The sequence below is a fragment of the Bartonella sp. AP4SXKL genome (assembly GCF_042195845.1).
Lineage (GTDB): Bacteria > Pseudomonadota > Alphaproteobacteria > Rhizobiales > Rhizobiaceae > Bartonella.
In genome coordinates this window covers 57,672-115,342 of record NZ_JBHIPA010000005.1, presented here as the reverse complement: position 1 = coordinate 115,342, position 57,671 = coordinate 57,672, and the positions used below count along the sequence as shown (strand labels likewise).

The 57,671-nt window shown below is 39.2% G+C and carries 48 protein-coding genes and 2 other RNA genes (2 of these 50 cut by a window edge); 18 read left to right on the top strand and 32 right to left on the bottom strand.

What is annotated here, in order from left to right:
* Nucleotides 1-547, bottom strand: partial view of a pyridoxine 5'-phosphate synthase gene (locus ACFIMI_RS04150; protein WP_375692270.1) — the 5' portion only. 188 nt of this gene lie to the left of the window's left edge; only the first 547 of its 735 coding nucleotides appear in the window; it begins with the start codon at nt 545-547; its stop codon lies beyond the left edge, outside the window.
* Nucleotides 548-633: 86 nt separating this feature from the next.
* Nucleotides 634-1,755 carry an ATP-dependent RecD-like DNA helicase gene (locus ACFIMI_RS04145; protein ID WP_375613392.1) on the bottom strand — a complete coding sequence of 374 codons (1,122 nt, stop codon included), beginning with the start codon at nt 1,753-1,755 and terminating at the stop codon, nt 634-636.
* A 1,039-nt stretch (nt 1,756-2,794) separates the two neighbouring features.
* Here ACFIMI_RS04145 and ACFIMI_RS04140 point away from each other — a divergent pair.
* From ACFIMI_RS04140 to ACFIMI_RS04115, 6 genes are all read left to right on the top strand, one after another.
* On the top strand, nt 2,795-3,721 hold the full coding sequence (locus ACFIMI_RS04140; protein WP_375613391.1) for a D-2-hydroxyacid dehydrogenase family protein: 927 nt from the start codon (nt 2,795-2,797) through the stop codon (nt 3,719-3,721).
* A gap of 227 nt (nt 3,722-3,948) precedes the next feature.
* On the top strand, nt 3,949-4,437 hold the full coding sequence (locus tag ACFIMI_RS04135; RefSeq protein ID WP_375613390.1) for an MFS transporter: 489 nt from the start codon (nt 3,949-3,951) through the stop codon (nt 4,435-4,437).
* A gap of 30 nt (nt 4,438-4,467) precedes the next feature.
* Complete coding sequence (locus tag ACFIMI_RS04130; RefSeq protein WP_375613389.1) at nt 4,468-4,797, top strand: hypothetical protein; 330 nt, start codon at nt 4,468-4,470, stop codon at nt 4,795-4,797.
* A 390-nt stretch (nt 4,798-5,187) separates the two neighbouring features.
* Nucleotides 5,188-5,310, top strand: coding sequence for a hypothetical protein (locus ACFIMI_RS04125; RefSeq protein ID WP_375613388.1), 123 nt, complete (start codon nt 5,188-5,190; stop codon nt 5,308-5,310).
* A 38-nt stretch (nt 5,311-5,348) separates the two neighbouring features.
* Entirely contained in the window at nt 5,349-5,645 is a 297-nt protein-coding gene (locus ACFIMI_RS04120; RefSeq protein ID WP_375613387.1) for a hypothetical protein, read from the top strand.
* Nucleotides 5,646-5,767: 122 nt separating this feature from the next.
* Nucleotides 5,768-6,181 (top strand): hypothetical protein, encoded by a 414-nt coding sequence (locus ACFIMI_RS04115; protein ID WP_375668347.1) that lies wholly within the window; start codon nt 5,768-5,770, stop codon nt 6,179-6,181.
* A gap of 659 nt (nt 6,182-6,840) precedes the next feature.
* On the opposite strand, the gene ACFIMI_RS04110 is transcribed toward ACFIMI_RS04115, so the two are convergent.
* The 7 genes from ACFIMI_RS04110 to ACFIMI_RS04080 form a co-directional block, all read right to left on the bottom strand.
* A complete protein-coding gene (locus ACFIMI_RS04110) occupies nt 6,841-8,640 on the bottom strand; it encodes an acetolactate synthase 3 large subunit (protein ID WP_375652769.1) in 1,800 nt (599 codons plus the stop codon).
* A 270-nt stretch (nt 8,641-8,910) separates the two neighbouring features.
* Nucleotides 8,911-9,783 carry a tRNA (adenosine(37)-N6)-dimethylallyltransferase MiaA gene (gene miaA, locus ACFIMI_RS04105; RefSeq protein WP_375689281.1) on the bottom strand — a complete coding sequence of 291 codons (873 nt, stop codon included), beginning with the start codon at nt 9,781-9,783 and terminating at the stop codon, nt 8,911-8,913.
* A gap of 705 nt (nt 9,784-10,488) precedes the next feature.
* Nucleotides 10,489-12,012, bottom strand: coding sequence for a Do family serine endopeptidase (locus ACFIMI_RS04100; protein WP_375629936.1), 1,524 nt, complete (start codon nt 12,010-12,012; stop codon nt 10,489-10,491).
* A gap of 151 nt (nt 12,013-12,163) precedes the next feature.
* Complete coding sequence (hflC, locus tag ACFIMI_RS04095; protein ID WP_375638326.1) at nt 12,164-13,102, bottom strand: protease modulator HflC; 939 nt, start codon at nt 13,100-13,102, stop codon at nt 12,164-12,166.
* 2 nt (nt 13,103-13,104) lie between these two features.
* Nucleotides 13,105-14,232 carry an FtsH protease activity modulator HflK gene (gene hflK, locus ACFIMI_RS04090; protein ID WP_375613382.1) on the bottom strand — a complete coding sequence of 376 codons (1,128 nt, stop codon included), beginning with the start codon at nt 14,230-14,232 and terminating at the stop codon, nt 13,105-13,107.
* A 119-nt stretch (nt 14,233-14,351) separates the two neighbouring features.
* The gene (locus tag ACFIMI_RS04085; protein ID WP_375628859.1) at nt 14,352-14,861 is read right to left on the bottom strand and encodes a dihydrofolate reductase; all 510 of its coding nucleotides are present in this window, start codon (nt 14,859-14,861) and stop codon (nt 14,352-14,354) included.
* Complete coding sequence (locus ACFIMI_RS04080; protein WP_273722957.1) at nt 14,858-15,652, bottom strand: thymidylate synthase; 795 nt, start codon at nt 15,650-15,652, stop codon at nt 14,858-14,860. The genes ACFIMI_RS04085 and ACFIMI_RS04080 overlap by 4 nt, the downstream gene beginning before the upstream one ends.
* 213 nt (nt 15,653-15,865) lie before the next feature.
* Between ACFIMI_RS04080 and ACFIMI_RS04075 the strand changes: the two genes are divergently transcribed.
* From ACFIMI_RS04075 to ACFIMI_RS04065, 3 genes are all read left to right on the top strand, one after another.
* Nucleotides 15,866-17,173, top strand: a complete 1,308-nt coding sequence (locus ACFIMI_RS04075) for an MFS family transporter (protein ID WP_375612016.1) — start codon at nt 15,866-15,868, stop codon at nt 17,171-17,173.
* Nucleotides 17,174-18,129: 956 nt separating this feature from the next.
* Complete coding sequence (locus ACFIMI_RS04070) at nt 18,130-19,440, top strand: MFS family transporter (RefSeq protein ID WP_375612015.1); 1,311 nt, start codon at nt 18,130-18,132, stop codon at nt 19,438-19,440.
* A gap of 654 nt (nt 19,441-20,094) precedes the next feature.
* Nucleotides 20,095-21,402 carry an MFS transporter gene (locus ACFIMI_RS04065; protein WP_375612014.1) on the top strand — a complete coding sequence of 436 codons (1,308 nt, stop codon included), beginning with the start codon at nt 20,095-20,097 and terminating at the stop codon, nt 21,400-21,402.
* Nucleotides 21,403-21,470: 68 nt separating this feature from the next.
* Here ACFIMI_RS04065 and ACFIMI_RS04060 read toward each other — a convergent pair whose 3' ends face one another.
* Nucleotides 21,471-21,776 (bottom strand): DUF2853 family protein, encoded by a 306-nt coding sequence (locus tag ACFIMI_RS04060; protein ID WP_375692269.1) that lies wholly within the window; start codon nt 21,774-21,776, stop codon nt 21,471-21,473.
* A gap of 98 nt (nt 21,777-21,874) precedes the next feature.
* On the opposite strand from ACFIMI_RS04060, the gene ssrA reads away from it, so the two are divergent.
* The 5 genes from ssrA (at nt 21,875) to ACFIMI_RS04035 (ending at nt 25,875) form a co-directional block, all read left to right on the top strand.
* Nucleotides 21,875-22,231: a transfer-messenger RNA gene (gene ssrA, locus ACFIMI_RS04055) on the top strand.
* Between the two features lie 179 nt (nt 22,232-22,410).
* The gene (locus tag ACFIMI_RS04050; protein ID WP_375612012.1) at nt 22,411-22,962 is read left to right on the top strand and encodes an SspB family protein; all 552 of its coding nucleotides are present in this window, start codon (nt 22,411-22,413) and stop codon (nt 22,960-22,962) included.
* 8 nt (nt 22,963-22,970) lie between these two features.
* Nucleotides 22,971-23,153 (top strand): DUF4169 family protein, encoded by a 183-nt coding sequence (locus tag ACFIMI_RS04045; RefSeq protein ID WP_375612011.1) that lies wholly within the window; start codon nt 22,971-22,973, stop codon nt 23,151-23,153.
* Nucleotides 23,154-23,163: 10 nt separating this feature from the next.
* Entirely contained in the window at nt 23,164-23,415 is a 252-nt protein-coding gene (locus ACFIMI_RS04040; RefSeq protein ID WP_273788067.1) for a ribbon-helix-helix domain-containing protein, read from the top strand.
* A gap of 120 nt (nt 23,416-23,535) precedes the next feature.
* Nucleotides 23,536-25,875, top strand: coding sequence for an ATP-dependent helicase (locus tag ACFIMI_RS04035; RefSeq protein WP_375692268.1), 2,340 nt, complete (start codon nt 23,536-23,538; stop codon nt 25,873-25,875).
* Between the two features lie 56 nt (nt 25,876-25,931).
* Here the strand turns inward: ACFIMI_RS04035 and ACFIMI_RS04030 are convergent, their stop codons facing one another.
* Entirely contained in the window at nt 25,932-26,561 is a 630-nt protein-coding gene (locus ACFIMI_RS04030; protein ID WP_375612008.1) for a DapH/DapD/GlmU-related protein, read from the bottom strand.
* A gap of 136 nt (nt 26,562-26,697) precedes the next feature.
* On the opposite strand from ACFIMI_RS04030, the gene ACFIMI_RS04025 reads away from it, so the two are divergent.
* From ACFIMI_RS04025 to ACFIMI_RS04010, 4 genes are all read left to right on the top strand, one after another.
* The gene (locus tag ACFIMI_RS04025) at nt 26,698-27,279 is read left to right on the top strand and encodes an SCO family protein (protein ID WP_375628847.1); all 582 of its coding nucleotides are present in this window, start codon (nt 26,698-26,700) and stop codon (nt 27,277-27,279) included.
* A 28-nt stretch (nt 27,280-27,307) separates the two neighbouring features.
* Complete coding sequence (locus tag ACFIMI_RS04020; RefSeq protein WP_375692267.1) at nt 27,308-28,177, top strand: 50S ribosomal protein L11 methyltransferase; 870 nt, start codon at nt 27,308-27,310, stop codon at nt 28,175-28,177.
* Nucleotides 28,178-28,204: 27 nt separating this feature from the next.
* Entirely contained in the window at nt 28,205-30,031 is a 1,827-nt protein-coding gene (locus tag ACFIMI_RS04015) for an aminopeptidase P family protein (RefSeq protein ID WP_375632339.1), read from the top strand.
* Between the two features lie 909 nt (nt 30,032-30,940).
* Nucleotides 30,941-31,345 carry a hypothetical protein gene (locus ACFIMI_RS04010; RefSeq protein WP_375638329.1) on the top strand — a complete coding sequence of 135 codons (405 nt, stop codon included), beginning with the start codon at nt 30,941-30,943 and terminating at the stop codon, nt 31,343-31,345.
* Between the two features lie 712 nt (nt 31,346-32,057).
* On the opposite strand, the gene ligA is transcribed toward ACFIMI_RS04010, so the two are convergent.
* The 21 genes from ligA to ACFIMI_RS03905 all read right to left on the bottom strand — a co-directional run.
* A complete protein-coding gene (gene ligA, locus ACFIMI_RS04005) occupies nt 32,058-34,217 on the bottom strand; it encodes an NAD-dependent DNA ligase LigA (RefSeq protein ID WP_375638330.1) in 2,160 nt (719 codons plus the stop codon).
* Nucleotides 34,218-34,329: 112 nt separating this feature from the next.
* Complete coding sequence (gene recN / locus ACFIMI_RS04000; protein WP_375692266.1) at nt 34,330-35,991, bottom strand: DNA repair protein RecN; 1,662 nt, start codon at nt 35,989-35,991, stop codon at nt 34,330-34,332.
* 6 nt (nt 35,992-35,997) lie between these two features.
* On the bottom strand, nt 35,998-36,891 hold the full coding sequence (locus ACFIMI_RS03995; protein ID WP_375612003.1) for an outer membrane protein assembly factor BamD: 894 nt from the start codon (nt 36,889-36,891) through the stop codon (nt 35,998-36,000).
* A 157-nt stretch (nt 36,892-37,048) separates the two neighbouring features.
* The gene (gene lpxC / locus ACFIMI_RS03990; RefSeq protein WP_375628837.1) at nt 37,049-37,933 is read right to left on the bottom strand and encodes a UDP-3-O-acyl-N-acetylglucosamine deacetylase; all 885 of its coding nucleotides are present in this window, start codon (nt 37,931-37,933) and stop codon (nt 37,049-37,051) included.
* A 214-nt stretch (nt 37,934-38,147) separates the two neighbouring features.
* Nucleotides 38,148-39,920 carry a cell division protein FtsZ gene (gene ftsZ / locus ACFIMI_RS03985; protein ID WP_375612001.1) on the bottom strand — a complete coding sequence of 591 codons (1,773 nt, stop codon included), beginning with the start codon at nt 39,918-39,920 and terminating at the stop codon, nt 38,148-38,150.
* A gap of 63 nt (nt 39,921-39,983) precedes the next feature.
* Complete coding sequence (gene ftsA / locus ACFIMI_RS03980) at nt 39,984-41,285, bottom strand: cell division protein FtsA (RefSeq protein WP_375613372.1); 1,302 nt, start codon at nt 41,283-41,285, stop codon at nt 39,984-39,986.
* Nucleotides 41,282-42,193, bottom strand: a complete 912-nt coding sequence (locus tag ACFIMI_RS03975; RefSeq protein WP_375692265.1) for a cell division protein FtsQ/DivIB — start codon at nt 42,191-42,193, stop codon at nt 41,282-41,284. Before ACFIMI_RS03975 ends, ftsA begins: the two co-directional genes overlap by 4 nt.
* Nucleotides 42,181-43,101, bottom strand: a complete 921-nt coding sequence (locus tag ACFIMI_RS03970) for a D-alanine--D-alanine ligase (RefSeq protein ID WP_375611998.1) — start codon at nt 43,099-43,101, stop codon at nt 42,181-42,183. The genes ACFIMI_RS03975 and ACFIMI_RS03970 overlap by 13 nt, the downstream gene beginning before the upstream one ends.
* A 237-nt stretch (nt 43,102-43,338) precedes the next feature.
* Entirely contained in the window at nt 43,339-44,316 is a 978-nt protein-coding gene (gene murB, locus ACFIMI_RS03965) for a UDP-N-acetylmuramate dehydrogenase (protein ID WP_375692264.1), read from the bottom strand.
* On the bottom strand, nt 44,294-45,721 hold the full coding sequence (gene murC, locus ACFIMI_RS03960; RefSeq protein WP_375692263.1) for a UDP-N-acetylmuramate--L-alanine ligase: 1,428 nt from the start codon (nt 45,719-45,721) through the stop codon (nt 44,294-44,296). The genes murB and murC overlap by 23 nt, the downstream gene beginning before the upstream one ends.
* A complete protein-coding gene (murG, locus tag ACFIMI_RS03955) occupies nt 45,705-46,841 on the bottom strand; it encodes an undecaprenyldiphospho-muramoylpentapeptide beta-N-acetylglucosaminyltransferase (RefSeq protein ID WP_375638335.1) in 1,137 nt (378 codons plus the stop codon). Before murG ends, murC begins: the two co-directional genes overlap by 17 nt.
* A complete protein-coding gene (locus tag ACFIMI_RS03950; RefSeq protein WP_375692262.1) occupies nt 46,834-47,988 on the bottom strand; it encodes an FtsW/RodA/SpoVE family cell cycle protein in 1,155 nt (384 codons plus the stop codon). Before ACFIMI_RS03950 ends, murG begins: the two co-directional genes overlap by 8 nt.
* Nucleotides 47,989-48,131: 143 nt before the next feature.
* Nucleotides 48,132-49,526 (bottom strand): UDP-N-acetylmuramoyl-L-alanine--D-glutamate ligase, encoded by a 1,395-nt coding sequence (murD, locus tag ACFIMI_RS03945; RefSeq protein WP_375613367.1) that lies wholly within the window; start codon nt 49,524-49,526, stop codon nt 48,132-48,134.
* Nucleotides 49,527-49,530: 4 nt separating this feature from the next.
* Nucleotides 49,531-50,601 carry a phospho-N-acetylmuramoyl-pentapeptide-transferase gene (gene mraY / locus ACFIMI_RS03940; RefSeq protein ID WP_375611992.1) on the bottom strand — a complete coding sequence of 357 codons (1,071 nt, stop codon included), beginning with the start codon at nt 50,599-50,601 and terminating at the stop codon, nt 49,531-49,533.
* Between the two features lie 22 nt (nt 50,602-50,623).
* The gene (murF, locus tag ACFIMI_RS03935; protein WP_375668336.1) at nt 50,624-52,045 is read right to left on the bottom strand and encodes a UDP-N-acetylmuramoyl-tripeptide--D-alanyl-D-alanine ligase; all 1,422 of its coding nucleotides are present in this window, start codon (nt 52,043-52,045) and stop codon (nt 50,624-50,626) included.
* Nucleotides 52,042-53,493: a UDP-N-acetylmuramoyl-L-alanyl-D-glutamate--2,6-diaminopimelate ligase gene (locus ACFIMI_RS03930; protein ID WP_375611990.1), complete on the bottom strand. Its 1,452-nt coding sequence runs from the start codon at nt 53,491-53,493 to the stop codon at nt 52,042-52,044. The genes murF and ACFIMI_RS03930 overlap by 4 nt, the downstream gene beginning before the upstream one ends.
* Before the next feature lie 23 nt (nt 53,494-53,516).
* On the bottom strand, nt 53,517-55,259 hold the full coding sequence (locus ACFIMI_RS03925) for a peptidoglycan D,D-transpeptidase FtsI family protein (protein ID WP_375613364.1): 1,743 nt from the start codon (nt 55,257-55,259) through the stop codon (nt 53,517-53,519).
* A complete protein-coding gene (locus ACFIMI_RS03920; RefSeq protein WP_375611988.1) occupies nt 55,259-55,663 on the bottom strand; it encodes a hypothetical protein in 405 nt (134 codons plus the stop codon). The genes ACFIMI_RS03925 and ACFIMI_RS03920 overlap by 1 nt, the downstream gene beginning before the upstream one ends.
* A complete protein-coding gene (gene rsmH, locus ACFIMI_RS03915; protein ID WP_375613363.1) occupies nt 55,660-56,658 on the bottom strand; it encodes a 16S rRNA (cytosine(1402)-N(4))-methyltransferase RsmH in 999 nt (332 codons plus the stop codon). The genes ACFIMI_RS03920 and rsmH overlap by 4 nt, the downstream gene beginning before the upstream one ends.
* Before the next feature lie 264 nt (nt 56,659-56,922).
* Nucleotides 56,923-57,313: RNase P RNA component class A (rnpB, locus tag ACFIMI_RS03910), an RNA gene on the bottom strand.
* Nucleotides 57,314-57,396: 83 nt separating this feature from the next.
* Nucleotides 57,397-57,671: the 3' portion of a lytic transglycosylase domain-containing protein gene (locus ACFIMI_RS03905; protein WP_375613362.1), read on the bottom strand. The gene runs 235 nt beyond the window's last position; 275 of the gene's 510 nt are visible here — the last part of the coding sequence; its start codon lies beyond the right edge, outside the window; the stop codon is at nt 57,397-57,399.

The following is a 57,671-nucleotide window of genomic DNA, read 5'->3' as shown; positions in this document are numbered from 1 at the left end:
CTGCTAAAACAAGTTTATTGAGCTCTTGATCTTGTTTTGTTTTATCCTGAAATGCACCACCGTAAGGTCCCGTGTAAAATTCCACACGATCAGCGCCCATTGTTTTAGCAATATCCAGACCATCGACAGTAGGATTAGCAAAAAGGGATACACGAATCTTTCTGTTTTTTAAATTCTGAATAATAGGTGCTAAAAATTCTGCATCATGAGCAAAATTCCAACCATGATCAGACGTTGACTGATCTGGATCATCAGGAACAAGGGTAATCTGATCCGCATAGTTTTTAGCGATATCCAAAAATTGATCACTGGGATAACCTTCAATATTAAACTCAGCAGTAGGAAAAGTGTTCTTTATTAAACAGTATATATCTGGTAAATCCGCAAAACGAATATGCCTTTCATCAGGGCGCGGATGAACCGTCAAACCTGCTGCTCCAGCAGCAAGCGCTATATGCCCAATATTCGTTATACTTGGCCACGGAAGATTACGTCGATTACGCAAAACAGCAACAGCATTAAGATTAACCGAAAGTTTTACCGCCATGCCCATTTCCATTTTTTTATAGTGTGTAACAAGATAGAAAAAAGGCATTTTCCATCTGAAACTTAGATGATATACACATCTTTTTTCTATCGAACAATCGTTAAACGTTCTGCTGCGCGGGTAATTCCCGTATAAAGCCAGCGCGCATACATATCACGAAATGCAAAACTTTCATCAAACAAAACGACATTATTCCATTGAGAACCTTGCGCCTTATGAACCGTTAATGCATACCCATAATCAAAATCATCATATCGCTTTTTTAATTGCCATGAAATTTCTTGATCAGGGTTTTCAAACGCTGCTTTTAAAAGTTTAATCTTTGCTACCCCACGCTCACTTTCTTCTGGTTTCACAAGAAGATTAATACTTGGTTTAACGGTCTCCTTCTGTGAAGTCATCACCTTCCATAAAGAGCCATTCAACAAACCTTTAATCGGATCATTTCGCAAACACACCAGCTTATCTCCCGCTTGTGGATAATCTGCTGTAAATCCCTTTAACACACGTAAACGCTGATTATAAAGGTGGCGTGTACGATTAACCCCTACCAAGACCTGATCAGCATCCAAAACCAATTGTTGATTGACCTCTTTACGTGTCACAACGCGCGCTTCTCCATAGTCACCATAAGCAATATCGCGTCCTTCACGTACATCCATAGCAAGACGTATAATCGGATTATCTCGCGCTTGCCGATGAATTTCTGAAAGAAGAAAATCTGGTTCCCCATTAGAAAAAAAGCCTCCACCTGATATAGGAGGCAATTGACCTGGATCACCAAGAACAAGAATTGGCGTTCGAAAACTCATTAAATCACGGGCCAATTTTTCATCTACCATCGAGCACTCATCAACAATAATGAGTTTAGCTTGTGCAGCAGCACTTCTTCGATTTAACATAAATGTTGGAGCAATAGACTTTTTTCCTGTTATTTCATCGGAAACTTCCTCTTCTCCACGCGGACAATAAATCAGCGAATGAATCGTACAAGCATTGCTTGCACCTTTAGAACGCAAAACCTGCGCCGCCTTCCCTGTAAAAGCAGCAAATTGAACAGAACCATCAACTGTCTCTGCAAAATAGCGTGCAAGCGTCGTCTTACCCGTCCCCGCATAGCCAAAAAGGCGAAAAAGAGGAAAACGCCCTTCCTTCAACCACGCGGCAACAGCCTTCAATGCATTATCCTGTTCCGGCGAAAACTGCATAGCTTACCAACATAAGATTTGCATAAAAAGAGCAGTATTTTGAAAAAAAACGACTATCAAGAAAAACCTTTTTATTAAGAATTGCTGACACACGCCCATCTAACAACTTTCGTAGCACAATTATCAATTATTTACCCATTGTTTTTTCAAGATATTGTAACAATCTAAATTTTATCTATACATCGATCTTCTTGGTAACACCTTATGCGTATCAAATAAAATATCATTTTTTACAACAGTAACACCAACAATGGAAGATGCATATCTTAAATTTAAAATAACACCTATATACGCTTTTTCTAACCAAAATTTAGAATGAGAAAAAGAGCATTGCAATTGCAAAACCCTCACTAGAAAAAATGTCCTTAACAGGATAAAAATAATGTAATTTTTGAACGCTATTTTACACAATCAATCAGCTTTCTTACACATAAAAATAAAGTACATCCACTATTACGAAATAATAATTAAATATATCAAAAACCTTTTAGCAGAAATAAAAATAGCTCTCAACAAAACGACTTAATCCTATGATGATACACCTATAAAGTTCCTATCTCCCTCTCATCATGATTTTAATAAATTTACTCTTCATGCTACAAATAAGTGATATCTCAACGAATAAAGAGAGACATCACACTTATATGAAGCACGCTTTATCTCGCACAAATATGTAGCTTTTTCTGTTTCAACAATAAAATATGGTTCGTAAGTATGGCCTTCTTGGTAGTCTATTATAGAAAACTGGGACATGGCTTCAGTCCAGCGTAGCGCTTCAGGTTCGTCCTCTAGAATATGAGAAAAGCGCAATTCTCCATCTATTGAGTTAAACTTTTTCTTTTTGTCGCAATGTTTTAAAGTTTATAAAAACTAACTGATTAATGCTATTCTTATTGCTAGAAATAACAATAAATCAAGGGGTATAATTTGTTAATAGGCTTGGTGTTATGTCAAAATATCAGCGATGAGATTGCTTTTTGGTTGTTTTAGAAATGAAATAATGAGCTCAAATATTGATGAATGAAACGGAAGGTTTAAATTGAAAATATTAATTCCAGATGACTATCAAAAAGCCACTCTAACATTACAGTCTATTACAAAATTAATGAAATCGCATGAAGTGCTGGTTATAAATAATTTAGCTAAAGAATGTAATTTAGAAGATAAGCTCAAAGAGATAGATATTCTTATCTTAATTAGAGAGCGGACTATAGTTGATAGAAATCTTCTCCTGAAACTGCCAAATTTAAAATTAATCTGCCAAACAGGCCCTATAGGTTCACATATTGATATAGAAGCTTGTAGAGACTTAGGAATTGAAATATTAGACGGTGGTGGAGATCCAACTTCTGCTGCTGAATTTGCCTGGCTCTTAATTATGTCTGCGCGTAGAAAACTCTATAAATCTGTGTCTGATATGAAAAAAGGACGCTGGCAAACAACATTTGGCAACCAAATGAAAGGGGCTACTCTTGGAATATTCGGGTTTGGGCGTATTGGTAAAATGGTTGCTCAATATGCTCAAGCTTTTGGCATGTCCATTTTAGTTTATGGGAGCGAGCGTTCAACGCAAGAAGCAAAAAATTTAGGTTATCATTTTACGCATTCAAAAGATGAATTTTTTACACGTCCTGATATTATATCCGTACATTTACGTTTAAGCGATAAAACCAGAGAAATCATAAAATTAGATGATCTATTGAGCATGAAACCACATGCTATTTTTGTTAACACAGCGCGTTCAGCTTTGGTTGAAAAAGGGGCGATAGAAAAAATACTAAATTTGGAAAATTCAACTTACTTTGCACTGGATGTTTATGACAGCGAGCCAGTATATGGGAGCAAATTATTGCAATCAGATAGAGTTCTTTGCACGCCACATCTGGGCTATGTGACTGAAGAAAGCTTTGAGAATTATATTGAAAAAGCTTGCCAAAATATAGCATCTTTTATGAAGAGCGCTTAATGCCGGCTGAGCCAATGTTTGTAAAATTTATCTTATATCGCTAGCGTATCAAATTTGCACGACACATAATAGCTTATTTCCTTAAATTAAGCATATTCCTTAGTTTTCATATTAATACCAATAGTATGGACAGATTTTTATGTAATCAGCATAAAATACACAATTTATTATTGCAATCATTAAAAAAGGCTACTTCATTGGAATACACTTTAATTGGAGGGGGCGGAGTGAGCAATAATAAATTTATAGGAAAAAATTATTATAGATGGATTATATTGCTTGTTGCCACGATCGCTCAAGCATCAGCCTGCTTCTTTGTTCAAGGGATTGGTCCTTTAGCTGAATTTTTTAAGAAGGATTTCTCGCTTAGTGACTCTCAAATAGGTTTGCTGTCTTCAGCAGCGCAATTCCTACCTATTATTGGCTTACTTGTAGCTGACGAATTACTAGACAAGTTTAACGAGCGCTATATTGTTGGAGTTGGCGCGGTCGGCGTTTCTGTCGTTCTTTTGTTGGGAGCAATCGCAGATAACTATATTTCCCTTTTGGTTTGTTTGCTAATTATAGGGGAATTTTATAGTTCTGCTCAACCCGGTGGCGCTAAATCTGTTTCTGCATGGTTTCCACAATCGCAGCGCGGATTTGCAATGGGAATAAGGCAGGCGGGGTTAACATTAGGTTGTGGGGGCATTAGCTGGAATAGTTCTTCCTGCTAGTGTGCTTGTCTATGGCATACAAGGTGCGTTTTGGTCGGTGCCATAGTTTCTTTTTTAGGGGGATGTATATTTATTATTTTTTATCACTCACCAGCAAAAGTTATCGCTATCGTTCCAAAAAGCAAGGCAAGAATTTCGTTCTATGCAAATGTAAGATCTCGTCTTGCAATGTTGGCTGCGCCTCATATGAAGAATATTATTTTTCCAAGCGTTTCACTTGTGATCGTTCAATATGTTTTAACCATTTTTATAACGATCTATTTTTATAGAATCTATCACCTGTCTTTAGATAAAAGTACTTATTTATTTTTTGTTTCACAGGCTTCTGGTGCCTTAGGAAGAATTATTTTAGCAGCGTAGCGTGATCATTGTAGAAAAGGACGGTTTTTTCCTGTCTTGTTTTGTATGATTGCAGTCGTTTTTTGATTTTTAATATTAATTTTGGGCATGAGTGGATCCATAATTTATTTAACTATTTTATCTGCTTGGTTAGTTTTTGGAGGAATGGGATAGTATGGCCCTTGGGTTGCTTATATTGTAGACTCTTCGCCAAAAGAAAGTGTTGGCTTTTCTCTGGATTTAGCAATGTCTATAAATCAAATCGCAATCATTACTGCTCCACCATTATTTGGATTAATCTAAGATTTTACAGACACTTATTTACTAACATGGCTGATTTTAATTTTAATTATTGTTTTTTCACTTTTCTTAATAAAAAAGTAGGGAAATATAATTGGGGAGGAAATTATAATGATAAATGAAAATACTTTTGAGTTGAGCAATATCGAAAGAGACAAACTTTGGGAGGCTTTAGACCATGTTATTTATGATCCATACGGTGGTATTGAATATTCGGTTGAGTTAAAAAAATAGCATTTTCGCTGCTACCACATAGAATATTGACAATTATTATGAACCAAAAGGTGTCTATTACCCCTAGACCATATTTAATCTTTGAAAACCTTCCTGTTGATAGACAAATTAATATGTCACCTAATCCTTACAATTTAGATGCGTCTTGTAAAAGTGGCTATATTAGCGAAAATTTAATTATGATGTTTTCTTTATTGATCGGAGAGCCTTATTCAATTAAGTTTGAAGGCGAACATATAGTAAATAACCTAGTTCCTTTAGAGGATAATAAAAAAGATTATACAGGATTAGGATCTGAAGTTGAGTTAGATTTTCATATGAAAATGCTGCACTAAAATTTATAACGGATTTAAATTTATCTCCTAAAGGGGATACTTTTATCTGGTGTTCGCAATGGTGTTGATGGTCCGTTAACGATGATGCACGTCTAGCTTTAAAACTTTTAAGTGAGGAGGATTTGAGGAGCTTCAGGGATAATTTATATATAATTAATGTTCCCTATAGATGGAGAAAAAATGGGGTAACTTCTACAAGTAAAGTGCCCCTCGTTCAAGGGGACGGTGAATTCCCAGATATCAGCGCTGTTTTTTATCCAGGCATGTTAGAGCCACAGTCAAAAAAAGCCAAGAAAGCTTCAGATCATTTTTATGAAGCTATTAAGGCTGTATCTTTTGGAATTGATGTACAACCAGGAAGATTATTATACATTGATAACAGAATGGCCTTACACTCTAGAGATAAATTTTTTGGATCATTTGATAGTTATGAAAATCCAATGCGGTGGATTCAAAGAGTGTTTATGTCTGCAGATTTATGGAATCATAGATATATAGAACAAATAAAAGAAAGAGTATTTAATTTTCAATGTTAATATCCTGATAATGATATGATGTTGAGTATTATTCTGGTTTATATATTGACGATACATCTCATATGTATAGGTTTCTCCCGCATAATCATACCTGATTATAAGCTATGGTGACCTATTGGTATTCTATGGCTGCATTTGATTTTTGTTATTTTTTCCCTTCCTTTCAAACCGCTAGGGGGATTTTCCTATCAAGCCCCTGAAAGAGCTATTTGGAGTAATTTCATAATGCAAAACCAAAACATAGTAACAAACTTTTCTATTGTTTTCATAGGCATAATGGCTTGCATGGTTGCACCCTTCAAGCAGTGTGGCTTTTTTTCTTGCACGATGAAATCATTCATATATGAGACAACATAATTAATTTATAACAGATAATTCAATGTATTATCTAAAAAATGCAACGAAATAGCTATTAATGTGAACATATGAATTAAAAAAACAAACATCGCGTACAAATAAATTCAAACATAATTGTGCACACGACTTATAACATTTTTTAGATGAACAAATAATAATACACCCCATGTCTTTAAACAAAGAATGAAAATCATAAAATGAGCTCTAAGGATAATAGGAACTCTCCACAAAGAAGTGACAGAGATGAAGACTCCAAAGACTTCATCATCACCATCCTTCACCATTTTGTTAACATATTCATTTTATACAAGAATCTTTCCCTCGGAAGAAATAGCATTTGCAATAGCTTCTTCGCTTGCCTCATCGGGTAATAACATCTCATTATGAGCACATCCCGATGGGATCATAGGAAAACAGTTTTCTAAATGATAAACACGACAATCAAAAAGAACAGGCTTATCACAGTCAATCATCTGCTGAATTTTATCATCAAGTTCATCGGGTTTTGAACAATGAATTCCCACGGCTCCATAAGCTTGTGCCAATTTCACAAAGTCAGGCATAGATTCCGTATAAGAATGAGAAAGACGATTACCATGCAGCAATTGCTGCCACTGGCGGACCATTCCCATATACTGATTATTTAAAATGAAAATTTTCACCGGTGTGTCATGCTGAATAGCTGTTGCAAGCTCTTGAATATTCATCTGAATGGAGGCATCACCAGAAATACACACAACAAGCGCATCAGGATGCGCTATTTGAACACCTATAGCAGCAGGTAAACCATACCCCATCGTTCCAAGACCACCAGAAGTCATCCAATGTTTTGGTTCATCAAAATGATAATACTGCGCTGCCCACATCTGATGCTGCCCGACATCCGTTGTAATATAAGCATTCGCATCTTTGGTAAAAGCATACAGCCGTTCAAGAGCATATTGCGGCATAATGACATCTTTTTTCTCCGCATATGCCAATGAATTACGAGCTTTCCAACGGTTAATTTGCGTCCACCATGTTTTACGACTTTCTTTATCGAACTTTGATTGATGCATATGCAAATGTTGCATTATATCTGCCAAAACATGCGCCACATCACCAATAATTGGAACTTCTGCTTTTACAATTTTATTGATAGAAGAAGGGTCAATATCAATATGAATAATACGCGCATGAGGTGCAAATGCATCAAGGCGCCCGGTGATACGATCATCAAATCGTGCTCCAACAGCTAACATGACATCACAATCATGCATGGCCATATTAGCCTCATAGGTTCCATGCATTCCAAGCATTCCAAGCCAATTTTTACCGGAAGCAGGATAAGCACCAAGTCCCATTAATGTTGAAGTAATCGGAAAATCCCCCAATTGAACCAAATTACGTAAAAGCTGTATAGCTTTCATCCCCGATGAAATAACACCACCACCAGAATAAATAATAGGGCGTTTTGCCTCAACTAAAAGAGAAACGGCAGATTCAATAGCCTTAGTATTCCCTTTCAACGATGGAAAAGAATGTAAAGACTCCTGAACTTGAGGTGCTCTATAAAATCCTGAAGCAAATTGAACATCCTTAGGAATATCAATCAAAACCGGCCCAGGACGACCTGATTGAGCAAGAAAAAAAGCTTCATGAATAATAGCCGCAAGATCATTGACATTTTTAACCAGCCAATTACGCTTCGTACAAGGCTTTGTAATTCCAACTGTATCAGCCTCTTGAAAAGCATTTGTTCCAATCACCGTTGTTGACACCTGCCCAGAAAAACAAATAAGAGGTATCGAATCCATAAGAGCATCTTGCAAAGGTGTAACAGCATTCGTTGCCCCTGGACCAGAAGTCACAAGCATAACCCCTACCTTCCCTGTGCTGCGTGCATAGCCTTCAGCTGCATGCCCTGCGGCTTGTTCATGGCGCACCAAAATATGCTGGAGTGTATCTTGGTGATAAAGAACATCAAAAATAGGCAAAACAGCCCCACCAGGATAACCAAAAATATGTTCAACGCCTTGATCTATAAGAGCTTGAACCACTATTTCAGCGCCCGACATTATTTTTCCATCTGCACTCTCTTGCTTTCTTGGATCATTTCTCATTTTTCCCACTCACCTACTTTATAGGACAATAAAAAAGCCCCTAACGGAGCCCATAAAAAAAGCCCCCAAAGGAGCCCATTACACAACACATACTGTATGATTACCCCCATTATTCCAACGTATAAAATATATAAAAAATTCCTTGTAGAGAGATTTCTAATTCCATTGATACCATTCGTCAATAAAAAATTATATTTTCTAAAAAATTTCTTTTTCACGAATTATCTTTTATCTTTCGATAAGTTTCTTTGCAAAGCTCTAACTCTTTTATCAAAAAGTAAGCATCCATTCTTCATCAAATTGATTACGAAACCATGTCATTTGTCTTTTTGCATATCTCCTCGTTTGTATTTTCACCGCTTCAAGAGCACTCTCAAAGCTTCTATATCCATCCAAATAAGCCATAAACTCAGGTATACCAATAGCCTTCATTGCTGGTAATGAAGGGGAAAGTTTAAGTTTTTTCATAGCCACCACTTCTTCTAAAGCTCCTCTTTCAATCATAGAATCCAAGCGTTTATGAATACGTTCATAAAGCAGAGGACGTGGTGGCATGAGAAGAATTTTTTCGGTCAAATTTGGCGCAATGAGAGGTGTTGTTTTTTGTTTCTGCCACCAACTGAGCGTCTTACCGGTTGCATCATAAACTTCCAAAGCACGTACAATACGCTGCCTATCATGCGAAGAAATTTTTTCAGCAACAACAGCATCAATCTGCAACAACTGGCGATAAAGACTTTCAGGTCCCTCTTTATCAAGCAGCAAACGCCACTTCTGCCGCACAACATCTGGAACATGAGGGACTTCCGAAATCCCCTCTAAAAGAGCACGAAAATAAAGTCCTGTTCCACCAACAAAAATAACTGATCTTAAAGAAAAAGTAGCCAATAGCTTCTCGACATCACACAACCATTGCCCTACTGAATAGTTCAAAGTAGGACTCACATGACCATAAAGATAATGGGGAACAATCGCGGTGTCAGCCTCCCTCGGCCGTGCCGTTAAAATATTTAAAACATCATAAACCTGCATTGAATCAGTATTAATAATGAGAGCATTTTTTTCTTGAGCCATTTGCAAGGCAAGTTCTGACTTCCCACTTGCCGTTGGCCCTGCTATTAATGTAACTGTTCTCTGTGTCATGAATAGCAATTTCTCCCAATCAATAACTTATTGCAACATGCAGACACCCCCAAAGCCTTCCTGTATTTTCTCTCCATTATCATAGAGTAAATACTTCAAACAAAAATACGAACACAAATTCCCCTTAAGACAAAGCCCCTTATGAAACTTATAAAAAAGAAAAAATGGACTTAATAACAACACCAAAGGAATTTCCAAGCATTTTTTGCTATCATAATTCAATAACAAACCACAGCTATAATAATTCTGTCCGTTAAGGCCATTAAAAATATACTCTCTGTCATCATTTATGAAAATAATACTAAGTTTAATCTATACAATCAAATAGCTTTATTTTTTCCTATAAAAATAGCATGCTACGCCGGTTTATAATAAGAGCCTCATAAAGTATCATATCAATACCATTTACTTGCGCATCACAAGCAGAGATAAAAATGGACTTAAGAAAGGTGTACCAATAGCTCTTATGCAGCATTTCAAAGTCTAGGCTGTTACAATATTGAGAACTGAAAAATACTATGATGACACCAATTTATACTTTGATATTCAGCATAAAGATATAATGATTTCCAATGGATTTTATATTGCACACCCCATACTCTCTATCGTGAAATGAGCTTGAGAAATATTGGACATCACATGGCTGACTTGCAAAATATCCCACACACTAAGGCTGATAAAAAACAAAAAATAATTTTTTAAGGATCAATCCATTAGGAGCGTTACGAACCGTAACTCTCCATCTGGACGCGCTACAATAAATAGAGCATTTTTGCGTCCAGCTTCACGTAATTTATGAATACGTTTTTTAGCCTCATCAATTGTTGTGATAGAACTCTGATTGATATCAACAATCACTTCACCAACGCGAATACGCTTTTTATCCGCTGCACTATTTTGTGCAACAGATGTCACCACTAGTCCTCGAAGTTTATCTGAAATTGAATAACGATGACGCAAATCCTCTGTCAGTTCAGATAACGTCATTCCCATAAATTGCATTGTCGCGTTTTTCGACAGATCTTGATTTTTTTTATCATCAACTTCTTCTGTATCTTCATTTGGATCTGTTTCAATCAAACGTCCAAGCTTAACTTTTACTGTTGCTTCTTGCCCATTGCGTAAAATAGTAACGTCCACCACTTTTCCTTCTGAACTTTCTGCAACTAAACGCGGCAAATCACGTGCATGCTTAATTTTGGAATTACCAAAGGAAAGAATAACATCTCCAGTTTGTAACTGGCTATTATCTACATTATTTTCTTCCGTCTGTTCTATTTTACCAGCCACCAATGCTCCCACAGCATTGTCCAATTTTAAACTTTTTGCAATATCCTCTGTTACCGGCTGAATACGAATAGCCAACCAACCACGCCTTATTTCTCCAAAATCACGCAATTGATTAATAACAGAAAGAGCCATATCCGATGGAATAGCAAATCCAATACCGATAGATCCTCCCGAAGGTGAAACAATTGCTGTATTAATGCCAATGACTTCACCATTTCTATCAAATAACGGCCCACCAGAATTTCCCCGATTAATTGCTGCATCTGTTTGAATAAAATTATCATAGGGACCAGCATTAAGATCACGGTTACGTGCAGAAATAATACCAACCGTCACACTTCCACCAAAACCATAAGGATTACCAATAGCCATAACCCAGTCACCAATACGTGCTTTTTCTGAGTCACCAAAACGCACAGCTTTTAATTTTTTACTTCCTGCATCGACTTGAAGCAACGCCAAATCAGTTTTGCTATCCTTTCCAAGAAGCTTTGCCTTTAGTTTTGTACCATCCGTAAAATTAACTTCAATATCATCAGCATCTACAATAACATGATAATTTGTAACAATAATCCCTTTTTGCGCATCAATCACAAAACCAGAGCCTAAAGAACGCACCTTTTGAAATTGACTATCTTTTTGACCATCCTTGGGTGTAAAAAAATCACTGAAATATTCCTCCAGCAATGAATCTTTTGGGATAACGGGTACCGAGGTGTTTGCATCCTGTTCTGTTCCTTCAACAGTCTGCGCCGTGGAAATATTCACAACTGTTTCCAAAAGCTCAGAAGCTAAATCAGGAATAGAAAGCAATGCCTTGCTTGTCTCGGCTCCCCAAGACAAACTCACTGATCCTGATAGAAACAAAGTCACACAAAAAACAACTCTTGTGATAAAAAACTTTAAAAACGTATTTTTACTCACGATACTTCTATCCATGACATGCCTTTAATCAAAGATGCAAAGAGCCCCACTAAATTTATCTACGTAAAACCAGCACGGCTCGATACTCTCTACCACTTTTACCATAAAAGAAAATGGTCACAGATCATTCTTTTCATGCAAAATCTCGTATCTGCAATCCATTATTTTATCTATTCTCTCCCGATTTTGGATCAGTTTTACTGAGGCCAGTATTCATTGTCGGTAAGAATGCTTTATTTGCCTGCGGCGGATTACGAAAATAGAAAAAGAAATCCTCATTTGGAGAAATTACCATCGGTGTTTTCTCTAAATTCTTGTATTGTTCCATCGCCAACCAAAAATCGTAAAAAGACGGATTAGCCTCCCTCGCATTCAATAAAAGACGAATACTTTCAGCTTGACCTTCACCACGGGTAATTTCAGCATCACGCTTTGCAGCTGCTACAATTTCTTCATATTCACGATTAGCTTCTGCCACAATACGATCTCGCTCCTGCTGACCACGAGCCCGGATATTTTCCGCAGCAGCTTCACGTTCAGCTGCCATTTGCCGATAGACATCTTCTGAAACAGCATCAGTCAAATCGGTTTTACGAATACGCACATCAACAATGGTAATACCCAACGAGCCTGCATCTACAGAAAATTGCTTCTGTACTTCAGCCATCATCGCGCCTCGTTCATCCGATAAGGCTGCTTTAAATTCTCGCTTACCATAAACAGCACGCAAAGCGTCAATAAACCGTGGTGCAAGGTTTTCACGTGCCGCAATTTGTGGACGCCCAGAAGCAATGCGCTGTAAAAACAACTTAGGATCTGTAATACGGTAAATAAAGAACGCATCCACCTCATAATACGCACCACCACGAACCTGTACAGATTGTGTAGGAACATCGTAACGCAATAACCGATTATCAACAATGATCATCTTATCGATAAAGGGCACCTTGAAATAGATTCCAGGATTAGATTCTACCTGAACAATTTGTCCAAAACGCTTAATTGCTACTTGTTGACGAGGATAGACGATAAATACGGACATCCACAAAATCATCAAAACAAACACTATAGCACTAAAAACAAACAAAAAGCGAGATTGCTGCATAATTAATCTCCTCCAGAAATACGAGAATCTAAGAGTAACGCAGGACGCGCTGCTGTTGCCTTTACTTTTTCCGATGACTTGCTACGCAACAATTCATTCAAAGGTAAATAAGGCACCGCTGGAGAATTTGCCTGATCAAGAACCAGCTTATTTGGTGAAGAAAGAATCCGCCCCATCGTCTCCATATAGAGACGGTAGCGAGCAGCTTCTGGTGAAATCGCAGCCTCTCGAGCTATCGCCTGAAAACGTTCAGCACGCCCTGTTGCCTCTTCAACCATTTGTGCCTTTTCACCTTTTGCGATTTCCCGTGTGCGTGAAGCTTCACCATTTGCTAAACCAATTTTCGTAAAACGCACACGATTCCCCTCTTCAATCATTCTTCCACGTTCCTGCTCCGCCTGCTGAACAGAATTAAACGCAGCAGCAACCTTTGTCGGAGGAGCAGCTTCACTGATAGAAACACGGCTTATTTCGACACCAAGTTGATATTTATCCACAGTCAACTGGATAATCTTTCTAACGTCATTAGCAACTTCTTCTTTCTTGTCACGTAAAACATCATCAACCGGCCGCGAACCAATGACCTCACGCATTGCACTCTCAGCAACTTGGCGGACAGTTCCCTCTTGATCATTCACATTGAATAAAAACTGACTAGGGTATGAAATCCGATAATAAACGGAAAAATTAACATTAACGATATTTTGATCACTCGAAAGCATTAAACCATCACTTTGTTGCGCCTGACCGGGCTTCCCACCAATCGCGATTGTTTTTTCCGTTAAAGGTACTTTCATATAGGTCTCAATTGGCCAAAAATGAAAATGCAACCCATCACCAATAATGCCTTCTTTAGGGATGCCAAAGCGCAACTCTACCGCTTGTTCATTTTGCTGAACAATATAAATTGACTGGTATAGCCAAAAAAACACAATAAGCAGAAGGAATAAAACAGAAAAACTGCTTCTCCCGAATTGTTTAAACTGATCCTGCCCTTTGCGCAAAATTTCATTAAGATTAGGACCATTTTCGCCACCAGAACCAAAGAGATTCTTAGCTGGTGTCTTTTTGTCACCACTGTTTTTATCGCCACTCCACGGGCCACCACCATTTTGATTTGTCCAGGGCATTATCACCTCTTTAACTGATTACCACTACTCGAACACCAACCATTTGCTTGATCTTATAGGGTGTCTCTTACCTCATTACAATACAACTGATAAACCCTTTCACTTCATATTACAAAAAATTATTTCCGCTCATAAACAACAAAACGTGTCGGATGACTATCTTTATCCCCTTTTGGAATATCTTGTGTTTGCACAATAGTCCACTTTTCTTTATCAAAAACAGGAAAAAAACTATCACCTTCTATAGAAGCTAAAACTTCTGTAAGGAATATTTTATCAGCCATATGCAACCCTTGTTGAAAAATTTCACCCCCACCAATAATAAAAATTTCCTCTACATCATTTTGAGAAGCAACATTTGTTGCAAGAGAACAAGCTTGCGATAAAGAGTGAGCAACATCAGCCCCTTCAGCACAAAAGGTACAATCACGCGTAATGACGATATTTGTACGCCCTGGTAAAGGTCTCCCAATAGAATCCCAAGTTTTTCTTCCCATAATAATGGGCTTACGCAACGTCAAAGCTTTAAAGCGTTGCAAATCCGTCGATAAATGCCACGGCATGGCACCTTCACGACCGATAACACCATTTTCTGCAACAGCAGCAATTAAACAAATGGAAATCGTCATATTGCTACCGGCGCTTTAATATGGGGTTGTGCTTCATAATTAAGCAACTCAAAATCCTCAAATTGAAAAGAAAAAAGATCTGTTACCGCTGGGTTTATGCGCATACATGGCAAAGCATTTGGTATACGAGACAATTGATATTTTGCCTGTTCAAAATGATTAGAATAAAGATGAGCATCTCCCAGAGTATGAATAAAATCGCCTACTTTAAGACCGCTTACTTGCGCAATCATCATCGTTAGCAATGCGTAGGATGCAATATTGAATGGAACACCTAAGAAAATATCCGCCGAACGCTGATAAAGTTGACAAGATAATTTCCCCTCCGCAATGTAAAATTGAAAAAGACAATGACACGGAGGCAACGCCATTTCCTCTATTAATGCAGGATTCCAAGCTGATACAATCAAGCGACGAGAATCTGGCGTCTCCTTAATCATCGTTAAAAGATTGTTAATTTGATCAATATGGCGTCCATCAGGAGCGGGCCAAGAACGCCACTGATAACCATAAACAGGACCAAGATTTCCCTTTTCATCAGCCCACTCGTCCCAAATTGACACACCATGCTCTTTCAACCAAGCGATATTTGTATCGCCTTTAAGAAACCACAAAAGTTCATAAATAATTGAACGTAAGTGTAGTTTCTTTGTTGTCAACAACGGAAATCCTGCTTGTAAATCAAAACGCATCTGATACCCAAAGATAGATCGCGTTCCAACACCCGTTCGATCTGTCCGATCAATACCCTGATTTAAAACATGAGATAAAAGAGCAAGATATGATTTCATGAGGGTATTATGTCCGATTCTTCTTATTATAGAAAATAAAAACTGTAAAATCCGTACAAACATAATTCAAATCTTTTTCCAAAAACATCTTACACAAGAAATTATCATGATCTAACTAAATTTTTGATGCAAAAGATAAAATACTATAGACAGCTTCTAAAAAAATGACATAAATGAACAAAGATGGATGAACATCAAATAAAGGGATCGACTATGGAAAAACAAGAAGCTTTAAAACCACATGATACAAGAAAACGTATCTGGGCTATCGTGTCCAGTGCATCAGGTAATCTAGTAGAATGGTATGACTTTTATGTTTATTCCTTTACATCTATTTATTTTGCATCACAATTCTTTCCCTCAGATGGCAATGACGTTACGCAACTTTTAAAAGCGGCGGGTGTTTTTGCTATTGGTTTTCTTATGCGCCCAATCGGCGGATGGCTTTTTGGCTTCATTGCCGATCGTTACGGACGCAAACGCTCAATGCTTATCTCTGTTTTTATGATGTGTGGTGGTTCGTTCTTAATCGCCCTACTTCCTACCTATGAAACCATTGGAATGGCAGCAGGAATTCTTTTACTTTTACTCAGAATGCTTCAGGGGCTTTCTGTCGGTGGTGAATATGGTACAACAGCAACTTATATGAGCGAAATCGCCCTCAAAAATCGCCGCGGATTTTTTAGCTCTTTCCAATATACCACACTGATTGGTGGTCAACTTCTAGCCAGTCTCGTTATATTCATTTTAGCGCTTTATCTCACCGAAGATCAGCTAAAAGCGTGGGGCTGGCGTATTCCATTTGCCATTGGTGGATGCGGCGCAATTGTTGCGATTTATCTACGCCGCACACTCCATGAGACAACGACCAAAGAAAGTCGTTCTAGTGCACAAGCTGGTAGTATTAGGGGACTTCTGAGCAACCACCGAAAAGCTTTCTTTCTGGTTATTGGCTTTACAGCTGGAGGATCGCTCACATTCTACACCTATACGACTTACATGCAGAAATATCTGATCACAACCACTGGCTTTGATAAACATACAGCCACAACAATCATGACAGCTGCACTCTTTGTTTTCATGTTACTCCAACCCCTCTTTGGTGCTCTTGCAGATAAAATTGGAACAAGAACTTCACTCCTTATTTGGAGTGTCTTATCTATTATCTTTACCATTCCTGGACTTAATATGATTGGTAGTACTGATAGTACATGGATTGCTTTATCAGTCATTACTGGAATGCTCTGCATTATGAGCTTTTATACATCTATCTCTGGCATTGTAAAATCAGAAATGTTTCCTGCTTCAGTACGAGCAATAGGAGTTGGGCTCTCTTATGCTATTGCCAACGCACTGTTTGGCGGTTCTGCTGAATATGTCGCACTTGGATTAAAAGATCTTGGATATGAATCTGTCTTCTATTTTTATATAACCGGCATGATGATTATTGCATTCATTGCTGTTCTCTTAATGCCAGATGCTCGCAAAAAAGGGTATTTACAAGGAGACGATATTCATTAACCTTTAATGTTAACAAACAAGGATTTTAACAAAAAAGCCCAGAGTACTGGGCTTTTTTTTATATTCTTTCCGATAGAAGTTTAAAGCTCACAATTTTTTATCCCTTCAAACACTCTAAAGAAGCAATGTTCCCTCCTGCACACGCCGCTTATAAAAATAAATGGCTTCATATTATTATGTAATAAATACTTCTTTAGCTGAATTTAATTCACTGAAGATAAAAAACGTTTGATTTATTTTAATATTCCCATGCCCACTCAAAATCGAAGAAAAGTGATTATCTTTCAAGATAATTTTATCAATAATAAAGATTACACTCATGATTTTGTTTAATACGTTCTTAATAGTACCCCCTCATGCAAAACAAATCCTTTCATGAAAAATAGAAAATACCATTATATTATGAATTCGCACACTTTTTTGAGAAACATTTCTCAATGCACCCAACTCCATTTCACAACGGCACCCGTGAATGACATAACGTAAAAGCCCCGTAAAGTATAAACATGGGCATCACTCTCTTTACACTTAATAAAAGTGCAAGCCGCTATCATTATACTATTGAGGAACTCTTAATATTGTACTCCCCCTTAACACTTAAGATCATTCCTAAAAATTATTTTAACTGATACACCAACCTCGCATGAAATAGTCAATAACATCATTTTACGAAACAACATCAAGCATATAAACTAAAGAGTATCATATCTTCATAAACACTCTGCATATGCAAATAATTCACAATCAAACAAAAAATAATATTTCCTTAAGGATAGTAAAAAGCGTATGATTTACGCAATGTAACAACACCATGAGCCCAAAACACCACTGATAGCTCTAGAAAAAATCTTTATGTTTCCCTAAAAAATTATCATGATACAATGGCGTTTTTATAATGCACATCGTAAATAGCTTTAAAAAGAAGAAAAGTTATAAATCTAAAAGGGGAATACTTCATGAATAATCAAACAACTTTAGATCCACATGATACAAGGAAACGTATTTTTGCTATCATATCCAGCGCATCAGGAAATCTGGTAGAATGGTACGACTTTTATGCTTACTCCTTTGCATCGGTTTATTTTGCATCACAATTTTTTCCTGAAGATGAAGATATTGTTACACAACTGTTAAAAACGGCAGGAATCTTTTTTATTGGCTTTCTTATGCGTCCAATTGGAGCATGGCTCTTTGGATACATTGCGGATCGTTATGGACGTAAACGCTCAATGCTTATTTCTGTTTTTATGATGTGTGGTGGCTCTTTTCTCATTGCCATACTTCCCACTTATAAAACCTTGGGAATAACAGCAGCATTTCTTCTCCTTTTAGTCCGTATGTTTCAAGGGCTTTCCGTTGGCGGTGAATATGGTACAGCAGCAACGTATATGAGTGAAGTTGCGCCCAAAAATCGTCGTGGTCTCTTTGCTTCTTTTCAATATGCAACAACGATCTCAGGTCAACTTCTGGCAAGTTTTATAATATTTATTTTAGCCATTTACCTTAACGAGGATCAGTTAAAAGCATGGGGATGGCGTATTCCCTTTGTCATTGGTGGCTTTGGAGCAATCGTTGCAATTTATCTGCGTAGCTTGCTTCATGAAACAACAACCCTCAAAAGCCGCTCTGAACAACACGCTGGTAGTCTTAAAGAACTTTTTCGTAATCATAAAAAAGCTTTCTTTTTGGTTGTTGGCTTTACAGCTGGTGGATCTCTCACATTTTATACATACACCACTTATATGCAAAAATATCTGATCACAACCACTGGTTTTGATAAACAAACCGCAACAACGATAATGACTGCCGCCCTCTTTGTTTTTGTGCTACTCCAACCCCTTTTTGGTTCCCTAGCCGATAAAATTGGAGCAAGAGCTTCACTCATTAGTTGGGGGGCATTATCCATTATCTGCACCATTCCTGTACTTAAAATGATCGGTAATGCCCATAATCCATGGACAGCACTCTTAATCATTATTGGAATACTCTGTGTTATGAGTTTTTATACGTCCATTGCTGGTATCATAAAAGCAGAATTGTTCCCTGCTTCAATCCGAGCAATTGGTGTTGGATTTGCTTTTGCCATTGGCAACGCACTCTTTGGCGGTTCTGCTGAATATGTAGCGCTTGGATTAAAAAATATGGGATACGAATCTGTTTTCTTTTTTTACATCGTTGGTATGATGGTCATTGCACTCATCTCTATTCTTCTTATGCCCGATATAGATAAAGGAGGATATCTCGATAAAGACGATAGACTTCATTAAACTTATTTTCTGGATAAAAAAAGCCCAAGAAATTGGGCTTTTTTTGATCTCCTCTCCACCCTAGTAAAGAACGAAAAGCCCGCCCCGCATTCATCTTACAAACAACTCAGTTTCTTTTAAATTGTCTATAGTTACTGCCCTCTTTAATGTAATTTACTTGATAAGATTCTATGGGCAGCCCTACCCTAAATATTTATCACGATATCTAAAAAACACCTCATACGGAAAACCTTATCTGAGGCTTACCTCACCCTCCTAAATGATGATGTGTTATGATACAATAAGATAATTAAGGACACAAAATCCCCTTTTACATTACTTAAGCTTTTTGAAATATTTTCAGTTTTGGGGCTTTCTGCTCATAAAGACCATCTCTTCTATAATCCTCCGGTATGATGCCAATATTGCATTCTTCTCATCAAGTTTAAAGGTATCTTGATCTACTTTTCAATGTTCTCTCCCTTTAAATGCAATGTGATAACTTTTTATTCTACAACACAAGTAAAAATCTTAAAACGAATGACAACATAACTCTAATAAATCATCTTAAAGAGTTTCCCTAAGAAATTATTATAATACCATTGAATTTTTCTGGAAATCATAAACAATTATGTTTAGAAAATATGAACTATAAATCCAAAAGGGGAACAATTCATGAAAAATGAAACAACTTCAGCATCACAGGATGCAAGAAAACGTGTTTTTGCTATTATAGCAAGCGCATCAGGAAATCTCGTAGAATGGTATGATTTTTACGTTTACTCATTTGCATCAATTTATTTTGCATCACAATTCTTTCCCTCCGATGGTGATACGATTACGCCACTGTTAAAAACCGCAGGTGTGTTTTTTATTGGCTTTCTTATGCGCCCTATTGGAGCTTGGTTTTTAGGGTTTGTCGCCGATCGTTATGGACGTAAACGCTCGATGCTTATATCCATTTTTATGATGTGTGGTGGCTCTTTTTTCATCGCCATACTTCCCACCTATGAAACCTTAGGAGTAACATCAGCAATCCTTTTACTTTTAGCTCGGATGATGCAAGGACTTTCAGCAGGTGGTGAATATGGTACAGCAGCCACTTATATGAGCGAAGTTGCTCTCAAAAAACATCGTGGGCTTTTTGCTTCTTTCCAATCTGCCACCCTTATTACAGGTCAACTTCTTGCCAGCTTCATTATATTTATTCTAGCATCTTATCTCTCTGAAGATCAGTTAAAAGCATGGGGATGGCGCATTCCTTTTGTGATTGGTGGTTTCGGGGCAGTGATTGCGATTTATCTGCGTCGTTCTCTCCACGAAACAACCACGAAAGAAAGCCGCTCTCACAAACACTCTGGCAGTCTTAAGGAACTTCTCACCAAGCATACAAAAGCCGTTGTCGTAATTGCATGCTTTGCATCAGGAGGATCACTCACATTTTACACCTTTACGACTTATATGCAAAAATATCTGATCACAACCACCGGCTTTGATAAACATACCGCAACAACGATTATGACAGCTGTACTATTTATTTTCATCCTATTCCAACCCATAGCTGGTATCATAGCCGATAAAATTGGAACAAAAACTTTACTTATCATTTGGAGTATACTCTCTGTCATCTTTACATTTCCTGGACTCTGGATAATCGGTAATACGCATAGTATATGGGTTGCCTTTTCCGTCATTATTGGCTTGCTCTTCATTATGAGCATGTATACATCCATCTCTGGTGTCGTCAAATCAGCAATGTTTCCCTCTTCAATACGCGCATTAGGCGTTAGCATCTCTCATGCCATTGGCAACGCCTTATTTGGTGGTTCTGCTGAATACGTTGCGCTTGGATTAAAAAAGTACGGTCATGAATCACTCTTTTATTTTTATATAACCGTCGTGATGATCATGGCATTCATTGCTCTTCTCTTTGTCCCGAGTATGCGTAAAGGAGGCTACCTCCAAGAGGATGAAAAACATTAACCCTTTTTATCAACGAAAAAGCCCAAGAAATTGGGCTTTTTTTATCATTATCACAAATTTAATATTGTTTAAATTTTATGAAGTGCATTAAGTTGCTTAGCAACTAGATAATAAAAAGTCAGTCGACTTTTTCTACGCTCTCCAGACATCATCTCAGCCACTTTTGAAACAGCCGTTTTAGCACTCTTCTCATCGGCTTCTAAAACATCTTGAACCCATTTTTCAACACGTTCTAACTCTTTTGGATCCGATGTAGCAACAAGCGCTGCATCCTGCTTTTTCATCACTAAAGCTAAACGACGGCTAAGTCGTTCTACTGCTGCTTCATCGGGATTTGAATCATATAGTTTAATATCTGCTAAATTATTTGTCATTTTGCATCATCTCCTCTCCAAAAATGAGCGGACTATACTTTACAGCCGCATCATATAGCTCCATAAATAATTAGAGGATTAAAAATATTAACAACCCCCCCCTTTTCCTAAGACTGTTCTTCATCTATATTTAGAGGGCTGGTTTACCAGCTATGGTAATAAATGGACGGTGAAATAAACCTATTGGACCCGGGGGCGGTACCCGGCGCCTCCACCAAAATATAAGAAACCAAAATTATATTTTGGTGGGGGCGAAATAGGATCGACAAGGGTGTAAAGATCGCTCTTTTACTCGGCATTGTACCACCGTTATCGGGCTAAATGAGTAGTTGCAAATGACAACTATGCGGAAGCACGTCTCGCCGCTTAAGGTGGTGTGAATGTTTCAATTTAAGTCTTAAACCGTCGCAGGTTTAAGCGGGGTTCGGAGGCACCTGGCAACAGAAGCCTTCACTTTTTTAAATGTTGTTGATTGATCTTTCAGACATTATCAGACATTATTTACCATAGAGTTTCGTATTTATTCGATTTATTGAGGTGCATCGTAGAAAAAATCTGCTAATTTAAAATATATTCTGTCACACAATATCAATACGCCCCATTCTGCTACGTGAAATAAAAGGAATAAACTTCGATGGTTAAAGATCAAATCCGTTACGATATTCTCGTTCAGGATGCGCTTCGTGGAGTTATCCGTAAAGTTTTATCGGAAGTTGCCAAAGCAGGTCTTCCGGGAAATCATCATTTTTTTATAACTTTTTTGACAAATGCCCCAGGCGTTAAAATTTCTCCTCGGCTAAAAAATCGCTATCCCGAGCAAATGACAATCGTCTTACAACATCAATTTAGAGATCTCAGTGTTTCAGAAACAGCTTTCGAAGTAACCCTCTCTTTCAGGGAAATAACCGAAAAGCTCGTGATTCCTTTTACTTCCATTCAGGTCTTTTATGATCCTGTAGCAGCATTTGAAGCAGCATTTGATCTGCCCTCAAATCTGACCTCTGGAGAAAGTGAAAATTCAGAAAATACCTCAACTACGCCTATTACCTTATCAAACAAACAAAAAAAAGAAAATACGCTTACAAAAGAACAAAATCTCAGTACAAATAAAGAACCTTCAAATAACGATGCAAAACAAAATCAAAGTGCTGATGTTGTCTCTTTAGATTCCTTTCGGAAAAAATAATTTTTCTCATGACTGAATTGATTAATCTTCGCCAATTTCGAAAACAAAAAAAACGTACAGAAAAATCTCTTTGTGCTGAGCAAAATCGTTATCGTTTTGGACGAACAAAAACTGAAAAAAATTTTGAGCAGCAAAAATCTTTAAAAATGCAAAAATTTCTTGATCAAAATCGTTTGCGAAACGACGAATAAAGGTGGAAAAATGCACGAAAATAATTCTATCGATTGGTCAAAAGTCATTCCACGAAAGATATCTGTTCGCGTTGATGGACACGCAACAAGCGTCTCTTTAGAACCACCATTTTTAGATATTCTAAAAGATATAGCCCGCAAAAAAGGACAATCTTTAGCCTTTATTATTACCGATATTGATAGCAAAAGACCACAACAAGTAAATCTTTCGGCTTCGTTACGCGTTTATGCCCTTCAAAGCGTTCTCACCCAACGCCTTTAATGTTTGTGCTTATTTTTTACGTTCTCTTTCTGTCTGTTCAACTGAAACTGTTGTGACTTTTTAAGAGAAGTTTTTTTTAATCTAGAACTTCAATAAAAAAAAGACTACAAAAGAGAGATAATGAGTAATTTTTCTGATCATACCATACCTTTCTTTGAAGAAGATTCCCCTCCAGACCATGATAAGAAGAGCTCTGGTTTTTTCTCCCATACTCTAAAAGAACAAAAATCATATAACACAGACTATTTAGAACAACTCAATCCAGAACAGCAACAAGCTGTTATGAATACTGAGGGACCTCTTTTAGTTCTTGCAGGTGCTGGTACAGGAAAAACGCGCGTTTTAACAACCCGTATTTCTCACATTTTACGCTCTGGACTTGCTTCTCCTCAGCAAATACTTGCTGTCACTTTCACCAACAAAGCAGCACGTGAAATGAAAATACGTATTGGTGAACTTATTGGAGAAGTTGTTGAAGGTATGCCTTGGCTTGGAACCTTTCATTCCACTGGAGCTAAAATTTTACGCCGTCACGCAGAGCTTGTTGATTTAAAAAGAAACTTTACAATTCTTGATAGCGATGATGTTCTTCGACTTTTAAAACAACTTATTCAAGCTGAAGGATTAGACGATAAGCGTTGGCCCGCACGAAACCTTGCCATGATGATTGATTCTTGGAAAAATCAAGGACTTTCACCAACACATATCTCAAAAAGTGATGCTCATTCCTTTGGTAACGGCATGGGACGTGAACTTTATCACAGTTATCAAAATCGATTAAAAGATCTTAATGCTTGTGATTTTGGTGACCTTCTACTTCATTCTATCTCTATCTTCCAACATAATCCAGATATTCTTCGCGAATATCATTCTCAATTTCGTTATATTCTTGTCGATGAATATCAAGATACAAATACAGCACAATATCTTTGGCTTCGGCTTTTGGCCCAACATCCTCAAGGTCAACATGTTAATCTTTGTTGTGTTGGCGATGATGATCAATCCATTTATGGATGGCGTGGTGCAAAAGTCGAAAACATATTACGTTTTGAAAAAGATTTTCCTTCTGCTAAAATTATTCGTCTAGAACGCAATTATCGCTCAACATCTCATATTCTTAAAACCGCCTCCCATCTCATTGCTCATAATGAAGAAAGACTGGGAAAAGTCCTTTTTTCTGCTCAAATAAAGAGTGAGGAAGAAAAGGTAAAAATTCATTCAGCATGGGATTCGGCAGAAGAAGCACGAGCAATCGGAGAAGAAATCGAACGCGCACAACAAACCGGTCATGCATTAAATCATATGGCTATATTGGTACGCGCATCATTTCAAATGCGTGAATTTGAAGATCGCTTTGTAACACTTGGCCTTAATTATCGCGTCATTGGTGGTCCTCGTTTTTATGAGCGAATGGAAATACGTGATGCCATGGCTTATTTACGCGTTGTTGTCCAACCTACTGATGATTTAGCTTTTGAGCGTGTTATTAATACACCCAAACGCGGCATAGGAGATGCAACCCTGCGCATTCTTTATGAGAGTGCACGTGCACGTGCTGTTCCTCTCTTTTCTGCTGCCGCAGACATCATTGAAACAGATGAATTAAAGCCTAAGGCACGCAGTGCGTTACGAAGCCTCATTGAAAACTTCCGCCGCTGGCAAAATATGCTTCAAGACACTCCTCATAGAGAACTTGCCGAGATCGTCCTTGATGATTCTGGTTATACAACCATGTGGTTAGAAGATCGCTCACCAGAGGCTCCTACAAGACTAGAAAATCTTAAAGAAATGATTCGTTCCATGGAACAATTTGAAAATCTTCAAAGTTTTTTGGAACATGTTGCACTCGTTATGGAAACGGAAAATAATGAAAATATGGATGCAGTCAACATCATGACACTTCATTCAGCCAAAGGACTTGAATTTGAAACAGTTTTTCTTCCAGGTTGGGAAGAAGGACTCTTTCCCCACCAGCGCTCATTAGATGAAGGTGGACGTTCAGGATTAGAAGAAGAACGGCGTCTTGCTTACGTAGGTCTAACAAGAGCAAAAAAACATTTGCATATATGGTTTGTATCGAATCGAAGAATTCATGGACTTTGGCAACCTGCTCTTCCCTCCCGTTTTCTAGATGAATTACCAGCAGAACATATAGAAGTTGTAGAAATGGAAACATCCTATGGTGGTTATGGAAAATCTTCCTTTCAACATCACGATTCCTTTTATACTGACTATGCAACAGCAAGACAAAAGCGTGCACAAAAAAACAAGAATATTGAAGGGAAAGTTATCTCTCAATCAATCTCTCATGCACCATCAGATTTTTCTGTCAATGATCGGATTTTTCACATAAAATTTGGCTATGGTTATATTACAGCAATAGACGATCATAAATTGACAATAATGTTCGAAAAAGCCGGAGAAAAGCGTGTACTAGACAATTTTGTAAACAAAGCTTAATTACAAGTAAACCACGATCAGTTTTTTCAAGAAACCACTTTGTTTTATTCTGACTATCATTTCCATTTACGAACAAAGGCTTCAATGGGCAGATTTTGCATATCAGGCAATGCGTCGTGAATTTTATCAAGTGGCCAATCCCACCAAGCCATATTTAAAAGGCATTCTATCACATGATTGGGAAAACGCATCCGCAATCGCTTAGCAGGCACCCCAACGACAATCGTATAAGGCATAACATCTTTCGTTATAACAGCGTTCGCGCCAATGATAGCGCCATGACCAATTGTCACCCCAGGCATAATAACCGCACCATGTCCAATCCACACATCATGCCCAATAATAACACGTTTTGCACAACGCCTTTCACGAAAACCACTATCTAATGCCATATAACGAAAATATTCGTTTGGACGATAGGTTATTTTATGCGTTGAAACGCGCTCCATAGGATGCTCCAACGCATTCATCCGTACATGAGATGCAATAGAACAAAAACGCCCAATATCGCTATAAATAGCCTCACTATTACGCTCTAAATAAGAAAAATCTCCAACGGTTACATCCCGTAAAATCACCCGCTCATTAATTTCCACATAGCGCCCTAATTTACAACCATGCAGCCGCGCTGTCGTATGGATACGAGGTTCACTTTCATGAAATCGAAGATCTTTCTCAATATTCATACATCTTTCACCAATGTTTTATCAATAGATATGGAAAGACATACCAATCAAGCCAATAAAATCAACCATGAAACAAACATTGCAAAACAAACCTGCCGATGTTACAATTTCTCGATCTATCTAAGAGAGTCAAACTATGAAAAATGTAATACGCATCTTGGGGCTGACAATCATATTTCTTGCAGGTGTTTTTATTTATGATACGCTGACAAATAAGCCTTTAGGTGATAACTTTACGCTCACTGATTCTAATGGAAAAAATATTACTGAGGCTGATGTTCGAAGCAAGCCTTCAATAATTTTTTTCGGCTTCACTATGTGTCCTGAAAGCTGCCCTACCACACTGATGAATCTTGATCGATGGCTTACAGCCCTTGGGCCTGAAGCTGATAAATTAGGTATATGGTTTGTGACTGTTGATCCTGAACGTGACACACCAAAAGTACTCCATGATTATCTCAGTAATTTTAACAATAAAATTGTTGGCATTAGTGGAGATCCTGATAAAGTTCATAAAATGGTCAATTCTTTCAACATCGTTGCTGAAAAAGTCCCTGAAACAGATGGAAACTATACATATAACCATACAGCAGCAATTTTTTTACTCAAAAAAGGTGGAAAATTAGCTGGCGTTATTCGTTATGACACGAAAGAAAGCGATAGCGAATTAAAAGATGAAATCGCCATTGAACGGTTAAAAAAACTCATCTTAAACTAAAAAAAAGCCGATCAAAAGAAAGAACAGCATGTCGCAACAAATTCGCCTCTATTATACTGCTTCTAAAAATGAAGCAGAACGGTTCTATACCCTTATAGAAACAGCCTTTGACGAAGAAGGTTATCCTCTTGCTCTTACAGAGATAGATGAACAAAATGCTGTATATGAGCTTTCTCTATATGTCGATCAAGACAATCAAGAGAACGCATTAAAACATTTTGCAAGCGTTCTCTCTATAGATTTTGATAAAATTAATATGGAAGTTTTACCCAACATTGATTGGGTACAAAAAAGCCTAGAAGGACTAAAACCTGTGCAAGCCGGTCCTTTTTTCCTTCATGGAAGTCACAACCGAAACGCCATTCCAGCAAATGTTCTCCCTATTGAAATTGAAGCTAATCAAGCTTTTGGCACCGGACATCATGGAACAACAGCCGGTTGTTTAGAAATGATTGCCAAAGTCATGAAACACGAAAATCCCAAAAATGCCCTTGATCTTGGTACTGGGAGCGGTGTACTAGCCATTGGCATAGCAATGCTCAAACCAATTACTGTGCTTGCATCCGATATTGACCCAATTGCTGTTCAAGTTGCACAACACAATATCGAATTCAATGGTGTCAAGGAATATGTTACAGCTATCACAGCAACAGGTTTTGCCCATGATGCAATTGCATCACGAGCCCCTTTTGATCTCATCGTTGCCAATATCCTTGCTAATCCGCTTATTGAACTTGCGCAAGAAGTGGTAAAAGCACTTCAAAAAGGGGGATCACTTATACTCTCTGGAATTCTTGAAGAACAACATGCCCATGTTTTAGAGACTTATATAAAACAAGGAATGAAGCATATCGAAACATACCACCGGCAAGGATGGGTTACGATACATCTGAAATAAAAGAAAAGAAAAGAAAAGGACGTCGTTATGTATCAGTCTTTTGAGGCGACCACAAATCCTGCTTATGCAGCAGAACGTATTTCTTGCCTTCGTAAAGAACTCGATCACCTTGGACTCGATGGTTTTCTTGTTCCGCGGTGCGATGAGCATCAAGGAGAATATGTCCCCCCTCATGCTCAACGCCTTAGCTGGTTAACCGGCTTTACTGGATCAGCTGGGATTGCACTGATTTTAAAAAACAAAGCCATCATATTTACAGATGGGCGATATAAGCTCCAAGTTCGCCAACAAACTGATCCTGATATTTTTAATTATGAAGATCTCATAACTTGTCCTCCCTCACAATGGCTTGAAAAAAATGGTCAAAAACTTTCTATTGGCTTTGATCCATGGCTCCACACGATTGCTGCCACCGATGCATTGAGAAACGCATTAGAAATGAAAGCAGGTGGAAAACTTGTAGAAGTTCAACATAATCCCATTGATTTGCTCTGGCATAATCAACCAAAGTTACCGCAATCTGCCTTATCAATTCACCCTCTCAAATATGCTGGGTGCGATACAGATGAAAAACTCGCTTTGATTTACAAAGATATACAGCAAACTCATGCAAATGCTTTTATTTTTACAGACCCCTCTTCCATTGCATGGACATTCAATATACGGGGCAATGATGTTTCCAACACGCCTTTTTCCCTTTGTTTTGCTCTCATTCCACTTAACGAAACACCAGCCTTATTCATTGACAACAAAAAACTTGGTGTAGAACAGAAACAATATCTGGAACGTTATGCAAAATTATATGAACCAGAACAGCTTATTCCCAAGATCAAAGAGTATGTTCAAAAAGGGACAGTGTTTGCCTTAGATCCACAGCTAACATGCGAAAAATTACGAACTGTTATTGAAGAAAAAAATAGCTCTTTTATCACACTTACCGATCCTGCTGCTCTACCACGTGCCATTAAAAATGACACAGAACTCAATGGCGCACGCAAAGCGCATCTACGCGATGGTGTTGCCCTAACCCGTTTTTTTTCTTGGTTAGATAAACAAATACCAGGGTCAATAAGTGAAATTTCTGCTGCTCAAAAATTAGAAGAATTTCGCATAAATACAGCAAAAGAAATGGGAGAAAAACTTGAAGATCTTTCTTTTGATACAATCTCCGCAACAGGAGAAAATGGTGCCATTATTCATTATCGTGTAACAACGCAAACAAATAAACAACTCAAAGCCGGTGAACTTTACCTCGTTGATTCAGGTGGACAATATCGTGATGGCACGACTGATGTCACACGTACAGTAGCAATTGGGAATATTGGAGAAGAAGAAAAACGCTGTTTCACTCTTGTTCTCAAGGGCATGATTACTCTTTCAACTGCTTGCTTTCCCAAAAGAACCCGTGGACAAGACCTTGATGCTCTTGCACGCATTGCATTGTGGAAAGCTGGTTTTGATTATGCCCATGGCACCGGTCATGGTGTTGGATCTTATCTTTCTGTCCATGAAGGACCGCAAAATATTTCTCGTAAAGGGTGCCAAGAACTCATCTCCGGTATGATTCTTTCAAACGAGCCAGGCTATTACCGCGAAGGCGCTTTTGGTATCCGTCTTGAAAATTTGATGATTGTGAAGCCAGCACAAAAAATTGATGGTGGAGATATAGAAATGCTCTCGTTCGAAACACTTACACATTGCCCCATTGATCGACGGTTAATCCTTCCAGAGCTTTTGACACAAGAAGAACGACAATGGCTCAATGATTACCATGCGCGCGTTTATCAGATGAATGCACCTTACTTAAATGAAGAAGATAAAAAATGGGCAAAAGAAGCAACAATGCCCCTTTAAATGAAGCAACCTATAACTTTTACCCTTTCTACAAAACACTACACCCTTCTCTTTTAAAGAGAGAAGTGCGAATTTACCATCAGCAAACACAAAAAATATTTCTACAAGATACTTCAAGTTTTTTGCTGGTACGGTAAACGCTAACCTCGGTGAAGCAAGATGAGATACACCTATACGCGGTAATACTTATCTTGGCGATCTCCATCTAGACACTCTCATATCCCTAGTTTCTTTATATGGAAACTTTCGTTATATTTTGTAACCCTCCGCATCGTATTTCTAAAACACCTATTATAACCAGCTTATTACGCTGTTTGGATTCAAAAATTCTGCATATTTATTCGAATAAATTTTACCTTTTTGTTTGCTTCACAATGATAATTTATATTATTTTAATTCTTGAATCATTTACAATAGCTGTAATTCATTATAATACATATTGCTACAATGAAATAGAATCTGCCATGAAATAAAATTAAGTATTTAGAATTAAAAGAAGGAGCATGATGATAACATCAGCGTTAAGATTTTTTATTTATTTGCATAGTTAACAATACAATATTATTTTCTAGACTATTACTTACTGTTGAAAAAACGTTATCCACAATATAGATAGTTTCCAACTGCACAGTATAAAAACAACATATATGGAGGCATGTGTTTTTACCTGAATGTGTTATTCAGCTAAAAATTAACGACAATAACAGAGGATATAAAAACTAGATAACACAAAAACAGTCACGTAAATAAAGAAGATTCAAACTCTCTACAGAGTTTTACAAATGCTCTGAAAAATACACAATAAAACGTGTGTCTTATAGCTTGTTAGTTAACAAAATCTTAAGCACAGATCTTAGTAATCTATATCCTTTCCTTATCCAGTATTTTAGAAATAAAGTGACTATCTTAATGCGTATAATTTTATTTTATTCCGTAATATTATTATTTGGATACTATATTGGGCCTTCTGTATTGAAGGAAATTACTAAATTTAAGCGAGTTCCTATTGCTTTATTTTCTGAAAATCAAGTCATTACTCAAAATCAGTACGATAAATTATACGAAGAGTACGTAAAGACACAATATCCTGATAATATATACGAAGAGCGCCTAGAAATTGCAAAAAAATATCTGGATAATAAGAGTTATGGTGTATATCATGTTCTAAGCCCTGGGATGATAGTACTAATTCCTGAAAATATAAATCTTATCCATGCGAAAGTTGTTTGGTGTGCATGCCTTGTGGACTTATTACAGGGAGAGTACAATAAAAAATTTCCAGCATTATCCCTACCTACCTACCTACATACATAAGCTACATTCTCAATATAATTGGAAAGAAAACGATTTCATTTGGGCAAAAAATTTAGTCATGAACTCGACAGATCCAATGTTTAGATACGCACGAATGGTATTTAATTCTGAAATATTCTCAATCCAAATACTAGCTCTAATAAACGAAATTTCCTATGCTGAGAAATTTGAGAGAGATGAAGGAAGTCAGGAAAAAAATTATGCTGCTAGACGCATTAGCGAATATCCGAAATTTTGTAATGAAATTGGACAAGTGTACCATCTAATAATGCCTGATAAGTATAGGTACCAGTAATCTTTTATAAATTCAACATAATAAACAACTCGCATTTATATCCCTTATTCATTTATAGCGGAATGTTTTATTATATTTTGTAATCTTCCGCGTTACATTTCTATTACGTCATTATAATCGGTTTATTACGGCATTTTGGATTAAACTCTACATATTTGTTCAAAAATTTTACCTTTCTTCACAGTAATAATTTATATCTTTTACTAATAATAACCTTGCATATTCTTCATCATAATAGTTTAAGTTTAATATTTAAGCTCAGCGTTAATCATTTTTAATAACTTAATAAATATCAAAATATATTGGCATTCTATGTTTACAAAAAATAGCCCCTTTATCTCCTTTTTGATTCCAGCTCCCCCAAATGTAAGAGAGATAACCACACAAACAGCATACGCATCTTCTAGAAAACATCCTCTAAACATTATGTTTCTCAATCAGCTGTAGCCAAGCCTCTTCATCGATAACCTCAACACCTAATTCTTCAGCTTTAGCCAATTTGGAGCCCGCTCCAGGTCCTGCAACAAGAAGATCTGTTTTTTTAGAAAGTGAACCAGATGTTTTAGCCCCTAATCGCTCTGCCAATGCTTTTGCTTCATCGCGTGACATATGCGCCAAAGTTCCTGTAAAAACAATGATCTTCTCCGCTATTGGTGAAGAATCTGCTATGATAGGCTCCTCATCAAGAGGAGTTACTTCTTCAAGCAAAACAGATAAAATCTCACGGTTATGCGCTTCTCTATAAAAATCAACAATTGCGCCCCCTACCTGTGGTCCAATTCCTTCAATATTGGTAAGTTCCATCCAAGCCTCATTTCCTTCTTCATTTTCCTTATCACATGGCATAAATGCTTCCATAGCCGCAGTTTCAAAAGCTGTATAATTTTTATAAGCACGTGCAAGGCGGCGTGCATTCACTTCGCCAACATGACGAATCCCCAATGCAAACAAAAAACGGCTCAAAGGAATTTCTCGGCGCGCATTAATAGCATCATACAGTTTCCGAACTGAAACAATACCAAAACCTTCCATATTTTCCAAACGTATCAAAGACTTTTCTTGGCGCCGTTGTAAAGTAAAAATATCGGCTGGTGTATGAATACAAAGCGCCTCATCTTGAGCATAGAAAAAAAACTCTACCTGTTTTTTACCCAAGCCTTCAATATCAAAAGCATTGCGTGAAACAAAATGACGAATACGTTCAATTGCTTGTGCAGGACAAATAAGCCCCCCTGTACAGCGACGCACGGCTTCTCCCACTTCACGAACAGCATGACTCCCACAAGCTGGACACAAATGAGGAAAAATAAAAACAGCAGCATCTTTCGGGCGTTTTTCAATGATAACATCAATAACTTGAGGGATCACATCACCAGCACGTTGTACAATCACGCTATCACCTACACGGATATCACGTCCTTCACGAATGGGCTCTCCTTTATGACCAATTCCCTTAATATAATCCTCATTATGCAAACTAGCATTGGTCACCACCACTCCACCAACAGTAATAGGCGTAAGACGTGCAACAGGTGTCAAAGCTCCCGTGCGACCAACTTGAATGTCAATATCTTCCAAAAGCGCTATCGCTTTTTCTGCTGGAAATTTATGGGCGATAGCCCAACGCGGCGAACGAGAAACAAACCCCAAGCGCTTTTGGAGCATCAAATCATTAACCTTATAAACAATGCCATCAATATCATAGCTTAAAGAATGACGGCATTCTTCGATATCGTGATAATAGCAAATAATATCTTCTACTGTCTTAAAAACTTTTGTTAATGGATTGATAACAAAGCCATACTCTTTTAGCTTTTTCATCATCTCCATTTGACTTTCTGCCAATATTTCACTCACCTCACCACAAGCATAAGCAAAAAATTGAAGTTTTCTGCTAGCAGTTATCCGTGAATCAAGCTGACGGAGAGAACCAGCCGCCGCATTTCGAGGATTGGCAAAGGTTAACTTGCCCTTCTCTTGTTGGCTGATATTTAGTGCTTGGAAATCTTCCCGCCCCATATAAACTTCACCACGCACCTCAATGATATCAGGAAAATCACCTTGCAAAACTTGTGGAATATCAGCAATTGTTCGGGCATTTGCCGTCACATTTTCACCGACAGTTCCATCCCCACGCGTTGCCGCACGCACAAGCTGCCCCTTTTCGTAGCGCAAAGACAAAGATAAACCATCAATTTTTGGCTCCGCTGTTATTTCCAACACTTGTGTTTCTGGAAGCCGTAAAAAACGACGAATACGCTCAACAAATTCAGTAACATCTTCAGAGCTAAACGCATTATCAAGTGAAAGCATAGGCTGTGCATGAACAGATTTTTCAAATTTTTCAGAAATTGGTGCTCCAATTTTATGTGAAGGAGAATCAATACGTATAAGCTCTGGAAAAAGAGCTTCAATTTCTGCATTACGACGACGTAAAGCATCATATTCTGCATCAGAAATTTCAGGCTGATCATCACGATTATAAAGCACATCATGACGTGCAATCTCTTTTGCCAACCACTCTAATTCACGTTCTGCTTCAACAGCTGTGAGATTTTTATATGCATCTTTGTTCATAAAATCTATTCCAAATTACAAGCGCTGCCACAAGGGCCCTCTCACGCCTCCTCATCAAGTGAATCTCAATAAATATAAGCTTTCTAGTATTTTTATCGCTGACTAATTACCTTTATGCGAGAAGCTTTTGAGCCGCTGCACGCGCTTCTTCAGTAATCTGTTCTCCAGCCAACATACGGGCAATTTCTTCTGCACGCTCATGTTCTTTCATTTTATGAATCGCAGTAACAAAGCGTCCTTTATCATGACTCTCAATTTTTGAAATAAGAAAATGACCATGCGCTTTCGATGCAACCTGTGGAGCATGCGTAATAGCGAAAACTTGGACATGTTCTGATAAGCGTTGCAACCGTTGCCCAATAGCCGCTGCAACAGCCCCCCCAACGCCTGTATCAATTTCATCAAAAATCAGCGTCGGTGCTGATCCTCGATCAGATAAAACAACTTTTAATGCCAGCAAAAAACGAGATAATTCACCGCCAGAAGCCACACTAAGCATCGGCCCAGCACGTGTTCCAGGATTTGTCCGCACCCAATATTCAATACGATCACATCCCTCTGCACTCCGCTTTTCCATATCACTTTGCATTTCAACAATAAATTCAGCCCTCTCTAACTTCAATGCCGGCAACTCAGCCATAACACTTTCAGATAAATGCTTTGCTGTCTCCCGACGCTTTATTGTTAAGGCTTGCGCCAATGTATCATAATTTTTCTTTGCCTGCTCTGCCTCATCTTCAAAACGTGTCAATATGGTCTGAGCCTCTTCAAAATCAGCCAGTTCAGCATCCATTTTATCGCGTAACTGAACCAATTCATCCGCAGAAACTTGATATTTACGAGCAAAACCCCGAAGAGCAAAAAGACGTTCTTCTATCCGTTCCAATTCATCAGGTTCAAAGTCCAATGCTCGTATTGCCACCTCAATACCTTCTTGTGCTGTTGCAAGTGCATGCAATGCCTCATCAATAGATTTCACCACTGGTGCAATAAGTTCTTGCGCCTCAGGAATTTTCCGCTCCAAACGCCTCACCAAATTGGAAAGCACTGGGATTGGTGATTTTTGACCCGTTAAAAGATCATCCGCTTCTTTTATATCCGTTGCTATTTTTTCTAATTTAAGCATATCTGCACGGCGAAGAGAAAGAGCATCTTCTTCACCAACTTGAAAATCAAGCTTTTCAAGCTCTTCTACACACGCACGAAGATAATCAACCTCCCGTACAGCACTCTCTACTTTAAGACGCTGCTGTTGCAAACGCTCCTCACATTCACGCCATGTATGATAACACTGGCGTAAATTTTCCACTTCATTCTCAAGTCCACCAAAGGCATCTAATAATTGGCGATGTGTAGCAACATCAATCAGTGCACGATCATCATGTTGTCCATGGATTTCAACCAGCAAACGGCCAACACTTCGCATCAATGCAACACTAGACACCTGATCATTGATAAAGACACGGCTACGTCCATCACTTGATTGTACCCGCCGTAAAATAATATCACCCTCGTCATCAAGACCATTCTCACGAATAAGTTGACGTGCAGGATGTGAAACAGACACATCAAAAACAGCTGTGACCTGCCCGCGGTCAGCCCCATGACGCACAAGCGAAGCATCACCCCGCCCCCCTAGAGCAAGTGATAAAGCATCAAGGAGAATAGACTTCCCCGCACCCGTTTCTCCAGTTAAAACCGTCAACCCCGCTGTAAAATGAATATCGAGCGTTTCGATCAAAACAATATTATGAATCGAAAGCTGTACCAACATAGAGAATCAACGTACCCTCTTCTTGTCACCACCTAAAGCATTTGAGATCCAAGAAGATTTATGCTCACGTGGTGATATTTTATTCTTCTGCAAGAGATTATAAGAAAATTTATACCACTCACTTTTGGGATAATTACGTCCTAAAATAGCTGCTGCTGTTTGCGCTTCCGCCGTTAAGCCAAGAGCTAAATTAACTTCCGTTAAGCGGAAAAGTGCTTCTTCAATTTGATTTGTATCGGAATACTCTTCAACCACGGTACGAAACCGTCTACTTGCCGCAAGGTAGCGCCGCCCCTCTTCATAATAACGGCCGATCTGCATTTCTTTACCAGCCAGCTGTTCGCGCCCAAAACGGATTTTATCCTTAGCATCCTTGACATATTCAGAATTTGGATAGCGCTCTATAAGAAGCTGCATAGCAGCAATAGCGCGTTTCGTATCACGTTGATCACGCGTAACATCGGGAATCCGACGGAAAGAAGAAAGACCAATAATATAGTACGCATAAGCCGAGTCAGTTGACCCTGGATAAAGCGTAATATAGCGTTGAGCCATACTAATTGAATCATCATACTTTCCGAGTCGATAATTAGTAAAAGCACCCATGACCAAAGATTTACGCCCCCAGTCTGTATAAGCGTACTGTTTTTCAATCTTCAAAAACTTCTTCGATGCATCCCCAAGCCGCCCACTTTCAAGGCTAGCAAGCGCCTGATTATAGAGAACATCTGGTGGCTCTATTTTCAAAACATAAGCAGATGGATCAAGGGTATTTTTCTCTTTAAAGAGACATCCCGCTAACATACAGGTGCTTCCTAAAAGTACCACCCCCAATATCTTGCGTACAATGTTAGATTTTCTATATGTCATATTTCCAATGCACACATGAGATTTTTTCATAGTTTTTCCGGCCTCCAGAGAATATCACCTTGTAGCAAAAACAATTTATCAAAGGTTTTATACCATATCACTTTAAAATCCACATAACCAATTTAACAGTTTAGGTCAATCATCCCCTTAAAAATCAAATAAACGATAAAAAATCTTGCCAATTTTTTTACTTTTTCTCTAAAAAGCTTTTTTCATAATATGATTCGTCTGCCAAAACAGCCTTCACCAATTGCGCATTAATTCTATGCCCACTACAATAAGAACGAAATAATCCAATAAAAGGTGCCCCAAGCAAAGCAGTATCACCAATCGCATCAAGCATCTTGTGCCGAACACATTCATTCTCCCAATAAGGACCATCGGGATTTAAAATTTTATCATTAAGGTCGATAACAAGAGAATTTTCCAAAGAAGCGCCTCTCGCCTTTCCAGAAAGCCTTAATTCTTCCACGTCTTTGATAAAACCAAAAGTGCGCGCACGTGACAAATCATCCCTAAACCCTCGTGTGGTAAGATCAAAACTGAAATGTTGCTTACCAATAACAGAAGAAGGAAAAGAGATCGTTATATCAAAACGACGTCCATCGAATGGCAAAAGCTCTGCAACACCATGAGCTCCTTCAACCCGCACCGGCTTTTTTATAATGAAATAAGAACGCAACGCATTTTGCTGTACAATACCAACATCTTCAAAAGCTTGGCAATATAGCCACGCTGAACCATCCAAAATAGGAATCTCATTATGTGACACTTCAATAACAAGATTATCCAAATTATAAGCAGCAATTGCCGCCATCAAATGTTCAATTGTTTCAACCCTTACATCTCCATCTCCAAGTACTGTTGATAATTCAGTTTCTCCTGTTTGCGATGCATGGGCTTGAAATATTTTCTCTGTTCCGTCTAATCCACAACGCTTAAAAACAATACCACACCCAACATCCGCTGGACAAACCTTTACCACTGACAAACAGCCACTATGAACGCCAATCCCCTTAAATGTTACTGCTTTTTTAAGAGTAGACTGATATTTTGGTACTAAATTCATCATATCATTTTATTAAATTGCTTGTACATCTTTTAACAAAATTTATAAAACTATAAAAAATATTCATAGTAAATAATACAAAAAAACCGCTTATTGTAAGCGGTTTTTTTAAAACAAAGTATTTTATCCAAAATACAGTAATATATTTTACTGTATAATTTTTGTCTGATCATTAAAGAAATAATAAAATTTCTTACTTTACCTCATTTTTCATCAATTAATTTGCCTGACGACGTAAAAATGCTGGTATTTCCAACTGATCTTCTTCACTTATAAAAGTACGCTGATCTTGTGGTACCTGAGGATGCAGCTCACCAGAACGACGTGGAACATAAACAGAAGCATCTTGAGAAAGCGCCTGAGAGTTTTTATTGTAAACATGAGAATCTTTCTGCTGAGACGATCTAACAGCAGGCTCCAGCCTCGCTTCTGGCTCAGCTTCTTCACGATGTGTCAAGCTCTGTTTCAAACGCTGCCAAAGATTACGAGGACCCTGATCCGTCACAAATGTTCTTTGGCTTTGTCCATGAGCAACAGGAGGAAAATCCTTTAACTCAGGCATACGCATTGGAGCGCGCGCTTGCATTTGTTGCATTTGTTTTGGTTGCACTGGCTTTTCTTTTTGCTTCACAAGCCCTGTCATCTCATCAAGAACATGCGCTGTTGCCTCCATACTCACAGGAGCCGTCATCGCCTGTTGAGAACCACGGCTTACTTGCATACGAGGCACATTTGATCTCTGTTCCTGAACAGCATTTGAACCATACGCAACAGCATTCGTGGCACTTCGTGTCGTCATTGCTTCTGCAGGTTGTGCAAAAATTTGACTTTTGGGACGGAACTGTTCTCCGGTTGATTTACCCTTCTCTATTTCAAGTGATTCGATCACTTCTACCATTGACTCAGAACGCAGAGGCGATGATTGAACATGAAAAGAACTATGTGACGTTCCAGGATCGCTCTTGCGTATTGAAGAAGCAGGCCTTTGAATCTGAGGATGAGAGGACTGAACCACATCACTAACTTCACGATCAATACCGGTGGCAACCACAGAAACACGAATAACACCTTCCAATGACTCATCATCAATAGCGCCAAAGATCACATTCGCATCAGCATCTACTTCTTCACGAATACGATTAGCAGCTTCATCAACCTCAAAGAGAGTCATATCACGACCACCCGTAATAGAAATCAATAAACCACGCGCCCCACGCATAGAGGTATCATCCAACAATGGATTTGCAATAGCAGCTTCAGCCGCAGCCAAAGCACGCCCATCACCAGATGCCTCACCCGTTCCCATCATGGCTCGACCCATTTCGTGCATAACAGAACGAACATCAGCAAAATCAAGGTTAATCAAACCCTCTTTAATCATCAAATCCGTAATGGAAGCAACACCAGAATAAAGCACTTGGTCAGCCATAGCAAAAGCATCAGCAAACGTTGTCTTATCATTTGCAATACGGAAAAGATTTTGATTGGGAATAACAATCAATGTATCGACAGACTTTTGTAATTCTTCAATACCAGCCTCTGCCGTTTTCATACGACGTGCGCCTTCAAACTGAAACGGCTTTGTCACAACACCAACAGTCAAAATACCTTTTTCACGCGCTGCGCGAGCAACAACGGGAGCAGCCCCTGTTCCAGTTCCTCCCCCCATACCAGCAGTAATGAAAACCATATGAGAGTCTGCAAGATGATCAATAATTTCATCAATACATTCCTCCGCCGCCGCTTGTCCAACTTCAGGCAAAGCCCCAGCACCCAAACCTTCTGTCACAGCTGCCCCAAGTTGGATAACACGTTCAGCCTTTGACATAGCCAAAGCCTGTGCATCCGTATTTGCAACAACAAAGTCAACTCCCTGAAGACCAGCATTTATCATATTATTCACGGCATTCCCGCCACCACCTCCAACACCAAAAACGGTAATGCGTGGCTTCAATTCCGCGATATCTGGCCGATGCAGATTAATCGTCATTTTCTTTTCCTTCTCATAAGACACCGCAAGCCAAAGCGATGAAATTTATCCAACTAGACTTAACTAAAAACTCTCACGCAACCACTGACCAACACGCTGAAAATATCCACGCGTGCCCATCGATAAATGATTTCCTGCCGCCTGCATTGTTTTTTCTTCAAAACCCACCAATTGCGGATAAATTAACAACCCAACAGCAGATGTAAACGCCGCCCCTTTTGCAAGAGAAGGAAGCCTCGAAATACCTAAAGGCCGCCCGATACGAACATTTCTTCCTAATATAGTACGTGCCATTTCTGGCAATCCTGTTAACTGGCTTGCTCCCCCAGTCAAAATAACACGTTTACCAATGATGTGACCAAAACCAGAACGATTTAAACAATCACGGACCATTTCTAAAATTTCTTCAACACGCGCACGAATGATACGCCCAAGAACCGCGCGAGGATATTGAGTTTCACGCTGTTCACTCCCAATTTCTGCTACATTAATCATTTGCCGCTCATCAGCACTTGTTAAAAGTGCTGAACCATAAACAACTTTTAAACGTTCCGCCTCTGTTAAAGACATAGAAAATCCGCGCGCAACATCAAGAGTGACATGATGCCCCCCAACAGCAAGAGCATCTGCATGAATAAATTTCCCCTCAAAAAACACTGAAAATGTTGTTGTTCCACCACCAAAATCAATACATGCAGCCCCTAAACGCGCCTCATCATTCATCAAGACAGCAAGACCACTTGCAAAGGGAGTAGCAACCATTGCTTCAACACTCAAATGTGCACGATTAATACAAGTTTCCAAATTACGCAAAGAGGCTGTTTCTGCTGTTACCACATGCACGTCGACACCAAATGTTTCCCCTGCCATGCCAATAGGATCAAAAATTCCTTTATCTCCATCCAATACATAAGAAACTGGAACTGAGTGCATAACATGACGTTCAGCATCAAAGGCTTTACGCGAAACATCTGAAAAGGCCATACGCATATCACGCTTGGTGACTTCACGACCATTCAAATGAACCTTTCCATTAATCAAAGCACTTTGTAATCGACTTGAGGAAAAATTCACAATCACTGAATCCACCACCAAACCCGCCATTTTTTCTGCCGCATCAACAGCCAATCTTATTGATTGTTCTGCTGCAAACATATCCATGACAACACCGGATTTAATACCACGTGAACGCTGCACTCCAAAGCCTAGAATTTCCGTAGAATGTGTACGACCATGTAAATAGTGTGCATGCTTCAAAGGACGCAAACAAGCAATAAGACAAACAATCTTACTTGAACCGACATCAAGTACCGTTAAAAAACGTGTTTTACGCCCCTTCAAATGATGTGATCTGAGTAGCATCATAGGCTTCCTGCCTTTCGCGCTTTTAAAATACGTTCTTCTTCTGCTACAGTAGTATGATAACGCTCCAACGTTTCATCTGATAAAGAAACAGTAATTCGATCAGCAAGACGTAAATCAACACTGAGAATATCGCGAGATAAAAGATCTTGCATTATACCGGACGAAAAAAGAGAAGAAAGCCTTTCAAGAGCACCATTTTCAGGCAACATAACGCGCATTCCATTATTCAAAACAAGATCCCAACGTCGATCACCTACCCGCACAAAAGCACGAATACGATCATATACTTCCGGATAGACTGACAGCGCTTGAATAAACACTTTAGCAGCATTTTGTGCACCCTGCCCAACCACAAGAGGTAAATCCCGAACAATTTCTCCTTTAAAAGGCACAATGACACGACCTGTATTATCAACAATATCCATTATGCCATCATGTTGCCAAATGGCATAGGGTTCACGCTCCACGATGGAAATGCGCATTCTATTGGGATAAATTTTCTGAACATTAGCCGATTGCACCCAAGCCTGTTTTTCCAACAGAGAACGCGCTCTTTCAACATCAAAAGTGAATATAGAAGGCGCAACATCAAGTTTTAAAATTTTAAAAATATCCTGCTTTGCCAAGCGCTTATTACCGCTTATATCGACATGAGTGACCACAAAACTACTATCCAATATGATCGTATTTACGACCACAGCCATCTGACCACTTGATGAAAGTCCATAAAAAGCCGTAACAAAGAAAAACCACACAACAGCAAAAGAGCCAAAATGGCGTGGAATATGAATATTGACAAAAACAAACTCAAACATAAACCGAAGAAAACGACGATAAAGACGTGGCAAAGCCGGCACTGAAAGCACCTCCATCGGAACATTTGTTTTATTAACATTCAACGCATACATGATGCGTCCTCCACCATCCATTGAACAATATCGCCGTAAGTACGGCCGCTCGCTTTTGCAATATCAGGAAGAAGAGACGTCGAGGTCATACCTGGTTGCGTATTAATTTCAAGCCAAACCAATTCTCCCGTTTTTTCATCAAAACGAAAATCAGAACGGCTAACACCTCGACACCCTATCGCCTGATGGGCTGCTAAAGACATTCTTTGCACACTTTGGTAAATATTTAGTGAAAGTTGTGCAGGACAAATGTGAAGAGAACCACCCGTTTTATATTTTGAGTCATAATCGTAGAATGGAAAGTGTTTATCGGGAAGAATTTCACACACATCCAGCACTTCGTTCCCCAAAACAGCACAAGTCAATTCACGACCAGGAATATATTTTTCAATCATCACCTCATCGGCATACCCCCACTCAGCTCCCCCAATATTATGCGGCGGTGCAGCTTCATTTCCTTGAACAATGACAACACCAAAACTTGATCCTTCACACACAGGTTTAATTACATAAGGAGGCTCCATGGGATGCGTTCGGCCCAAAGCAAAGCGGCTCATGATACGAGAAGGAGCAACACAAACCCCAACATTTGCAACGATAATTTTTGCACGTCCCTTATCCATTGCCAAAGCAGATGCCATCACGCCAGAATGAGTATAAGGAATTTTTAAATATTCAAGAATCCCCTGAATCCGGCCATCTTCACCAAATGGACCATGCAATGCATTGAAGGCAATATCGGGCTGCAACTGTTCAAGAACAGAAGCAATATGAGCATCAACATCCACGCGGCTCACGCGATACCCCTGCACCTCTAAAACATCAGCACACGCCGCCCCTGAAGATAAACTTATAGACCGTTCAGAAGAAAAACCTCCCATTAACACAGCTATATGTTTATCTTTCATAATAAATCACCCTCTTTCGCATACTATATGTAGTCTATATAGAATACATCAGCACTACATACAGGAAAAACAAAGTTTATCCTTGCGAATCAATAACCTAGCATTTTGCATAATGAATCAGACTCAAAAGCCGGATGCAAGAGATTCTTTGTTAATTTATTGATTCTTAATAGAAATTTTTTATTATCTCTTTGAAATGACTCAATTTTTTATTTTCACTTTTTAGTGAACAATAAATCAATGAAATGGATCAAAAGGAGGAACACTTCGACCACGCTCAAATTGACCAATACGCTCTATTTCCCATTGTAAAAGGTGGGCTGAATTTGCAAAAACACGCGCACGCACTGTTTCTCCCAATGCTTCAAGATCATATCCTGTTGCTTGCCCTGTATTGATCATAAAATTACAGTGCATTTCACTCATTTGAGCGCCACCAATCCGTAAACCACGACACCCTGCTTCATCAATCACGCGCCACGCAGATCCATTCTCAGGATTTCTAAAAGTTGATCCACCGGTCTTTTCACGAATAGGTTGCACTGTTTCCCTATGGAGGGCAACTTCATCCATAGCAGCACGAATATTATCTTTATTACCAGGCTCCCCTTCCAATAAAGCAGCAGTAAAAATAAAACCTTCAGGAATATCACACTGGCGATAGGAATAATGCATATCTTCCACACTCAAGATATGACGTTGCCCTTTACGATCCAGCGCATAGACCTCGACAACACGCGCTGCGGTTTCAACACCATTCGCACCTGCGTTCATTTTGAGAGCTCCTCCAAGACCTCCAGGAATACCATGATAAAAATGAAAACCTGCAATCTCAGCTTCTAAAGCGGCAGCAGCTAAATGTTTATCCGCCGTACCAGCACCAACTAAAAAGCCTTTTGGAGAAACTTGCTTCACTTGCCCAAATTTTTTTGGCGAAAGACGAATCACAACACCAGGAACCCCCCCATCACGCACCAGAAGATTAGAACCAATACCGACAATTGTTACAGGAACAAATTCAGGCAAATTTTGAAGAAAGAGAGCCAAATCTTCTTCATCGACAGGCTGATAAAAAAGCTCTGCCAACCCGCCCGTGCGAAACCACGTTACCTTACGCATCTCAACATTAGGTGTAAGCTTTCCTCTCACGCCACCTAACAGTGGTTGCAATTGCGCCAATAGCGCCTCACCATCAATGTGCTGAAAATTTATCATGACCATCCAATACCGCTAACTGATGAGGCAAAGCACAAGCCCATCGTGTGATATTGCCAGCACCAAGAAAAACAACATAATCCTCTGCCTGAGCAAATTTTGAGACAAGAGACACAACATCTTCCAAACCATGTATCAAGCGCACATCACGATGACCCGCCATTTTAATATGCTCTACCAATTCTTGAGAACCAAATCCTACAATAGGCTCTTCACCAGCCGCATAAACGGGCGTAATCAACACTGTATCTGCATCATTAAAACAAGCAGCAAAATCATCAAATAAATGATACAAACGCGAATACCGATGGGGTTGTGCAATCGCAATAACACGCCCTTTTGCACTCTCACGTGCAGCACGCAAAACAGCCTTTATTTCAACAGGATGATGTCCATAATCATCAAATATTTCAATGCCACGCCAACTTCCTGTTCGCGTAAAACGCCGTTTTACTCCGCCAAATTCTGCTAAGCCCCTTTTTATAGCTTCATTTGAAATGCCAAGTTCATGCGCAATAGCAATCGCCGCCGTTGCATTGGCAACATTATGCTGCCCTGCCATGGGCAAAAGCAAATTTTTCAACTCAATCTTTCTTCCTGTTTTGCGTGAGCGAACAAGAACATCAAAATGCGTTTTTTGACCATCCATCGAAAGATTAAGAAAACGAACATCCGCTTGTGGATTTGCACCATAAGTGATCACCCAACGATCATCAATACGGCCCGCCAATGACTGAACCTCTGGATGATCAAGACACAAAACAGCAAAACCATAAAAAGGAACATTTTCTACGAATTGCCGAAAAGCCTCACGCACAGCATCAAAACTTCCATAATGATCCAAATGCTCAGCGTCAATATTAGTAATAACAGCAATATCAGCAGGCAGCTTTAAAAATGTACCATCACTTTCATCAGCTTCAACAATCATCCAATCGCCATCTCCCGTACGAGAATTCGTACCATAAGCATTAATAATACCGCCATTAATCACCACTGGATCAAAATGACCAGCATCAAGAAGGGCTGCGACCATTGATGTGGTTGTTGTTTTACCATGTGTACCACCCACTGCAATTGCACGCCGAAATCGCATCAGCTCCGCCAGCATTTCTGCACGTCTGACAAGCGGCAAATGTCTTTCCTTTGCAGCAATATACTCAGGATTTGTTTTTTTAACGGCAGTAGAAAAAACAACAACCTCTGCATTCCCTAAGTTTTCAGCACAATGACCTATATGAACGTTAATTCCTTTTTTCCGCAAACGTTCAACATTTGCACTTTCAACTTGATCTGACCCTTGAACTTTATAGCCAAGATTATAAAAAACCTCCGCAATTCCACTCATACCGATCCCCCCGATTCCGATAAAATGGATAACGCCTATATCAAGTGGCATTTTCATTAAAAAGCTCCTCTTTTATATCTGACAACAATCGCCCTGCAGTTAAGGATTCAGCCATATCAGCAAGGCGACGGGTTGCATGAGGTTGTCCAACTTTTTTTGCAGCAAGCGCTTGTTTTTCCAATAAATGGGGCGCACAACAAGCGTGCATTAAAAGAGAAGAAAGCTTTTGTGCATTTAAATCTTTTTCTGATATAATTTGTGCTCCCCCCACACGAGCAAGCAAAGCTGCATTGGCAGCCTGATCATGATCTAAAGCATGGGGATAGGGAACAAGCAGAGCAGGTCTACCAATCACCGCTATCTCACAAACGGACGAAGCCCCAGCGCGCGACAAAATAAAATGAGCATGTGCCATACGTTCAGCCATATCATCAAAGAAAGGAGCAACTTCTGCTTGTACCCCCATATCACGATAGATTTTGATCAACCTTCCTGCTTCACCGCGGACTTGCTGTACAATTCGTAAACGTTTACGGTTCTTATCATCAAATAAAGCAATAGCTTCTGGAACAATATGTGAAAAAGCAGAAGCCCCTTGACTACCTCCAAAAATCAAAAAATTAAATGGCTTTTCTCCCTCTGAAGAATGATAAGGAATTTTGGCCGCCTTCAACACAGCCTCACGGACAGGATTCCCCGTCAAAAGTATTTTATGAGCATAAGCGCCATTTGGCGACAACAAACCACCAGCGATTGCACGCACAAAAATTGCCAACACCCGATTGGCACGCCCCATAACAGCATTTTGTTCATGAATAAATGTCACACGCCTCGTTAAAGCCGCAATAAAAAGAGGAGGAAAGCTCGGATACCCCCCAAATCCTCCAACAAGAACAGGACGTAATTTATAAAACAACGCCAACGATTGCCCCATACCCCTTAGCAAAGACCAAAACGTCTTTATCAGAGCAAAAGGATGGCGTCGTGTAAATGTTGCCGATGAAACGATATGAATATGCTCTTCATCAAAACACCGAACAAAAGGGCGTGCTCTTTCATCTGTTATTAAATGAACATCATATCCACGCTGCCTTAATTCAACAGAAAGGGCTTCAGCAGGAAAAAGATGTCCACCTGTACCACCAGCCACCAAAATAATAACTTTTTTATCATTCATAAGGGGTATCCAAGACAGAAGAGGAAGAAAAAGCTGAAAGGCGCGCTTCTGGCCAACGACGTGTTAAACTAAGCAAAATGCCCATTGAAAACGCAATCGCCACCATCGAAGAACCACCATAAGAAATAAAAGGCAATGTCATACCTTTTGGAGGAATTAAGTGAAGATTAACGGCCATATTAATAGCTGATTGAAAGCCAATCATCATTGCTATGCCAGTAATACCAAGACGTATAAAGGAATCACGTGTATTCATGGCTATATACAATGAACGCATAACGATAAAGCCAAACAGCATCATAATTAATAAACAAAGAATAATACCATATTCTTCAGCAGCAACGGAAAATACAAAATCTGTATGGCTATCAGGAATGATACGTTTTACTGTGCCCTCCCCAGGACCTTGCCCAAACCAACCACCATTCAAAATAGCCTCACGTCCCACATCCACTTGAAACGTATCCCCTTCACCTGTCAAAAAACCATTGATCCGCTCGCGCACATGATGCAGAAAAAGATAAGCTAAAATAATTCCTACAACGCCTAAAATGAGAAAGAGAAAAATAATAGTAAGAGGGACACCAGCAATAAAAAACAGCCCCCCCCATGTTGCACTTATTAAAACTGTTTGTCCAATATCAGGCTGCAAAACCAGAAGCACACAACAAATGGCATAAAGTACAATCGCTAACGTATAACCTAGAATGCCCCTCTTGCGTATCTGTTCCGAAAAAAGCCAAGCGGACATAACCACAAAAGCTGGCTTCATAAACTCTGAAGCCTGTACAGAAAAACCAAATAGTAGAATCCACCTCCGTGCTCCCTTTAATTCTGGACCCCAAAATAAGGTTGCAACCATAAGAGCAAGCGTTACAATGAGCAAAAGAGCACATAAACGACGAATATTAGAAAGCGAAAAAAAGGAAATGGTAACCATCGTAAAAAATGCTGAAATGCTAAAAATGATATGCCACCGAACAAAATAAAAACTATCAGCAATTCCGATTTTTTTTGCAATAATAGGGCTGGCAGCAAAAGACAGCATAATGCCAATTCCCATTAAAATTAAACAAGCTGCAAAGATAGAGCGATCAATCGTCCACCACCAATTAGCAATTGGATCTCTATCTGCACGCGTCACCATGGTATCCACCTTATCCATTTTATAAATTATCTCAAAGTAATATGGTTCCCCAGCCTGTTTAACAAACACTTTAAAAACTAAATTACACAAAAAAAGATTCTGGAGTCTTAACGCAAAAATATTTTTTTATAACTGATGCTTTTTTATTGTAACTGCATCACAAAAGAGACAAATGCTTCGCCTCGCATTTCATAATTTTTAAATTGGTCATAACTTGCACAAGCAGGTGACAAAAGAACCGTCACCTCTTTTTCCTTACAACCCATTGCGTCAACAGCTGCTTCACGCACTGCATTTTTCAAAGTTAAGCTCATAGAAAAGGGAAAAGCAGATCCAATAGTGCGAGCAAATTCTTCCGCCGCGCTCCCAATCAAATAAGCTTTACGAATTTTAGGAAAAAATTCTCTAAGAGACTCTATCCCTCCCTTTTTTGCCTGTCCTCCAACAATCCAAAAAATATCATTAAAGGTGGAAAGCGCAGGAGCTGTTGCATCTGCATTAGTAGCCTTGCTGTCATTGATAAACAAAACCGCCCCCATTTTACGCACCTGCTGCATACGATGATCCAACCCTTTATAACTTGCCAAATGCTTGTTCACAGAAGGATCGGTTATTTTTAAAGCCTGCAATGTTGCTAATGCCATAAGGGCATTTTGCGCATTATGACTCCCACGTAACCCCGCCATAGGAGCAAGATCTGCAAGCATATGACTCTGTCCTTGACGAACAGAAAAGAGCTTGGTCCCATCTGCATAAAAACCATTTTCAACAAAATGATCCTTGGAAATTGCCTCAATTTGCTTCCCATCATGAAGTAACTGTTGATATAAAACCCGACAAGCTGCATCATCAACTGAAATGAAAGCCTGAGAAGCCTGAGCAATCAGATGCCTTTTGGTTTGCACATAACAGGCAAAACTCCCATGTCGATCAATATGATCAGGTGTTAAATTCAATAAAAGTCCAATGGTCGGCTGAAGAGAGGGAGTAAGATCAATTTGAAATGATGAACATTCAATCACATAGATACGTTTTTTAACAAATGGCTTAAGCGTCAATATTGCTTTTCCGATATTTCCCCCCATCTGCACATCATAGCCCATTTTTTCCAACAAATGCGCAAGTAAAGCCGTTGTGGTTGACTTGCCATTCGTCCCCGTAATCGCAATGAAAGGAACATCTTGGTCACACAAACCATAATGTTGTAAAAAATGCTGGCGCGCACGAACAAATAATTCAATATCACCGATAATTTCTATATTTTTTTTTCGTGCTTTTTCAACAATCCAATGGGGCTGAGGATAACTTAAAGGAACTCCAGGAGCTACAATCAATGCAACAAATTCTGACCAATCTTCATAACGGAGATCTCGTGTTGGAATATTGTGCCGAAAAGCCATTTGCACGCTTGAAGAACTATCATCCCACGCCACCACTTCTGCGCCACCGCACATCAATGCTTGTGCCGTTGCTAGTCCAGACTGTCCCAATCCAAACAGAGCAACTTTTTGACCTTTATAACACGTAACAGAAATCACATTCTCACCGCAATTTAAGTGTTGAAAGACCTATGAGAGCGAGAACAATCGAAATAATCCAAAAGCGTATCACGACTTGGCTTTCAGTCCAGCCTTTTTTCTCAAAATGATGATGTATCGGTGCCATAAGAAACACGCGTTTTCTTGTTAATTTGAAATAACCAACCTGAATAACGACCGAAAAAGCTTCCACAACAAAAAGCCCACCAATAAGAACCAAAACAATTTCGTGTTTCGTAGCAACCGCAACAGTCCCTAAGAGTCCTCCAAGAGCCAATGAACCAGTATCTCCCATAAAAATAGCTGCAGGTGGTGCATTAAACCATAAAAAACCAAGCCCTGCCCCAACAACAGCTCCCAATAAAACAGCCAATTCACCTGTTCCCGATACATAATGGATTTGGAGATAATCAGCAAAATTCATATTACCAGAAAGATAAGCAATCAGAGCAAAAGATAAAGCTGCAACCATCACAGGAACAATAGCAAGCCCATCGAGTCCATCCGTTAAATTAACCGCATTACCCGTCGCAACAATGACGAAAGCAGAAAAAGGAATAAAAAACCAGCCCAAATTGATAAGATAATCTTTTAAAAAAGGCAAAGCTAATCCAGATGAGCCAATTTTCAAGATGGCAAAAGCCGCAATTGCCGCAACAAAAAACTCCAAGCTTAATCGTGCTTTCCCAGAAAATCCTTTGTCTGTTTGTTTTGTGACCTTAAGATAATCGTCATAAAATCCAATTCCCCCAAAAGAAAGCATAACCAATAGCGATACCCAAAAGTAAATATTCGATAAATTACCCCATAAAAATGCCGATACCACAATGCCGATTAAAATCATCAATCCACCCATTGTAGGTGTTCCAGCCTTTTTAAAATGTGTTTGAGGACCATCAGCACGAATCGGTTGCCCCTTACCCTGCCGCAATTTAAGAGAAGCAATGATGCTAGGACCAAACAAAAAGACGATAAGCCCCGAAGTAAGCATAGCCGCTATCGTGCGAAAAGTAATATAACGAAATACATTCACACCTGGAAGCCAATCACTAAACGAAGAAAAAAATAGCATCATGGAATAAAAAAACCTCTTAAAACTATGAAGAAACCGCTTTATAGCGATCAAGCAATGCAGTCACAATATTTGATGAACAAAGGCTATTGGATGATTTAACCATAAGCAGATCCCCAGAAGAAATTTCTGCTAAAAGAAGCGATAAAATTTTCTCAATATTTTCAGCATAATGAACCTTAACACCAGCAGACAAATCACTGACTAAAGATTTCATCGCCTCACCAAATAGAAAAACCGGATTAGCACCAGAAAGACGTATTGGTTTTATTAAATCACGATGAAGCTTTTCACTATACTCCCCTAACTCTAGCATATCTCCTAAAATAGCAATTCGCCGCCCCCCTTTCCCTACAGGCCCTGTAGCAAGAAGCTCAAGTGCAGCACGCATAGAAGCAGGATTTGCATTATAGCTTTCATCAATGAGATAAAATTCACCCCCATTTGATAAAGACAGTCGATAACGAACACCTCGCCCCTTTTGAGAAGAAAAATGGCGAAAAGAAAGAAAAACAGGCTCTAGCTCAACCCCCATAGCATCACAAGCAGCAATAACCCCTAAACTATTTTGCACAATATGGCGCCCAGGAGCACCAATTTGGACCTCCCTATCCCGCCCCCCCATACGCACAATCATAGAAGAACTATCGGTTAGAAGACGTATATCATGCGCTTGATAATCAGCATCTTTAGTCTCACCAAAGCTTAAGATCTTTTTTACACCGCATTTCTTTGCTTTTTGAACGAGATAAGAAAAAAAATCACTATCCGCATTTAAAATGGCAATGCCTTCCTCATCCAATCCTTCAAAAATTTCAGCTTTTGCCTTTGCTATTTCTTCAAGATCCTTGAAAAAACCCATATGTCCTGCACAAATATGCGTAATGAGAGCAACATGCGGACAAACCAGTTTGACCAGAGGGCGAATTTCATCTCTGTGATTCATGCCAATTTCAAAGATACCATAATCACTCTCCACAGGCATCCGCGCTAAAGTGAGTGGAACCCCCCAGCAATTGTTTAAAGAAGCGAGATTCGCATGAACATTCCCAGCCGTTGCAAGTGCTTGTTTCAAAGCTTCTTTTGTCGTTGTTTTTCCCACCGATCCTGTTATCGCGATAATCTTAGCTCTTGAACGTTTGCGTGCAGCTTGTGCAAGTTGTTCTAAGGCTTTCAAAACATCAGGAACGACAATGAGTGGAGCCGATATCTTTTTCATATCCCTCAAACGGTGTTCCGCAACGATAAGAACGCCTGCACCTCGTTCATAAGCTTGCGCAGCAAAATCATGACCATCAAGATGATGCCCTTTAATGCAGAAAAAAACATCCCCTTCCGCAAGAGTACGGCTATCAATGGAAACCCCAGAAAAAGTTTCTGGCAGGCTTCCCATTACAACACCATTAACTGCAGCAACAAGTGCTTGCTTATCCCATAAAGCTGTCATTTCTTTCGGTCCTCTAAAGCTTCTATCGCTTTCAGACGATCTGAAAAAGGATAAGTTGTCTGCCCTATAATTTGGCCATCCTCATGACCTTTTCCAGCAATGATTAATGTATCACCAACTTTCAAAAGCTCCACCGCGTAAGAAATAGCCTCTCCACGATCTGCTATCTCTATTGCTGTTGGCACCGCCTGTAAAATATCCTTGCGTATTTTTTCTGGCATTTCTGTGCGAGGATTATCATCCGTTACAATAACAATGTCCGCTTTATCCGCCGCAATTTTTCCCATCAAAGGTCTTTTCCCTTGATCACGATCCCCTCCACAACCAAAAACAACGATCAAGCGCCCTTGCGTAAAGGGACGAACAGAAAGCAAAACCTGCTCCAAAGCTTCTGGTTTATGGGCATAATCAATGTAAACAAGCGCATTATTTTCTGTCTTTCCCACAAACTCTAACCGCCCAGGTGCCCCCTGCAAAGTTTCAAGCGCAGAAAAAACCTTACGAGGTGAAACGCCCGTTGCAATTGCTAACCCCGCTGCCATAAGCGCATTGGCGACCTGAAAATCTCCAGCTAAAGGCAAATCAAATGTATAAATATTGTTTTCCACACGACACTCAATACACTGTTTTGAGCGTTGATGTTCGACACGATTAATCGTGATAAATTGCCCCTTACGACCAATTGTCAAGACACGGCGGCGCGCTTGTGTAACAACATCAATAACCTTTTGTGAATAAACATCATCAGCAAAAATCAAAGCAGGAGCAGATACAGGCAAAAGTGTATCAAACAACCTCATTTTAGCCCGCAAATAATCCTCTACCCCCGTGTGATAATCCATGTGATCTCGCCCTAAATTGGTAAAGGCACCAGCCGTTAAACGGACTCCATCAAGTCGTCCTTGGTCAAGCCCATGCGAAGAAGCTTCAAGAGCTGCATGAGTCACACCTTCATGAGAAATTTCATAAAGAAGACGGTGCAAGACGACCGGATCAGGTGTTGTGAGAGAACCATAAACATTCCGTTTAGGAGAAACAACACCAACCGTTCCTATACTCGCAGCACAAAATCCAGCATAAGTCCAAATTTGCCGAAGAAAAGAGACAACAGATGTTTTACCACTTGTACCAGTCACAGCAACGACCGTTTCAGGCTGAGAACCGTAAAAACGTGCAGCTGCCAACGCTAAACTATGACGAACATTAGAAACACGTAAAATGGGAACAGATAAATCCTCAAGAACAGCATGATAATCTGTAACGATTGCTCGTGCGCCACGCTTTATCGCATCATCTATATAGTGCCTTCCATCACTTTTTTTTCCTTGAACAGCGACAAAAACATAGCCTGGCAAAACTTGCCGAGAATCCACACTGATTCCTGTTATTTCTATTGAAGAAAGACTTTCATCTTCAACACATTCTGTAAAAACTGTTCCCAACAACATGATAACGCACCTTTATATTCATTTTACCGTTGTTTAACGAAACTTGAATTGCTCTTTTTACTTAAAAGAGGCTCATATTCTTTTTTAAAATCGGGTTTTACACCAAGAAAACTAGCTGTGCGACGAACAATATTAGCAAGCATTGGTCCAGCATTCATTCCCGCTGTTGCTGAACGCTGTCCCTCCTCTGGCTTTGGTTCATCGATAATTGTTAAAACAACATAAGCAGGATCTTCAATAGGAAAAGCAGCAAGAAAACTATTGAAATTTTTTGTTTTAGAATATTTTCCATTTTCAACTTTTTCAGCTGTTCCTGTCTTACCACCTACACGATAGCCTTCTACTTTTGCATTACGTCCAGAACCAATATCACTATTTAATTGATAAAGGTAACGCATATTTTGACTTGTTTTAGCCTGCAAAACCCGTTTTGCATGGTGCAGAGTTTGTTCTTTTGTGCGTTTTAAAAATGTCGGAGCAATTAACCAACCACCATTCATTAAAGCAGCAGCCCCGACAGCTGTTTGCAAGGGTGTTGTTGCCATACCATGCCCAAAAGAAATCGTCATAGAATGTATATCCTTCCAATGATGTGGCACAATAGGGTGGGCAACTTCAGGCAACTCTGTTGTGAGACGATCCAGTAATCCAAGTTTTTGTAAAAAACCACGATGTTTATCAATCCCTATCGCCAATGCCTCTTTAGCAGAACCAATATTAGAAGAATAAATAAAAACCTCCCATAACGTTAAGGGTCGATTTTTTCCATGAAAATCATGAATAGTATACCCACTACTTGCTTTTATTGGCTTTGAAGCATCAATAATACTGTTTAAATGAAAAATATTGGAATCAAGTGCCATGGCGGTCGTAAAACTTTTAATAATTGATCCCATTTCAAAAGCTCCTGCCGTCATCCGATTGAGACGATCACTTTTTAAAGCTTCGATAGGATTTCCAGGATCAAAATCTGGTAGTGATGCCAAAGCCAAAACTTCCCCCGTATGTATATTTAAAATAACAGCTCCTGCAGCAATTGCCTTATAACGCTTCATAGCCTGAATAAGTTCATCATGAACAATTGCCTGAACACGCACATCAATCGAAAGCTGAACTTGTTTTAACGATTCTTCCATGGCAAGACCAGCGGCACGCAAAGCACTCAACCCCGCATCATCAATATATTTTTCCATACCTGCAATGCCCTGATTATCAACATTCACCATACCGAGAATATGGGAAGTTACAGGTCCATCAGGATAAAAACGACGAATTTCAGTCCGAAAACCAATTCCTGGTATACCAAGAGCCATAATTTGCGTCTTCTGCATTGGTGTTAACCCCCGCTGTATCCAAGAAAAACTAGATTTTCTTTTTAAGCGCTTATAGGTTTCCTGCCAATTAAGATCAGGCAAAACTGTTGAGAGCAATTCAATTGTTTCATCCACATCAATAATACGTCGTGGCTCAGCAAAAAGTGAATAAGTTTTAATATCTGTTGCCAATAAACGACCATTACGATCAACGATATCAGGACGTGCCATCAATTGAAGAACTCCAGGCCCTTTTGCTTCTTCAATCTGTCCACCTTCCAACCCATAAGAAATAAGGCAAGCCCCCATGATGCCATATAAAATTAAAAAGCAGAACAACGAAAAAAGCAAACGTGGACGACTAGAATAGGGACGACGAACAGAAACATTATGATTATTCAACGAATTCTTTAAGCGCTTTTTCTTCTGTGAGAATAAAAAAGTCGATTTCATTACTGCGCGCCTTTTTGGACAACACTATTGATCTGAGAAGCCCGATTATTTGTCAAAATATCTTGATTATCTTCCAAGATATTTTGTTTAATCACTTCTTCAATTTGATCATGTACCCGTACCGGAATGTCTTTAAACTCCACGATTTGACGCGGCTGTATAACCTCTAACCCAAGTTCTTTCTGATAACGTTTCGCAAGTTTTTGCATGCGTGAAGGCCTTATCATCACAGCCCACTCAGCATGAAGCAAACTTACCGTATTTTTTGCTGCAGCAATTTCATGCTCAAGATGAAGAACTTCGTTCATTCGCTTTTGAACATCATATTTTACCTTATAAGTAAGTCCTGCCATACAAATCATAATCAACACTAAAATCATATCAAATGTACGAAAAACTGTCATTTTTTGCTGCCTTCAAAACTGGCAATCTCTGCTAAACCAAATAATTTCATATCTGCTGCAAGAGCCTCTGCTTCAGTCCGTACACCAATACGCAACCTCGCAGAACGTGAACGAGGATTTTTCTGTAACTCCTCTTTAGTTGCCGTGATCCCACCTCGAAACAAAGGAAAAAATGTTGCTGGAGCAGCCTTTATTTCTGGCAGATAGCGTGATCTCATACATTCTCCAGAACGAGCCGAAAAAAATCTTTTGACCATACGATCTTCAAGAGAATGAAAACTGACAACCCCCAAACGGCCTCCAGCTTTTAAAACGCGTTCAGCAGCAAATAAACCACATGCCAATTCACCAATTTCATCATTAACATAGATACGAAGAGCCTGAAATACACGTGTTGCCGGATGAATACGATCTCCCGGCTTACGTCCTATCAACGTTTCGATAGCATACGCCAAATCACCTGTACGCAAAAAAGGCTGCACAACACGACGCTTTTCAATCATCCGTGCAATTCGCCCCGCATAACGCTCTTCCCCTAATATCTTAAAAATACGTGCCAAATCCCTTGCTTTTAAATGATTGACAACATCGCTGGCTGTAAAACCAGTCTGAGCCATTCGCATATCCAATGGACCATCTTTTTGAAAAGAAAAACCTCTTTCTGCTTCATCAAGCTGCATTGAAGAGACACCAATATCCAAAATAACTGCATCCACCTTCTCTTCAACGACACGATCGAGCTGTGAAAACGCCATATGGACCAAACGAAGGCGTGGAAAAAATTCATCAACAAGCGATTGTCCCGCGCTGATAGCATGAGGATCACGATCAAGAGCAATCACCTGTGCTCCTGCCTTTAATAAAGCGCGCGTATACCCACCAGCACCAAAGGTACCATCAATTACTTTTGCTCCAACCAATGGCATAAGCCCAGCCAAAACTGGCTGTAACAACACTGGAATATGGCGTTCAGCTCTTTGATCCTGCTTTATCAAAATAATCCGTCTTGAAGTTATGCTGTCTTAAATCAACAGCTCTCTCATGGCAACTGATCTTAGAATAACCTGACCTTCAACTTTCACATTAATCACAATGAACGAAAAAACTAAAGTTATCCCAAAACAGATCCTAACGCATTATACTTAAAGAAATGTTATAATTTTTTTAAACACCCTTTGCTCAAGTGTCCATTTCAAACACATAGACTCCATAAAAGACCATATATAATTGATCTTATAAAATATCGCCTATCATCATGAAATATCAGTCGGCCTATAAGCCGGGTTCTGTAGAGTAAAGCTTACACTTTACATGGCAACCATTCATCTGGGACGGATGTTACCATCCGCCTCGTGCAACCTACCCGAATGACTCGCCCGGAAATCGGCTGCAAATTAAATTTTGCACGTCATTTCTATTTGGTCTTGCTCCCGGTGGGGTTTACCTTGCCACATTCATTACTGAATGCGCGGTGGGCTCTTACTCCACCCTTTCACCCTTACCTATAAAAATAGGCGGTTTACTTTCTGTGGCACTTTCCCTAGGGTCACCCCTGCCGGGTGTTACCCGGCACCGTCTTTCCATGGAGCCCGGACTTTCCTCACCTGCCGTATTTCAGTATCAGACAAGCGCGGCTGCCCAGCCGACTGACATACTGATTTATAAAACATTTTCTGCTCCGTGAAAATAGCATCTTAAAATATTTTATGACAAACCTCTCTCAACAGATGTTTTTATTTTAATGAAGCCAGATAAGTCTTTACTTTTGCGCAATATTTCGCTGAAATGGAATTCATTTTTTTTGCAGCATGACCTGCGTTATATTTAAGGATTGTACCACACGTACTTCCACCACTGAGTTTATAGGCCCTTGCCAAATAACGCATACCATATTCAAGATTGGTCGCAGGATCGTACAAATCCTGTACAGAACCACTAAAGCCCAACCCTCGTGCCGTAGAGGGTTTAATTTGCATCAAACCTATTTCGCCAGCAGCCCCCTTTATAC

Coding starts and splice junctions, on each gene's coding strand:
- ACFIMI_RS04125 (WP_375613388.1), top strand. CDS start 5,188: ATGATAAATGAAAATACTTTTGAGTTGAGCAATATCGAAAGAGACAAA.
- murB (WP_375692264.1), bottom strand. CDS start 44,316: ATGATAAATTTTCAGCACATTGATGGTGAGGCGCTATTGGCGCAATTG.
- murF (WP_375668336.1), bottom strand. CDS start 52,045: ATGACAGCTTTATGGGATAAGCAAGCACTTGTTGCTGCAGTTAATGGT.
- ACFIMI_RS04045 (WP_375612011.1), top strand. CDS start 22,971: ATGACTGAATTGATTAATCTTCGCCAATTTCGAAAACAAAAAAAACGT.
- ACFIMI_RS03925 (WP_375613364.1), bottom strand. CDS start 55,259: ATGAAATCGACTTTTTTATTCTCACAGAAGAAAAAGCGCTTAAAGAAT.
- ACFIMI_RS03995 (WP_375612003.1), bottom strand. CDS start 36,891: ATGAAAAAATCTCATGTGTGCATTGGAAATATGACATATAGAAAATCT.
- recN (WP_375692266.1), bottom strand. CDS start 35,991: ATGTTGGTACAGCTTTCGATTCATAATATTGTTTTGATCGAAACGCTC.
- ACFIMI_RS04050 (WP_375612012.1), top strand. CDS start 22,411: ATGGTTAAAGATCAAATCCGTTACGATATTCTCGTTCAGGATGCGCTT.
- ACFIMI_RS04145 (WP_375613392.1), bottom strand. CDS start 1,755: ATGCAGTTTTCGCCGGAACAGGATAATGCATTGAAGGCTGTTGCCGCG.
- ftsA (WP_375613372.1), bottom strand. CDS start 41,285: ATGATGCTACTCAGATCACATCATTTGAAGGGGCGTAAAACACGTTTT.
- ACFIMI_RS04025 (WP_375628847.1), top strand. CDS start 26,698: ATGAAAAATGTAATACGCATCTTGGGGCTGACAATCATATTTCTTGCA.
- ACFIMI_RS04015 (WP_375632339.1), top strand. CDS start 28,205: ATGTATCAGTCTTTTGAGGCGACCACAAATCCTGCTTATGCAGCAGAA.
- ACFIMI_RS04010 (WP_375638329.1), top strand. CDS start 30,941: ATGCGTATAATTTTATTTTATTCCGTAATATTATTATTTGGATACTAT.
- ACFIMI_RS04030 (WP_375612008.1), bottom strand. CDS start 26,561: ATGAATATTGAGAAAGATCTTCGATTTCATGAAAGTGAACCTCGTATC.
- ACFIMI_RS03930 (WP_375611990.1), bottom strand. CDS start 53,493: ATGTTGTTGGGAACAGTTTTTACAGAATGTGTTGAAGATGAAAGTCTT.
- ACFIMI_RS04080 (WP_273722957.1), bottom strand. CDS start 15,652: ATGAAATCATATCTTGCTCTTTTATCTCATGTTTTAAATCAGGGTATT.
- lpxC (WP_375628837.1), bottom strand. CDS start 37,933: ATGATGAATTTAGTACCAAAATATCAGTCTACTCTTAAAAAAGCAGTA.
- ACFIMI_RS03950 (WP_375692262.1), bottom strand. CDS start 47,988: ATGGTGACGCGTGCAGATAGAGATCCAATTGCTAATTGGTGGTGGACG.
- ACFIMI_RS04040 (WP_273788067.1), top strand. CDS start 23,164: ATGCACGAAAATAATTCTATCGATTGGTCAAAAGTCATTCCACGAAAG.
- ACFIMI_RS03975 (WP_375692265.1), bottom strand. CDS start 42,193: ATGTATGCGTTGAATGTTAATAAAACAAATGTTCCGATGGAGGTGCTT.
- ligA (WP_375638330.1), bottom strand. CDS start 34,217: ATGAACAAAGATGCATATAAAAATCTCACAGCTGTTGAAGCAGAACGT.
- ACFIMI_RS04075 (WP_375612016.1), top strand. CDS start 15,866: ATGGAAAAACAAGAAGCTTTAAAACCACATGATACAAGAAAACGTATC.
- ACFIMI_RS03920 (WP_375611988.1), bottom strand. CDS start 55,663: ATGACAGTTTTTCGTACATTTGATATGATTTTAGTGTTGATTATGATT.
- hflC (WP_375638326.1), bottom strand. CDS start 13,102: ATGCAGCAATCTCGCTTTTTGTTTGTTTTTAGTGCTATAGTGTTTGTT.
- ftsZ (WP_375612001.1), bottom strand. CDS start 39,920: ATGACGATTAATCTGCATCGGCCAGATATCGCGGAATTGAAGCCACGC.
- ACFIMI_RS04070 (WP_375612015.1), top strand. CDS start 18,130: ATGAATAATCAAACAACTTTAGATCCACATGATACAAGGAAACGTATT.
- murC (WP_375692263.1), bottom strand. CDS start 45,721: ATGAAAATGCCACTTGATATAGGCGTTATCCATTTTATCGGAATCGGG.
- ACFIMI_RS04035 (WP_375692268.1), top strand. CDS start 23,536: ATGAGTAATTTTTCTGATCATACCATACCTTTCTTTGAAGAAGATTCC.
- ACFIMI_RS04100 (WP_375629936.1), bottom strand. CDS start 12,012: ATGGATAGAAGTATCGTGAGTAAAAATACGTTTTTAAAGTTTTTTATC.
- miaA (WP_375689281.1), bottom strand. CDS start 9,783: ATGACACAGAGAACAGTTACATTAATAGCAGGGCCAACGGCAAGTGGG.
- mraY (WP_375611992.1), bottom strand. CDS start 50,601: ATGATGCTATTTTTTTCTTCGTTTAGTGATTGGCTTCCAGGTGTGAAT.
- hflK (WP_375613382.1), bottom strand. CDS start 14,232: ATGCCCTGGACAAATCAAAATGGTGGTGGCCCGTGGAGTGGCGATAAA.
- ACFIMI_RS04110 (WP_375652769.1), bottom strand. CDS start 8,640: ATGAGAAATGATCCAAGAAAGCAAGAGAGTGCAGATGGAAAAATAATG.
- ACFIMI_RS04085 (WP_375628859.1), bottom strand. CDS start 14,861: ATGACGATTTCCATTTGTTTAATTGCTGCTGTTGCAGAAAATGGTGTT.
- ACFIMI_RS03970 (WP_375611998.1), bottom strand. CDS start 43,101: ATGAAAGATAAACATATAGCTGTGTTAATGGGAGGTTTTTCTTCTGAA.
- ACFIMI_RS04020 (WP_375692267.1), top strand. CDS start 27,308: ATGTCGCAACAAATTCGCCTCTATTATACTGCTTCTAAAAATGAAGCA.
- murG (WP_375638335.1), bottom strand. CDS start 46,841: ATGAATGATAAAAAAGTTATTATTTTGGTGGCTGGTGGTACAGGTGGA.
- ACFIMI_RS04065 (WP_375612014.1), top strand. CDS start 20,095: ATGAAAAATGAAACAACTTCAGCATCACAGGATGCAAGAAAACGTGTT.
- ACFIMI_RS04120 (WP_375613387.1), top strand. CDS start 5,349: ATGAACCAAAAGGTGTCTATTACCCCTAGACCATATTTAATCTTTGAA.
- ACFIMI_RS04060 (WP_375692269.1), bottom strand. CDS start 21,776: ATGACAAATAATTTAGCAGATATTAAACTATATGATTCAAATCCCGAT.